Below are 57,671 nucleotides of genomic sequence, written 5' to 3'. Positions count from 1 at the left end.
CCCTTCGAAGAGCCCCCGCGTATTGCCCTCGCGCACGAACTTGACGAGATCGGTCGCGAACAGCGCGTTGAAGATCGCGTCGGGCTTCGCATCGGCGAGTGCCTGCGTCACCGCGCCCGCGTCGATCTTGCCGAGCGGCGGCGCCTGCTCCGTGACGAACTCCACGTCGGGTTGCGCCGCCTTCATGAGCCGCTTGAACGTCGCGGCCGACGACTGTCCATATTCGTAGTTCGGGTACACGATCGCCCAGTGCTTCTTCTTCAGCTTGACCGCTTCATTGACGAGCATCGAGACCAGCATGTAAGTAGACGGGCGCAGACGGTACGTATAGCGGTTGCCATCCTCCCAGACGATCTTGTCCGTCAACGGCTCGGCGGCCAGGAAGAACACCTTGCGCTGCTTGGCGTAATCGGTCAGCGCGAGCCCGGTATTCGAAAGGAAGCTGCCGAACAGCAGCGAGACGCGCTCGCGCGTCACGAGCTCTTCGGCCACGCGTACGGAGTCGCTGGGATTGCCACCGTCGTCGCGCGACACGACTTCGAGCTTCTTGCCGAGCACACCGCCGGACGCATTGATGTCGTCGAGCGCCATCTGCCAGCCTTGCTTGTACGGTTCGAGGAACGCGGGCTGCGCCTTGTAGCTGTTGATTTCCCCGATCTTGATCGTGCTTTGCGCGAATGCGCCGCACGCAAGTGCGAGACCGGCCAGCAACACGGCTGCCTTCGAGGTACGCAAGAAATTGGTCATGATGTGTGACACCGCCTGCTGATGGAGGGTTGACTACGATGTTTCCGAGGAGTTGAACGACCGCATGAATGAACGCGCGGCTCACGCAGAGGGCAGTGGCGCGTCGGCGAGGTTCACGTAGACCTCGTCGCCGTCCACCTTGACCGGATAGGCCCGCAGATCGCGCGTGAGCGGAGCGCAGAGCGCCTTGCCGGTACGGATGTCGAAGCGCCCTTGGTGAAGCGGGCACTCGATCTCGTCGTCCAGCAGAAAGCCGTCGCAAAGCCGGGCGTTACCGTGTGTGCAAAGGTTGTCCGTCGCGAACACGCCGTCGTCGAGACGATAGACGGCGATGTCCCTGTCCCCCGCCTGAATCGCCACGACGTCGTTGCTCGGAAGCTCGGAGAGCGACGCAATACGCGTCCAAACGGTGTCGAGAAACGTGCTCATATGGGGTAAATCAAGGAATTGGGAATCAGCTCGCTATCGAACATGCAAATGCGCGACTCGAAGCGCAAGCCTTGCGGTGTCTTGCGGATCCGATCGAAATAACGCCCCGTATTGTAGACCTCGCTCAACTGATTGCTCTTCGTCTTCAGCACGACATAATTGGCTTCCACTTCCCACACGTCGCCGTTCGTGTTGCGCACGAGCGGGTTGTCGACGATGTGCCGCTGGTAATGCGGATCGAAGAAGAACGTCTCCTTGACGCTGTAGACCCGGTCCTTCAGCATCCCCTTGCTCTCGAGATGAAGCAGCGCGAGCGGCAGGCCCTGCTCGTGATTCTCGCGCGGCATGATCTTGTAGGTGCAGTCGTCGACGAAGAGCTCCGGCCAGCGCTCCCACTCGCCCGAGTCGAGCGCGTAACTGTAGTTCGCGTAGAGCTGAACGAGCGCGTAATAGTCGTTGATTTCCATCATGCTCAAGCCTCCATCACCCGGCGCCAGTAGTCGTACATCCCGCGCATGAGCGTCTCGCTCACGATGTGGTCGGTGTGCAGGTCGATTTCGCGTCCGCCCAACTCGGTCAGCGTCTTGCCGTACGGGTTCGATGCAAAGCTCTCCTGCACGCACTCGACGACTTCGCCGTCGTCCGCCGATACGTAGCCCGCCGGCCCCATCAGATTCGCTTGACGCAGGCGCCGCTCGGTCATCGCGGCATCGTCGGATTCTAGGCCGAAGTAAGTCCAGACGTAGTCGAACACGCCGGGCGACACGGGGCGAATGCGCCGCGTCACGAGCGAATTGACGTTCTGCTGAATGATCACGCTCGGCATCAGCGTCAGCATCACGACGGTCGGTTCGCCCCACCACGGCTCGTCCTGGACGTCGAGCAGGCGGTTGTCGTTGAGCTCCATCTGGTTCTTGAAGCTCGTGATGCCGACGGTCGCTTGACCTTTGCCGCCTTCGCTGCGCTTGCCCACCATCGCGCCGTGGCGATGATGCTTGTCCATGATGAGTTCGGACTTGTTGTCCGCCCGCCAAAGCCCGAAATTGACGAACCAGGTATGGAGCAGGCCGCCGTGGTACGGGTCCTTGATGTTCTCCTGGATCAGCTTCCAGTTGCCGGGAATGCGCTGACGCTGGTATCCGAGCAGCGTGAGTTTCGGTCCATGAAACAGGCGGTCGAAGTATTTGAGGATCTCGGGCCCGAGAAAGTCTTCGAGGGGCTCGACATCGTGATCGAAGCTCGCGAACACGACGCCACCGCGCGTCGCGACTTTCAATTTGACGAGGCCGTGATCCTCGCGTCGGAAATCGGCGGGCATCCCGCCGTTGACGCGGCCGTCCTGCTTCATGCCGCGCAGAAACGGCACGCCTTGCAGATCACCCTTCAGGCTGTAGCTCCACTGGTGGTATGGGCAGCGGAACTCGGTCGCATTGCCGGTATTCTTGCGGCAAAAACGCATGCCACGGTGGGAACAGACATTTTCGACCACGCTGACGCTGCCATCCTCCGTCCGCGTCATGATGACCTGACGCTCACCGATCTCGGTCAGGCGAAAATCGCCGGGATTGGGAATCTCCGCTTCGAGCCCGATGTAGCACCAGTGCTTGGCGTAGAAGAATCGTTCGAGCTCGCGGCGGTAAAGCTCCTCGTCGGTATAGATCGAGAACGGTGTCCGCGTGACCCCGTCAGGCAGCAGATTGGAATGCGTGGAAGACATCGAAAGCTCCTCAATCCGGTGAACGTCCGCATCTCCATGTCGTGCCGCGGAAAGCCTGACGAAATCCGGGATCACTGTTTTGCAGCTACGAAAGCCTGATCGGCTACAGCGGTGCAATAGACGGAACGATCAATCCATCATGCACGCAAGGAAGTCCCATGATATTTCACTGCCGGCAGTTTGAATTGCAATTTGATGAATTCGATGTGCCGTTCATGGGAGCATCGGGTAATGCATTTTTGTTATTACATCGCGCGCCATAATACCAGTCACTCATTGTGCGTCAAGTGAATTTGTGGCATCGCCCTCCGCGATTCTCGGAGGATAATTGACATTAAAACTGTAAACCTGCGAAAAATAGTAGTTTCAATAACGGCGAGGTCCCGTAGTCAGAATTTGCAATTGAAAATTAAATTGCGGACTTGACCGCCGTCATCGATCCCTGAATGCCGGCCACGGAGGATCGCAGGCCAATCGAGCCGCCGCCGCGCGGAGCAGCCGCAGTGCGACAACCGTCGCGCCGAGCACGACCAACGCGCTGACCAGAAACACCCCCACGAGCCCAGACGCAGCCGCCACGAGCCCCAGCGCAGGGTTCGCAATGCCTAGCGCCCATCTACGGTGCACTTCAGTTTTGCTATGTAAATGTAGCTATGCTAATATAGGCAAATGGATCACGATACCCTATTCCATTTGGCCTCCCGTCTTCGGGGGCAGGTCTCCGCACTAACCCGTCGGCTCCGACGGGAGATGCAGGTCGACTCCGTTCAGTTCTCGCAGCTAACGGTGCTGGGCGCGATCGACCAGCTCGGGGGAGACGTCACCCCTTCCGAGCTCGCCGCGGCCGAGCGGATGCGCTCGTCGAACGTTGCTGCCCTGCTGCGCACGCTTGAGGAACAGGGCTATATCAAACGCCACGCCGATCCCGAGGACGGCCGCAAAACTCGCGTTCGCCTCACGGAAAAAGGCAAGCGCATCCTTTACGGGAACCGAGCGAAACGCGAGGAATGGCTCGCGCATGCCATGCAGTCCTGCCTTACCGCTGAAGAGCGTGAGGTCCTGGCTGCCGCTGTCCCGTTGCTCGAACGCCTGGCGCGATACACCGATGCGCCCGCGTCCACTTCAACCCTATCCACCAGGAGATCCTCACGATGAAAACCGCGCTTATCGGACTCGACTACATGGTCGACATCATGCATCCCAGCGGCAAGATTGCGCGTTCGGCTGCGCATGCCGAAGAAAAAGGGGTGATTGCCAAGTTCAACCACGCGTTGTCGATCGCACAAGAAAAGGACTGGTTGCGCATTCTCGTTAAAGTTGGCTTCGAGCCCGGCTATGCCGACTTGCCTGCGCATTCGCCTATCTTCAGTCGTGCGAAGGAGTTCGGCGTGCTGGACCTCAGCGGACCTGGTGGTGAATTCCATCCGGATCTCGATGCGCACGCCGCGCAAGCTGTCGTCATCAAGCCGCGCGTCAGCGCCTTTTACGCGACACGCCTCGAAGCGTTCCTGCGTGCAAACCGCATCGAGCGAGTCATCCTCGCGGGTGTCAGTACCGCCTGGGCAGTACAAGCTGCAGCTCGCGACGCGCATGATCGTGACTACACCGTGGTCGTACTCGAGGATGCGTGTGCCGCTTCCAGCGAAGAGGAACACCAGCGTTCGATCGACACGTTGCGCGGCATCGCACGCATCGCGACGATCGGCGAGCTCGCGGCGCTTTGATCCGATCGGAGTAAAACCATGACCCGCGCGGCGGCCGTCTGCTTTCTTCGGAATGCTTTCGATGTCAGCTCGCTCCTGCGTGCGCTGGCGGTGTGCACTGCGCCCGTCGTGCTGTACGGTTTGACGCGCGATACAGACTGGCTGCTTGCCACGCTGATGACGACCTCGTTGCTCATCGGGATCGAGCAAGTTGGCCTTGCCCCGCTCGGCGTGCTTGCGCAAGCGGCTGCGATCGGCACCGGCTTTTTGCTGCTGTCATTCGCGAAGAGCGCCCCGCCCGCATTCGTGGCGGGCTGTGCGGCGCTTGCAGCCGTGGCCGTCGCACTCTCGCTCGCGGGCACCCGCCTGCGCTCGCTCGGAAACTTCGTCTTCATTCCCTCGCTATACCTTGCCTGCGAGACGGGTGATGCACACGTCGGCGTGTGGCAGTTGATTCCCTATCTCGGCGCGGCCGCACTGCCGCCTCTTGCGCTCTCGTGTGCTGGCATCCCGCTTGCGCGGCCGGCCCCACAACGCGTCCGGGCGCTCATGAGTTGGCGTCTGCCGCGTGATCTAGGCCCTTGCGCGAGCCGCTCCGATGCGACCACCGCTATCGCCGCGGTCACGCTTGCTGTCGCATCGGCTGCGGCGCTCGTCGAATGGCGCGCACTCGCGCAAGGACAATGGGTGATATGGTCGGCAGCCAGCGTCGTCACGGGCAACGCCGCGATGGCTGGCTCGAAGCTACGGGACCGCGGGCTCGGCGCCTTCATCGGCGTGGCAATAGGGCTCGTCTTGGGCTTGCTGCTTCCGCACGGCACGCTCGTCTACGCATTGCTGGCATTGGTCTCCACCCTGACCCTCGTCGCGTTCCGCCAATACCTGCCGGGATTTGCCGCGCGTTGCGCCTGCATCGCGTGCGCGTCATGGCTCGCGCACCAATCGGCCATCGTCGCGACGGAACGCGTCGTCAACGTACTGCTAGGCGGATTGATCGGCGTGGCGTTCGTTGTCGCCACGAATTGGATCGCCAAGTACCGGGTTGGTGAGAACAATTGATGGACGTGCTGCCGAATCGATCTCTGCCGAATCCGACGGCACGTCTCCGCCTCAGGCCGTGGGTGTCTGCGGACAGGCTACCGTTTGGGGAAATGAACGCGGACAAGCGCGTGATGGAGTATTTCCCCGCCACATTGAGCAGCGCCGAGAGCGACGCCTTGGTCGATCGCATCTGTGCGCATCATGAAAAGCATGGCTTTGGCTTATGGGCTGTCGAACTGCGCGCCACGTCGACCTTCATCGGCTTCACGGGCCTTGCCATTCCACAATGGGATGCGCCTTTCGCTCCTTGTGTCGAGGTCGGTTGGCGTCTTGCCGCGCAATACTGGGGGCAAGGTTACGCAACCGAGGCTGCAAGGGCGGCACTAGCCTTTGGCTTCGACGAATTGGCGCTCGAAGAGATCGTGTCTTTTACGGCCGCCGTCAACGATCGCTCGCAGCGAGTCATGCAACGGCTCGGCATGGGGTATTGCAAGAAGGAGGACTTCGATCACCCCGCGCTGGCCGGCTCGCATCCGTTGGCAAGACACGTCCTGTATCGGCTCTCGCGTGAGACGTGGGAGAAGCGGCGTCGGTGATGCCCGCTGCTGTCCACTCAATTAGCACTTATTGGGGCTAAGACCAAGCATCGAGTCAACCGATCAACTCAGCACGAACGGCCTCGAGAAACGCTGCGCGCTCAGCAGCCGAAGTGACCCGAAACCGTTCGAACTCGCCGCCGCGGCGCACATCTGCGAAGAGCCCTGTCGTGTCGTCGTGAAAGTGAAGAAAGGATTTCGAGCGCCGATAGAAAACGCCGCGCGTTCGCTCTTTCAAATCAGGCAGCGTTCGAATGGCCGACAGCAGGTCTTCCAGTCGATCCAGGGCTGCTCCGTTAGCGTGTTTCATCTGCGTACCCAAACAAACAAGTCGAACGAACGTCACACCTGGTTTGGCTAGTGACCCACATAACGGCTCACCAGCTCGTCAATGCGCTTGCCGCCGACTGCGCGCAATGCGACAAGCAGATCGTTCGGCAGCGTACCGTCGGGGTTGGACCTCAAACGGGGGACGAAATCGTCGAGTGACTTCTTGCCGCCACTCACCTCCTGCAGCGCGCGGTCGAGCTCGGCGAAGAACGTTGCTCCTTGCTGGTAGAACAACGGATAGACCGACTGGTCCCCACCAGCGTAGCGCCGCATAAGCTCCACGAGACCGGCGGTCACCGGCCGTTGAGGATCCACGAACAGCTTCCATATCTTGGCCTTGTCGTCAGCCCGCACATGACTTCTTTGCATGGTTTTCAATCCGTAGTAGTGCGCAAGCCCTTCGCCGAACCATGTGCTGCCGCCGTCGCTATGGTGCAGCGCTGCCAGCTGGTGGAACTGCTCATGCGCCAGTATGGCTCGGAAAAAAACGTCTTGCTCAAAGGTATCGGGTGTGTCGGAGCTCGTCCCGAGCGCGTAGTCGACGAGCAGACTGCGCGCGCCGCCGGCACCATTGCCTTGGGTGGCATTGCCGACGAACACGACGCCCAATTCGTCTGCGAACGGCCCGGTTGCGGACGAAGGGAAGAGCCGATGCAGCACAGCCAGCGCTTCGGCATGGGCATCGATCAAGCCGCGCTGCGTGACGCGCGCCAGGTCATCTGCGGCATAGCGCACTCGCACACCGCATACGGTGCGCGTCGTTTCCTGCACTCCACCAAGGGCATAGAATTCAGGGGCATCGTCGCTCGACGGCACATAGCGGACACGATCGGGCTGCCCTGGCGTCTTGATCGTCAGCGTCGATGCCGCGCCGTCGCCGGCGATCCTCAGCAAAGCCGTTTGATCGGTGATCAGCCACCAGCGCGCAAAGGCCACACTACGCTGCGCCGCCGCATCGACGGGTGGCGCGGCAAAGTCCACCTCCCACTCGACGCGGCGACACGCCGCCGGAATGGTCCAGCGCCCCGGCTCCGCCAGCACTAGTTGCTGCGAACCGCAGCGAGGTGCCTTGACCTGTGACGATAGTCCGAACTGCGCGGCACGCGTTTCCACCACGTTACCGTGATGAGCCGGAAGTTCCAGCTCGAAGCGCGGCGGTAAGCGGGATTCGGGGTCGACCGTCACTGTGTATTCGGCATGCGCACTCGCCGCTAACCACATGGCGATACCGGGCACCAATCTTCGTACCGAAAGCATTCACATTTACTCAAAAATATAACTATATTAATATAGCAAAATGATCAATGACGATACCGTTGCTCGGTATCGCGCGCATCGCCTCGATCGACGAGCTAGCAGCGCTTTGATCCGATCGGGGGTAAGACCATGACGCGTGAGGCAGTTGGCCGCTTTTTTCGGAACACTTTCCACCTCCGCTCGCTCTATCTCGCCTGCGAAACGGCAGACGCGCATCTCTGCGCGTGGCGTTCGTCCTCGCCACGAGTTGGATCGCCAAATGCCGCATCGCGGCGTCATAAGCCAAACCCGACGCATAGCCAAACTTGGCGTTGTCCGAAATTACTTTGTCAAAAGACAGGTTTGACAAACATCTAGATAATTAGGGATACGAAAGTTCAATTGAAAATCGAGGGGGGCGTACGTGGGTATCCAGAATCTGAGAGCGTCACTGGAGAGTCGCCAAATCGGCATCTACTTCGGCTTCGTCGTAACGGCGGCCTTTGCCGCGATGCTCATCCCCGGCACGACCGCGCTTGAAATCAGCGTGAATCCAGCCCTTGCACTCATGTTGTTCGCAACGTTTCTGCAAGTTCCGCTCGCGGATCTAGCGCAAGCCTTCTCAAGGGGCCGGTTCCTTGCCGCCCTGTTCGCGGCGAACTTCGTCGTCGTGCCGCTTCTCGTCGCGGGCCTCGTCCAGTTCCTGCCGGCTGATTCGATGGTGCGGCTCGGCGTGCTCCTGGTTCTGCTCGCACCGTGCATCGACTATGTGGTGACTTTCGCTCATCTCGGCCGTGCCGACGCCCGCCTGTTGCTGGCGGCGACGCCTCCCCTTCTGATCCTGCAAATGCTCTTGCTGCCGGCCTATCTCAAGTTGTTTCTCGGAGAGCGTGCCGTCGGGTTGGTCCAGCACGGACCGTTCGTTCATGCTTTCGTGTGGCTGATCGCCGTTCCGCTCGCGCTTGCGGCCGTGGTACAACTCTGGGCGGCGCGGCACCGCGCCGGTGCGCGGGTAACCGCCGTGCTGGGTCTATTGCCCGTGCCGGCGACAGCCGTGGTCCTGTTCGTGGTCATCGCGTCGGTGGCGCCCCGGCTTGCGCCGGCGATCAATTCGGTCTGGCGGGTCGTGCCGATCTATGTCGCCTTTGCCATTCTCGCCCCGTTGATCGGTTGGTCGGTCGCCCGGCTGTTCCGTCTCGATGCTCCGGCCGGGCGGTCGGTCGCATTCAGCGCTTCGACTCGAAACTCGCTCGTGGTGTTACCGCTCGCCTTTGCTGTACCAGGTGCTGTTCCGGTGTTGCCGGCGATCATCGTGACACAGACGCTTGTCGAGCTGGTAAGCGAGTTGGTCTACGTGCGCGTTGTTCCGAGGTGGGGGGAGCACAAGTCCGTTACCGCATCGCAGATGCGGTAATCAGTGGGCCACCGGTGTCGGCCTCGGCTCGAGCCCCGCTACCGTCACCGACAATCCTGGCCCCTCGCCGCGGTTACGCAATGTGAGCCGCGCACGATGCCGCTGCGCGATCCGTGAGGCGATCGCCAGGCCCAGGCCGCTACCCTGCCCTTGCGTCTCCATGCCCCGATAGAAACGATCACAGACCCGTACCAATTCGTCATCGGGGATACCCGGGCCGTTGTCGCGCACCTCGAAGCCGATCGCGCCGGCCTCGCGCCGCAGAATCACGTCGACACGCCCCCCACGCGGCGTGTAGCGAATCGCGTTGTCGACGAGGTTGTTCAGCAGCACCGTCAGTGCATGCGGTTCGCCGCGCACTTCGAACAGGTCCACCTCAGGCAGCAGCGACTCGCATTCGAGGCCGAGATCGATCTCCTTGTCCTCGGCCAACAACGAAAAATCCCCGACGGTCTGCTCGGCGAGCCGCCGCAGGCTGACGCTCTCCATCGTTCCGCTCGACTGCGCATCCTCGCGCGCCAGCGCAAGCAGCTGCTGCACGAGGCGAATGATGCGGTTGAGCCGCTCTTCGATGCGTGCGAGCGTTTGCCCTTCGCCTTTGAGCGAGCCGTCGCGCTCGGCCGCTTGCAGTTGCAGCTTCAGCGCCGCGAGCGGCGAGCGCAGCTCGTGGGCGGCATCGGCCACGAACGTGCGTTGCGCTTGCGACGCTGCGTTCAGGCGCGCCAGCAAATCGTTGAGCGCGTGCAAGAGCGGCTGGATCTCGACCGGCACCGCCCCGTCGAACCACAGCGGTTCGAGCGCATCGAGCGACCGCGTGGCCAACGCGCGCGACAACCCGCCGACCGGCGCAAGCGCCCGCGCGACGACGACGAGCACGAGCACGACCGTCGCAGACAGCAGCAATGCCAGCGGCCACAGCGTACGTAGCGCCAGCCTGGCTGCCAGCGCTTCGCGCACCGAGACGGGCTGCGCGACCTGAATGAACCGCTGCGATTGTTGAAGGCCAAATACGCGCCAATGTTTCTCGTGGCGCTCGATCGTGCGAATGCCCGCTGGCAGACGATCGAGTATTGGGTTCGGTTCGGAGCGGTAGACGAGCTGTCCGGCCTGGTCCCAGATCTCGATGGCAATGAGGTCTTCGCCGATGTCGGTGAAGTCGGGGCTCGTCGCAAGCGCGCCGGCCGCGGAGGAAAGGTTTGCCGGCAGCGAGAGCGCCACCGCGCGCAGCTCGTAATCGAACAGTTCGCTCGCCTCTTCGCGTGCCATGTGGTAGATGCCGTACCCGGCGACGGCCGAGGCAACGGCAAACCCGCAGATGAGCCAGCCCAACAGCCAGCGCTTGATCGACCTCATTCGATGCGTCTCAGCCGATAGCCGACACCGCGGACCGTGACGATCTCTTGCGCGCCGATCTTGCGCCGCAAGCTGTGCACGTGGACTTCGAGCGCGTTACTGCCGACTTCCTCGCCCCATCCATACAGCTTCTCTTCGAGCTCGGCCTTCGTGAACACGCGCGTCGGCGCTTCGATCAGCGCGCGCAGCAGCGTGAACTCGCGTGGCACGAGCACGACAGGCTCACCGTCTTTCGTGACTTCGTGCGCGGCCGGATCGAGTGTCAGACCGCCATGGGCGTACACCGGTTGCTTTTGTCCCGTTCGCCGGCGCAGCAGCGCGCGCACTCGCGCGGCGAGCTCATCGAGGTCGAACGGTTTGACGAGGTAATCGTCGGCACCCGTATCGAGGCCGCGGATACGCTCGTCGACGGCGTCGCGTGCCGTAAGAATGATCACGGGCGCCTCACCGCCCGCCTCGCGGTAGGCGTGCAGCACATCGATACCGTCCTTTTTCGGCAAACCGAGGTCGAGCAGCACGAGGTCGTACACGCCGTTGTCGAGCGACAGCTCGGCACTGCGGCCATCCTGCGCCCAATCGACGGCATAGCCTTCGCGTCGCATGGCATCGACCACCGGCTCGGCAATCATCCGATCGTCTTCGACCAACAGCACACGCATGTTCGTTCCTCCGTTTTGCTCGCTCGCCAGCCCGTCAGCTTCGCTTGCCATAGCTTAACGCTGCCTTAAGCCGCGTCTTTGCATATCGACATTATGATGGCTCGGATGAACGCCCCTTTTCACACCGCCGGCACCGTAGTCTCGCCGAGTGATTGTGTGGGACTACGTCACTTCCCCGGAGAAGCGCAATGCGCATCGCGTGCTTACATACCGCAGAAAGCAATGTCGACGTGTTCAACACAGCGGCGCAGCAAATGAATTTGCCCAATGCCTCGCTCCATCACGAAGTACGAGCGGACCTCCTGATGGCCGCAGAACAAGCCAATGGGCTTACTCATGACATAGAACGTCAAACGTGCGCCGCGCTGTCGGACCTTGCACACAGCGCGGATGCGGTGCTTCTAACGTGCTCCACCTTGGGGCCTTGTATCTCCTCCGCCGCTTCGGCCACGGCCACTGTCCCCGTAATAAGAGTGGACAGTGCCTTGGCCGAAGAGGCGACGCGAATCGGCGGCAAAGTGATCGTGCTGTGTGCCGTCGAGACGACGTTAGGGCCGACCACGCGAGTATTTGCGGACGCGGCGAAGCGGTCCGGAGCGGATGTCGAGGTTCGGCTGGTACAAGGTGCCTGGCGCTTGTTCAGGGGCGGAGAACAGGCCGCTTATCTCGCTGCAATTGCGGCCGCGGCGGACGAGGCCTACCACGACGGCGCATCGGTCGTGGCCTTGGCACAAGCCTCAATGGCCGGCGCCGCTCAGTTGGTCACGCACGCGTCGAAGCCACTGACCAGTCCGGCAACCGCTCTCGTCGCGGCGATGAATGCGATTGTGACGATGAGGCACTTGCTCTGCGAAGTGCCTTCGAACAACGGGTGACCCGATCGTCACGATCGTTCGTCGTCGAACAGATGCTCCGCCAGGAAATCCACGAACACACGGAGCCGCGGCACCATGTGCCGGCTCGTCGGCCATAGGATCGAGAACGTGCCTTCGCGCGTACGACATTGCTCGAGCACGCGCTGCAAGCCGCCGTCGCGCAGTGGCTCGCGCGCCGCGAAGTCGGGCAAATAGGCGATGCCGAGCCCTTGCAGCGCGCCCATCAGCAAGGCCTCCAGGTTGTTGAAGACGAGTTCCTGCGACGAACTCATGCCCTGCACCGCCGGCACGTCGTCGAGCAGCCACTCTTGCAGCTTGCCCGTCGAACGCACCTTGAAACGCAGCCGTTGATGGGTGGCGAGATCGGCAGGCTCGCGCGGCACGCCGTAGCGCGCCAGGTACTCGGGCGACGCGCAGAGCATGAGCCGATACGGCCCGAGCCCCCTGGACATCAAGCGTGAATCGGCGAGATCGGCGCCGCGGATGACGGCGTCGAAGCCTTCATCGATCACGTCGACGAGGCGATCGCTGAAGTCGAGATCGAGTTCGATGTCGGGGTACATCTGCCGAAAGCGCGGCACGACCGGCATGATCAAGCGATAGCCGACGGCCGGCAGGCTCACGCGCAATCGTCCTCGCGGCGTTTGTGTCGCCTTCGACAATTCGCTTTGCGCGAGTTCGAGTTCTTCGAGCGCATGACGGCAGCGGTCGAAGAACGCGGCGCCCTCTTCGGTCAGGCTGATGCTTCTCGTGCTGCGATGGAACAGCCGCACGCCGAGCTGGGCCTCGAGCCGCGCCACGCTTTTGCCCACCGCCGACGCCGATATGCCGAGCACACGTGCCGCCGCGACGAAACTGCGCGTTTCGGCGGCACGAACGAATGCGACGAGTCCCCCAAGCGTATCCACACAGCCTCTGATTCGAATTCGAGCGGAATTGTCCGCATAGACCGGAATGAGGACGCATTTAAACACGATTGGCGCGCCTTTATCATCCGCCTGCGTTGCGCAATCGCCCTTTCGAACGGATCCGATCGAGTCATTTTCATTGAGGAAACCATTGATGACTTCATTCGCGGCCTCTCCCCGCCGCACGACGGCAAAGCTGCCGATCCTCGGTGCCGTCTGTCTGGCCGCCCTCGCGATGCCGTTCAGCTTCACTGCGCCGGCACTCGCCTTGCAGGCCATCGAGCACACGCTCGGCGGCACTCCGCTGGCACTTGTCTGGGTCACTAATGCGTTCATGCTCGGCTTCGGCAGTTGCCTGATGGCGTTTGGCGCGCTCGCGGACCGCTGCGGACGCAAACGCGTCTTTCTGGCCGGCACGCTGGCGTTCGCGCTGGCCTCGCTGTGCGCCACGCGCGCGTCGAGCGTGGTCTGGCTCGACTGGCTGCGTGCCGCTCAAGGTATCGCCGGAGCCGCGGCGCTGTCGGCCGGGGCTGCCGCGCTCGCGCAAGAGTTCGACGGTCATGAGCGCACGCGGGCGTTCAGTCTGCTCGGCACGACGTTCGGCGTCGGGCTCGCTTGTGGCCCGCTAGTGGCCGGATGGCTCATCGAGCACTTCGGCTGGCGCTCGGTATTCGTCGGCACGGCCGTGCTGACGACGCTGGCCGTGTCGGCCGGCACGCGCTATATGCGTGAGACGCGTGACCCGGCTGCGCTCGGCTTCGACTGGCTCGGCGCCGCCACCTTCACGGCTGCCCTTGCGCTGTTCACGTGCGCGGTGCTCGATGCGCCATCGAATGGCTGGGACAGCGCGCGCGTCATCACACTGCTGGCCGCATCGTCTGTTTTCGCGGCAGCGTTCGTGATCGTCGAGGGCCGCGTGCGGCAGCCGATGCTCGACCTTTCGCTGTTTCGTTACGCGCGTTTCGTCGGCGTGCAGTTTCTTGCCGCGGCGCCGGCTTATTCCTATGTCGTGCTGCTTGTGCTGCTGCCAGTGCGTTTCGTCGGCATCGAAGGACACGATACCGTGACCGCTGGACGGATGATGTTCGCGCTGTCAGCGCCGATGCTGGTCGTGCCGCTCGTGGCAGGTTGGCTGGCGCGTCGGATGTCGGCTGGCGTCGTCGCCGGGGCGGGTTTGTTGATCTGCGCGATTGGGCAGTTGTGGCTCGCGCAATGCGCGCCCGGACAGTCGTCGTCGGCGCTATACGCGGCCATGGCGACGATCGGCTGCGGGATCGGCTTGCCGTGGGGACTGATGGACGGACTGGCCGTCAGCGTGGTGCCGAAGGAACGCGCGGGCATGGCGGCCGGCATCTTCAACACGACGCGCGTGGCCGGTGAAGGTGTCGCGCTGGCGGTCGTCGCAGCGTTACTGGCAGGGCTCGTTGCCGCGCAGCTGCATGGCTTCGCTCAGGGTGCGGTGCTGCGCGAAGCGGCGGGACGGCTCGCGATGGGAGATCTGGCCGGCGCGCTGTCGAATCTGCCTCAAGCAAACCGCGCGAGTCTCGTGGCGGGTTACGGAGAGGCATTCCGCGTGCTGCTGCGTGCGCTCGCCTGTGTCACGGTGTTGTCGGCTGCGACCGTGTTCGGCTTTCTTGGCCGAACGCCCGACCATGCGCCAATCGAGGCGGACGCTGAGCCTGCCCCGCAGGCGTCGCGCATCGAGGCCCGCATGCAGTGACGCTCACAGGCGACGCCTCGACCGCAACGCTTCGTTAAACGGCGGCTAAACGGACAGTCAAACAGCGATCACACAATTGCGCCCATGACTCTTGGCGCGAAAAAGCCGCTCGTCAGCCGCCCGCAGAATCGCATCGCTAGTCGTCCCATCCTGGCCATACTGAGCGATGCCGATACTGACCGTGACCGAAAACCGATCAGCCCCACCCTCGAAGCGCATAGCCTGAATCGCAGTCCGAATACGCTCCCCATTCATCAACGCGACATCGAGCGCAGACTGCGGCAGCAGCAACGCAAACTCCTCGCCGCCCACGCGCGCGATACCCATGCCGTCGTGCGGCCGAATCGCCTCGAGGCTTGTCTCGACGATGCCCTTGAGCACCCGATCACCGGCTTGATGCCCAAACCGTTCATTGATCCGCTTGAAGTTATCGATGTCGAGCGCCAGCAGCGAGAACGGCGCCCCACCGCGCTTCGCGCGCCCGACCTCGACTTCGACGCGATCCATGAACGTGCGCCGATTCATGGCCCCCGTCATCGGATCGATCGAGGCCATGTGTTCGAGTTTCTGGTTGCTGCGCTGGAGCTCCAGCAGTGCGCTTTCGGTCCGCGCCATCTCCTCGCGCAGCCGTGCCATCAACTCTTCCTGGCTGTAGATCGTCGAGAACGAGCGTGTCGTGCGGAACGCCTGCACGATGCCGTAGCTGAGCAGGAAGAAGCCACCGGCGAAGATCGCGTGCGCCAGCCACCACATGTGATTCCAAGGCTTGCCGAAAATGAACGCCAGCGAAGACAGCGCGAACGCCGTCACCGAGATGCCGAAAATCTGCATCAGCGGGGACCGGATGCGCCGTGCAAGCATGCAAGCGACGTTCACCAACGAGATGAGCATCGCCCCGCCTTCGAGCGTGAGCCGCACGAACAATGCACCGGCGAACGGTGAATTGGCCAGCACGGCGACCAGCATGTCGATCACGGCGAACGCCACGAGCCACATGATCCAGAAAAACGGATCGACGCGTCGTGCTGGCAGATCGGACGGCGCCCCATATGAGAGCAGCCCGACGAACAGCAGGATCGACATGACGAACCGCGACGCCGGCCCGTACAACAGGAACAGCCACATATGGTGATGGGCAAGCGGCGTGAACGCGCCATGCAGCGCATAGATGACGACAAAGCCCGTAAAGCCCAGCGTGAGCCAGCGCAGGATCGGCTCGCCCGAGAGCCGATAGCACTGCCATGTCACGTAGCTGACAAAAAGCCCTTCGAGCGTGGCCGACGCGATCGCGATCTCGTGAAACGCGTGGCTCTCGTAGAGCAGGTGCGGATCCTGAAGAAAGTACAGATAAGCGATGAGGCCGGCCGGTAGTAGCGCGAACGCCACCAGGAGCAAGTTTGCGTACCACCCTGTTACGCGACGGACGATGCTCGGCGGCTCCGCAAGCTCAGTCATATTCGTTACGTTCATGTCCGCATCTCACGTTGGGATCGATCGGCATCGACAGTGCGATGGCTGCGCGGGCGACACGGCGCGCGCGTGCATGCACGTGCCATTCTACGGAAGAATGGCGCCCCTTCGATAGTGTGGGAAGTGCGCGCGATGCGCGCAGTTCATTCGTCGATCTGCGCTTCGTTCATCAATCGTTCGGCGAGTTGGCGAACGGCCTGGTCGAAGCGCTCGGCCTCGAGCCGTTCGCGGAGCCGGCCTTCGAGCGCGGGAAGACCGGGCAGCGTGGCGGCTGGCCTGGCGGTGGCGGCAGCGCGTTCGCGCAGCAACTGCGCATAGCGCAGCCGGATGTCGGCCTCGGTAACGGCTGCGGGATGCACGACCTCGCGCAAATAGGAACCGATTTCATGCGCCGAGCAGGGCTTCAGATCGGGATTCGGCACAGCGCTGTCGGTGCCCGGCACGCTGACACGTAGCGCTTTCGTAGCAGCCTGGCGTAGCAGTTCCCGCGCGATGAGCTTTTGCTTGAGTTCGTGCCGCAGCGCGAGGCTGTCGCGGCGCCCCGAGGCGCTGACGGCCTTCTCGAGCGCTGCCGTCGTGATGGCCACGCCGTTGACGCTCGCGACGACATTCGCGCCGGCGTCAGGCGCAATCGTCCCCCCAACGTCGTGCGCAGGCGCAACCCCGATTGACGCCGTGGCGATCAATGCGCACAAGATCCCCGTCACTATCCCGGTGACGTATTTCATCGATGCGATCCGTTTCCCGTTTTTTTTTGCGCCACACGTGGGTGGCGAGCGTGGTGTTCGCCAGCGAATCTAACAGCCGAAAATCCGCCGCGAACCTGCCAAATCTGATAGCGGCGCGCGCGAGGCCGCGCGCGAACGCACCGCGTGTCAGCCCCGATACCGCTCGCTGACCCAATTGAGCTACACTCGCGCCGGATTTTTGCGACAGATGCGTGAAAATCAGTCGTTTCCGACGGCAGACGGACTCACCTGAGCACCGCGTGCCGCCGGTGGCCGCAGGCGCCAAACGCCTGGGGGCCACATCAGTGTGCTGGCTTGCGATCCAAGCCGGCACGAGGCGAAGACGGAGTTACCCGCTCCTGCTTCTTACCCAACGGAGAAGACGTTTTGTCCCACTCTATCGATCTGCAAGCCTCCGGCGGCCTGTTCGGCACCGGCGAAGGTCCCGCCCACGAGCGCATCGTGCTCGCCACCGACCCGCAGTCGGGTCTGCAAACGATCATCGCTGTCCACAGCACGGCACTCGGCCCCGCGTTCGGCGGCTGCCGCTACTGGTCCTATGCGAAAGACACCGACGCACTCGTCGACGCGCTGCGCCTCTCGCAAGGCATGTCCTACAAGAACGCGCTGGCCGACCTGCCGTTCGGCGGCGGCAAGGCCGTCGTGCTGCGCCAGCCCGGCGAAATCGACCGCACGCGTCTGTTTCAGGCGTTCGGGCGCGTCGTCGAATCGCTCGGAGGCCAATATCTCACCGCTGAAGACGTCGGCACGACCGTCGGCGACATGCGGGCAGCATTGACGCAGACGCGCTACGTCAGCGGCATGCCGCGCGACGGGCGCTTCGGCGGTAATCCCTCGCCGAAGACGGCTTACGGCGTGTTCGTCGGCATCGAAGCCGCCGTGCAACACACAATGGATCGCGGCAGCCTCAAGGGCGTCAGCGTCGCCATCCAAGGCCTCGGCTCGGTCGGCTGGGATCTGTGCGAGCGGCTCGCGCAAGCAGGCGCTCAACTGATCGTGTCCGACATCGACGCGGCCAAGGTCGCTTCGGCCTGTGAACGCTTCGGCGCGAAGTCGGTCGACGTGGCCGAGATCGTCAACGTGCAAGCCGACGTGTTCGCTCCTTGCGCGCTCGGTGCCGTCATCACGGCCGAGGTTGCTGCCAACTGCCACTTCAAGGTCATCGCAGGCGGCGCCAACAATCAGCTCGCCACGCTCGCCGAAGGCGACACGCTGCACCACCGCGGCGTCTTCTACGCGCCCGACTTCCTCATCAACGCGGGCGGCATCATCAGCTGCGCGCGCGAGTACCTCGGCGACGGCGAGGAAGCTGCCGTCATGGCTGAAGTCGCCAAGATCCGCGGGCGGCTCTTCACCCTGGCCGAACGCGTCGCGGCAACGGGCATCGCCCCGGCTCGCGCTGCGGTCGACTGGGCACGCGAGAAGATCGAGCAAGCAGATCAGGCGCGCCGCGCTTAATGCTTGATGGCCGAGGCCGTGCGTCGCAAGACGTAATCGGCTTCGGCGACCGGGCCGGCGCTGCTGCGCCGCTGAACTGACAGCCCACGCGCCTGCCCGGCCGCGCGATCCACGCTTACTCGCGCGCGGGCGCGACGACCGCGATGCTTGGCGTCGCCCCCTCTTCCCCTCCACGCAGCTTCACTTCCCAATCGCGCTCGCCCATAAACGGCACGCGCGCCAGCGCGCTTTCGACGAGATAAGGCATCGCGCGATCCAGCTCGGCGTCGCCATCGCGCTTCGCCGCGCGAACCTTGTAGACTTCGCGACCGCTGGCCCGATCGAAGAAACGCAACGTCAGCGAGTGAACGTACGCACGCGAGCCGAACCAGGCGGCAGGTGCATCGACGTCTTCGTCCTTATCCCCTGCATCGCATGTCGCGCCGCTCGCTGCGCAATCGATGTGCGTCACGTGCACGGCCGCCGCATGCGTGTCGTAGGCGAGCGAGACGCGGTAATGCGCAGTCTGCGCGGGCGCCGTCGCAAAGCCCCGGCGCGCAAGCGCCTGCGTCACGAACACGGCATAGTGTGCCGTACGGCCGTCGGCATCCGGTAGCGGTGCCGGTGCCAGCGCATAGGTGTGCTCGCCAGGAGCAAGGTCTGCGCCCGGCGTGGCGCGCACGCCCGTCGTGACGCCCGCGCAAGCACTCAGCATCGCCACACCAAGCGTGGCCCACAGCCACGTCGATCTCATCAATGTCCCCATCATTTTCCGTTGATCCGTTTCATGTCGGCGTCGCACCATGGCAGTCACCGTCGCGCCGTTCACTCGAGCGGCCCTTCGAACGCCGGCAACGACACCGTCAGCGTCGTGCCGCTGCCCGGCGCGCTGTCGACGCTCACCTGGCCGCCGTGTCGCGTCACCACGGTCTTCACGAATGCCATACCCAGCCCGACGCCCTTGGTCGGTGGCTGCCCCGGTGCGCGAAAGCGCCGGAAGCGCTCGAACAGATGCGTTTTCGCTTCCTCGGGAATGCCATAGCCCTCGTCGCGAATCGTGCATTGCACGAGCTGCGGCGCCGTTGCGCCCGCCGTGATCGTCACCTGCGTATCGGACGGGCTGTATTTGACCGCATTGCTGAGGATGTTCGTCAACACACGCGTCATCAACGAGCGATCGACGCAGATCCAATGCTCGTCGCCGTCGAAACGCGTATCGATGCGGATGTGCTTGGCGCGCGCCTGCGGCCACACTTCATCGCTCGCGTCGATCAGCAGCTCAGTGAAATTCACGGGCTCGAGCACGTAAGCCTGCGACTCGGCGCGCGCAAGCTGCACGAAATCGTCGGCCAGCTCGAGCGTGCGCTGCGCATAGCGCTCGACGCGCTCGAGCAGCCCGCGCGTGCGTTCGGAGTCGGTGCGGCCGCGCTCCAGATCGACGAGCGCGAGGATCGATGCCTGCGGCGAGCGCATGTCGTGCGACAGCAGCCGCAACGCATCCTCGCGATGGCGCTCCGCCGCATGCAGCGCCGTGACGTCGACGAGGCCTGCGATCCAGCCGGTCTCATCGCCTAGTGCATTGCGGCAGCGCGCGTAACGCAGCAGATAGTCGCGCTCGTCGAGATCGCGGACTTCGACGCCCTTCTTGAGGATGTTCACGCGCTCGCCGAGCGTCGGGTCGAGAATGGCGGGCCATTGCGAGCGCATGTGGGTATCGAGCTCGGAGTCGGCGTCGATCGTCTTCATGAACGCGAGGTCGCCCAGCGCTTCGACGAGCGTGCGGCCTTCCGGCGCCGCGCGACCCAAGCGCGCGAAATGCGCATGCCCCGCGTGGTTCGCGATCAGGATCGCGCCGAACTGATCGGTGACCAGAATCGGCTCAGGCACGCTGTTCAGGCTGTCCCATACGAAGCGCTTCATGTCCTGCACACGCTCGGCCGCCTGCGCCATCAACGCAATATGGCGCTCGAGCACGTCGCCGCCGAACTCGCGCTCGGGGGCCGGCACCGGTGTCTCAGGCAGCAAGGACGGCTCGTCACGCAAGCGCCGCAGCTCGCGCCGCAGCCGCGACATCGTCATTTCGAGGCGGCGCCAGCTCCACAACGGATAGATCACGATCAATGCGACCAGCGCAGGCACCGGCGACAACCACATGCCGGCGTCGTCGAGCAGCACGGCACTGCCTGCCGTGACGGCCGCGCCGAGCACACCGGTCAGCAGCAGCGAGCGCCACGGCGAGAGCACGAAAAAGCCCGCCAGCAGGCACATGAGCGGCGCCAGCGACAGCGCGAACACCCAATGCGGATCGATCTGCCGGATCGCCTGCCCTGACAGCAGTGCGTCGAGCACGTTCGCATGCATCTGCACATCGGAGAACGGCCCGGTCTCGCCCGACACGGGCGTCGCAAGATGGTCGTACAGGCCCGAGGCCGTCACGCCGACCAACACGATCTTGCCGCGCAGCAGATCGGGCGAGATCTCGCCGTTGAGCATCTTGATGAACGAGATGCGCGGATACGCATTCGACTGCCGGCTGAACGGAATCAGAATGCGCTCGTCGTCCGCGCCGGTCAGTGCGGGATCGGCGCCTCGATATCGCGCGTAGCGACCATCGGCGAGCGGCAGCGAGCCATCGCGGATCGCGCGAAACACGGGCACGACGAGATCGGGCCACGTCCCTTGCTCATCGCCCTCGGCAAGCGCGACGCTGCGCACGATCCCGTCGGGATCCGCCTCGAGATTGATGTGACCGACGCCTGCCGCCGCACCGGCGAGCGGCGCGACGGGCATCATGGCCACCCGGTAGCGGCCCGGCTCGCGCGGCGACAGCAACAGCGGCAGATACGTCGGCACTGCGCGTATCGCATCGGCCAGTACGTCGTCATCGTCTGCCGGCTCGGTAAACAGCACGTCGTAGACGATGGCGGCGGGCTGGGCGCGCGCGACGGTCTCGAGCATGCTCGCCTGCATCTTGCGCCGCCACGGCCAGCGCCCGAGCGCGCTGACCGTGGCGTCGTCGATCTCGACGATCGCGATGTCGGGTACGAGCGGCCGCGAACGCAGCACGAGCAGTCGGTCGTAGACGTGCCGATCGACGGCGAGCGTCGCATGGCCGATCGAGCCGAAGAAAACGACGACCACACCGAGGCAGCCGATGGCGAGCCATTCGACGATGAAGCGACGCTCGACGGGCCGGCCGAAACGAAAACGGGCTCGGATTCGCGCGAGCAGCGGCGTATGCGAGTCGTCGCGGTCCATGTCAGTAGGCTCAGTGCGCGAGCGTGAACGAGCGCACGGGGCTCGTCGTCTCGTAGAACCGGCCGTTTTCGAACTGCTCGGCGACCACGGTCCAGTAGTACGTGCCGGCCTTCAGATTGGCGACGACGATACGGCTTGACGACAAGTCGACCGTATCGACGACGGGCTCGCGCAAATCGGCATGACGCGAGAGCACGAAGCGATAGTGCGTCGTCGTCACGCCCGCGCGGTTCGCCAGCCAGCGGAATTCGTAGTCGCGCGTGCCCGCGACCTGGCTCGCGGTAGCCATCAGGCTGCTTTGCCGGCGTTCGAATGCATAGACGTGCGGCAAACCTTCGAGGCCGTCGGCATCGATCGCCGACATGCGCACGAAGTACGTGCCGTCGGGTATCCCGTCGAACGTGGCATGCGGGGCATCGACACGCACTTCGCGAATCAGATCGAGCAGATCTGCATCGCGCGCAATCTGGACGCGGTAGCGCCTCGCCCCGGGCAACGGTGTGAGATCGAACGCCACTTGTGCAGCGCCTTGCACTTTGGCGGGCTCGACGAGCTCGGGCGGTGTGAGCAGCGGCACCGGGGCACCGACGCCGCCCGATGCGCGCGTGACGCTGCCATAGCGCGCGGGCACCAGTTGTGAGGCGGCTTCGTCAGGGTCCGCTGCGCCGCCTCCGGCGCGCTGGTGCCCTGCCGCACCGTGAGTCGCATCCACGGCAACCGTGCCGTCGAGCACTTCGACTTGCGTCGCCGACGCATCGTAGTTGACCCGGAAATGCGTCCCGCGCACACCGGCGACGATCGACGGCGCATGAATCTCGAAGCGATCGCCGGGATGCTTGGCATGCGTGACTTCGCTGTCGACTTCGCCGCGCTGCAGGTTGAAGATGCGCTCGGTGCGTTCGGTCAGAACGGTGCGCTGGAGGCGGCCGAATTGGAGCGTGCTGTTCGGCGGCAGGCTCACGTGCGTGCCATCGACGAGCTCGAATGTCGCGAATCCGTCGGCGCCCGTACTGACGCGATCGCCTTCGGTGAACGAAGCGCCGTCGACGACGGGTACCGGCGGCGTGTTACCGAACAGGCGCGCAACCTGCCCGCTCATCGCGACGATGCGTGCGGTCAGCGCTTCGCGGCGCAGCAGTGCGACAGGCAACCGCAGCGATGTACCGGGCCGCAGTTGGCGCGGCGCGCTGACGCGATTCAAACGCGCCAGCACCCGCCAATGTCGCATGTCGCCGAGATAGCGCTGGGCCACGTCATACAGTGTGTCGCCGGGCTGCGTAACGTAAGGCACCGTCTCCGGATGGAGCCCCGGACTGCGCGCTTGCGCGAGCGGCGCCGCGCCGATGCCGATCAGGCACGCGAGCGCCGTCGCGGCAGCGGCCGCCATACGACGCGGGCGAACCCCATTGCATGTCGCGTCATGCAACGCCCCTGGTGTTGCCGGACAATGACTCACGGCCATATCTGCACTCTGAGAAAAACGACCCGGATGTTACTCGGGTCATCTGTAGTTATCAATGCGCTAAATGTTCGAAACGGCGCTCGGTTGTTCGTTATGCCCAATGGCTCACATAGTGGGTATCGAGCGATTGGCCGCGAACGCCGGGAATCGCCGCACAAAGCGGATCTCACGCATAGTGGCACGTCGGGCCATTGCCCGCTCGATCATGCGCAATGCCAATTCGACTTTCACTTTTGCGCTGCCTCGCGGGCTAGCAGCGCACGCACGAGCGACGGCGGCACATAATGCGGCCCGTCGAAGAGATACGTCGGATAGCCGCGATATTGCGCGAGCTGCGGCGCCAGTTCATCCGCCTCGGCGGAACGATATCCCCCGCCAGGCAAGCCGCGAAACGCTTCGGCGATGATGCGCACGCGGCGCTTGCCGAGCCGGGCCGCCAACTCGTCGGCATAGGCGCGCGCTACGGGCGCGCTGCGTGCGTAGTCACCACAGCCGTCCTGAAAGAAGACGCCGACATCGCGCGGTAGCCAGCTGTCGAGCCACGCTGCGAGCGCGGCGCCGCCGATGTTCGAGTTGTCGTAGACGCTGATCCAGAGCGGCCGCGGCAACTTCTCCAGCAATGGCGCCAGCGAGGCGGCGTCCTTCCAGGTCGGATCGACTTCGACAGGGAAATACCAGCCGTCGATGTGCACCGGTGGGCGTGCCGCGATGAGCCGCTTCGATTGCTCGACGAGTTGGGCGGCCTGCGCGCGTGCCTCGGTTTCGTCGAAGCGACCGGCCAGGCCCACGATGACGTTGCGCGCCCACGGCTCGCGTGCGATGCGCACCCAGTCGGGCACGCCTGCCGAGGTCGGCAAGCCGGCGCCGCGCACCATCGATTCGCCGTCGACAGCCGTCCATTGCACGAGCAGATCGCGCACGCCGAGCTTGTCCCACTCCCCGCGCGTATTCATGTGGTCTTCGTCGGGCTGCCAGACGATCCCTTGCGCCAGCGATGCCGGCATGCCCGCTTGCGAGCTCGCACAGCCGGTGGCCGCGCACACGCATGCGGCCACCCCGAGCATACGCCCGAGCGCTCGAGGCAAACGGCACGGCGTCGCGCGACGCCATGCGTCAGCGGCCCGGCTTGCTGCCGCGCGAATCGAAATGGGCATGGCGATAATCCTCTGCAAGCCGTGCTCGATCGACTTTGAAGTTGATCGATACCGGCAGTCGTCGGCAAGCGATCAGCTCCGACGGAATCATGTACGACGGCAGTCGGCCGGCAAGCTGCTGCTTCCAGTCGGACGGCACCGGCAGTTGCCCCGGCCGTGCATCGTCAGCCCCCGTTTCGACGAAGGCGACGATGCGGGCGACCGAGCCGTCTGGCCGGCGCAGCGCGACAGCCGCCGCGCGCGGTCCGCCGGGCAGCACGGCCAGTGCCGAATCGATCTCCGCGAGCTCGATCCGATAGCCGCCGACCTTGATCTGGTCGTCGATGCGTCCGTGGCAAAACAACAGGCCATCGGGGTCGATGCTGCCGACGTCGCCCGTCCGAAAGCCGCGCAAGCCGTCGCGGTTGAAAAGCCGTGTCGCGTTGAGATCGCTGCGGTTCAGATACCCGCGCATCACGTGTGCGCCTGCCACGCACAGCTCGCCCTCGTCGACGAACACCTCGGCGCCGCGCTTGGCACGCCCGATCGGCAAGCGTTCGGGGTGCGCCGCCAACACTGCGTCATCGACGACGATCCAAGTCGTCGCGACCGTCGCTTCGGTCGGACCGTACGTGTTGACGATGCGCGCGGCCGGAAAGCGCTCGCGAAGGCGCCGTGCGAGCGCGACAGGCAGTGCCTCGCCGCAGAACAGAAAGGTCTTCATCGATGGCAGCGACGTCTGTGCGAAACGCGGGTCGAGCAAGTGCTGCTGCGCGAACGACGGCGTCGACACCCACGTGTCGACACCCTGCGTCGCGAGCCGTTCGACGAAGTCCGGCCCCGGCACACTGGCCGCGCGCGAACTGAGTACGGCGGTCCCACCGAGCGCGAGCGAGCCGAACACTTCGTACATCGCCAGATCGAAACTGAACGGTGCCTGATTGAGGAACACGGGCGCCGCGCCGAGCGCGAAGTCGGCCTCCATCCATTCGACGAGCGCCTGCACGCTCTCGCGGCCGATCTGCACGCCCTTGGGTTCGCCGGTCGTGCCCGACGTGAACAGGACGTAGGCGAGCCCCGTTTCGCGCAATGCACGCGCCGGCGTAGCTTGCGTGCCCGTGTCGGGGATATCGGCCTGCGGCACCGGCTCGAAGCTGCCCGTGCGCGCATCGAAGTACACACGCGCCTCCAAGGTCCGCGCGATCGCCTGCATGCGCGCATCGGGGTAGATCGTGTCGAGCGGCACGAACGGGGCGCCGAGCATCAACGCGCCGGCCATCGCCACGAAGAAGCTGGCTTCCTTATGGCCCCGCACGATGACGGGAAGATCGGCCGCGAAGCCAGCCGCTTGCGCGAGGTCGCACCAAGCGGCCGCCTCGGCTTCCAACTCGCGCCAACTCAACGCGCGGTCGGCGCCGACCACGGCGGGCGCGTCAGGGCGGATCGTTTGCTCGACGAAGCGGCTCGTCATCAGATCGAAGCGCATGCGAGCCGCCTATCGATTGGCCGCGATATACGCGGTCAGCGCATCGACGCTGTGCAAGTGCTCGGCGATCTCGGTCGGCGGCACGGATACACCGAACAGCATCTCCGCGCGCAGCACGATTTCGACGGCCAGCACGGAATCGACGAGGCCATCCTCGATGAGCAGCGTATCGCCGTCGACGGCACGCATGACGACCGATTCGACGAGCTCCTTCACGTCATCGAACAACTGGGTGGGGGAAGTCACTTGGCAAGCTCCTAGTCAAAACTGAAAATAGAGAAACCGCACTTCGCCGTGCAGCTCGGCCGCACACAGCAGCAGCAAGCCGAGCGTCGCCACGCTCCAGCGCCATGACGGCCGCCAGGCCAGCACGGCGGGGGCGTCCAGCGCGGCACGTTCGAGCGCGGGCGAGAAGCGGCCCATCAGCTGGTGCGAGTTCGGGGCGAACCAGGCGACAGCGAGCAGCGCGGCGATGCTGAGCGCCGGCATCGAGCGGCCCACCGCAAGGCGCAGCCACTCGAGCATGTCGATGTGCGCATCGGCGCGCGATGGCCACGGCAGGGCCTCGATGCCGCGCATGCCGGCCATGCCTTGCAGCATCGCGAGCGCATCGGCCACGCCATGCGCGCGGAAGAACACGAAGGCGACGAGGGCTGCGAGGAACGTCAGCAGCACGCTCGACACGTGACGCAGACGCGCACCGGCTCGCGCGATCGGTGTGGCCGGCGCCTGCTTCGCACCGGGCTTGGATGGCCCGTCGCCGCGCCAGGCGCGCCACGCATGGTTGATGCTCAGATACGCTGCATGCAACAAGCCGTAGATCAGGTACTGCAAGCCGGCGCCATGCCAAATGCCGGCGAGCCCCATCGTGTAGAACGTAGGCAGCATCACGGTCATGGCGAAGCCGCCCGCCGAGTGCTGCGCCAGACGGCCCGTCGACTTGCCTCGTGCGGCCCGCCGACGGTTGATCCGCATCGCGAGCGGGTAGTACAGATAGGCGCTCAGATAACGGGTGAGCGTCATGTGCCAGCGCTGCCAGAAGTCGATGATGCTGGCTGCCTTGAACGGCGAATTGAAGTTCAGCGGGAAGCGCACGCCAAACATCTTCGCGAGGCCGACGGCCATGTCCGAGTAGCCCGAGAAATCGAAATAGAGCTGCAGCGCATAGGCCAGACACGTCCCCCATGCCGCGAGGGTCTGCAAGCCGTCCGGCGCCGCGAAGCCCGCATCGGCATACGGCGCGATCGCGTCGGCGAACAGGCATTTCTTCGCGAGACCGATCGCGAACACCGTCATGCCGATCGACAGATTCTCGGCGCGCAAGCGATACGTCTGCGGCTGCGCGAACTGGCTCATCATCTCCTTGTGATGCAGGATCGGTCCCGCGATCAGATGCGGGAAGAACGTGACGAACTGCACGAAGCCGAGCAAGTCGCGCTGCTTGACGATGCCGGCGTGGCAGTCGAGCAGATAGCCGATCTGCGTGAATGTGAAGAACGAGACGCCGAGCGGCAAAGCGACCGTCTCCATGCTGTGCACGAGCCATGTCGGCGGCGTCGAGCCCGCAAGCGGCAGCAACGCGGCAGCCATCGTCGCGAGGTACTTGTAGCGCACGAGTACGCCGATATCGATGGCGATCGCGACGGTGAGCCACGCGCGGCGGCCCCGGGAGCGCGGCGCGCAGGCCATGATCGCGCGGCTCATCGCGTAGTTGAACGCAATCGACAGTGCGAGCAGCACGACGAACGACGGATTCCACGCGCCATAGAAAACGACCGACGCGACGCACAGCCAGGTGGCCGCCAGGCGCGGCGAACGCGCACCGAGCGCGTAGTAGCCCACCAGCGCAACGGGCAGAAACAACGTCAGGAAAATAAACGAGTTAAACAGCATGGCTGTGTCCGCCCCCTTGGTCACCCCTACCCTTGCCCTCGGTCTGTGCCGCGGGCGGCGTTTGCGCGGGAGCCTGAGCTTCGGATAGCGCGTCCTCCGACATCTCCCAGATCACGACGCGTACGCTCGCGGGCCAACTCGCGCGGCGTGCCCACACGGCCGCCAGCGCACGGTCGAAACGGCCGTCGTCGACGCTCACGTTCCATACGTCGCGGCCCAGCGTTTGCCCAAGCCGCTCGGCGAACGCGCTGCGGCGCGAGAACGAACTGCCCGCCAGCAGCACCTCGGCTGGCGGCGCATCGTCGAGCAAGCCGCCTGTGTGTTGCGCGCGCAGCGTTTCGGAAACGTCGACATCGGGTGCCGGCCGCCAGCCGTCGGGCACTTCGTCCAGGCCGGCGAGCTTCAACAGATCGCCGACGCGCGGCGCCGGCGCACTGGCACGCTCGGTCGCGAAGCTCAGCGCGCCACGCCCACCCATGAGCGGCAACACGGTGGCGCCGACCGCCTGCGCCGCCGCTTGCGCGCCGCGTGCGTTCCAGTGCACGTCGGTGCGATAGAACGCCGGCCGTGCGGCACGCAACGTCTGAACGAGATCGACGTGCACGACGCCCGCTTGCGCGAGCGCGCGCTGCCATTGGATGAGACGCTGCGTCATGCCAGCGTCTTGGTGCAACCCGCACAGGGCATCGGTTTCGATGCGCGCCTTGTCGGGGACGGTGACGACGACGAGCGCGATGCCGTCGCGGCGCAGCGCCGTGGCGTAGCGCTCGAGCGTGGCGATACGCGCCGTCATCGCCGCGTCGACGGCACTCGTGGATTGCGCAGGATGCAGCCCGTCCTCGTAGAACAACCAACCCGGGCAGCCTTCCCGAACCTGCGCGCCCAAGTCGCCGAACACGCGGTAGCGCAGCGCAGCCTTTGCACGCCGCACGAGCGGCGCATAAGGCACATCGATGGCGCGATCGATACGCTGACCGAGGCTCCCCTGGTTCGTATCATTCGCACCGCTCACCCTGTTCGCACTGGGCGAGGCGAGCCCGGCACGCACCCCGAGGCCGTTCCCGTTCGAGCGCCCGATAAGCGACGTAACTGCCAGCACGAACCCGGCCGCCAGCAGCGCTGTTGCAATAGCCGCCATGCATCGATGCGCGCGGTCGAGCGCCGGCCCTTCGCCGTCGCCGGGCGGACGCACCGCTCGTGCCGCTGGCTCGCTGGCCGCGGCAACCGATTCGACACGCGTGTTCATCAGCCGAGCGCCTTCGTCACGCGCGCGAGCCAAGCGTCGTCGGCCATCACGGAAGCGACATCCCATTGGCCGACCGCGCCGGGGCCCGACATCATCTGCCCTTCGTTGAACTGCCAGACGATCGCCTGCGGCGGCGTGGCCTTGAACGCGGGCGACTCGAGGTAATCGAGCAGTGTCTTCCACGGGCCGACGTCGCCGAACGTCCACTTGAGCCCGACGGGGCGCTCGAGCGCGTTCGAGAGCTTCTGCGGAAAACCCAGATACGGCTGCACCATGCTATTGCCGACGACCTGCACGACGGGCGTCGCCGCCGTCAGCGCATCGCCGTCGGAGTCGGTCTGCCGGACGATGAAGCGGTCCTTGCCGATCACGCGCTTGCGCTCGGGTGGCAGCAGTTCGGCCAGATCGCCGTAATTGCGCTCTTCGGTCCAATCGCCGAGCTTCGTTGCACCGCCCTTCTCGCCATGCAACGCACCGCTCGCGATGAGCCGTTCCGCCGTGGCGTCGGCCTGGGCTTCGGCCGTGTGTGCCGACCAGTGGTAGTCGGCGCGGATGTAGGTGGCGTCTTCCTGCGTATCGACGCGGGCAAGCGCCGCTTCGCCGTCGACGAGGTCGAGCCCGATCGCCTTGGCACGGGCAACGAGCGCGCTATAGCGACCCGCCACGGCCGTGGAGAGCGTGGTGCCTTCGGCCAGCTTGTCGGCGCACGCGCGGGCTTTCAGCGGCGCGATGACGACTGCGCAATGAATCGAGCGGGCCGCCATCTTGTTGGCCACGCGCCCGATCAGATCGACGACGTTCAGACAGGCCGCGGTGCTGTCCTCCGTGAGGCTTTCCCAACCGGGAAACAGCCACCGATCGCGGCCCTCGATAAGGGCCGTGGCGCCAGCGGTCTTCGGTACGGCACCGGCTGCTGCCGCACGCGCGGTGCGCGGCAACGAGATCGCGCCCGCCAGCGGGATGGCGGCCAGTGCCATAAGGAATCGCCGCCGCTTGGTGTCAGGCGAAGCTGCATCGATACAGGTCTGCGTAAGAAACGAGTTGGTCATTGTTGTCGTTTTTGTTTGAGTCATCGACTAGCGCGCCTCCCCGAGGAATTCGGCGCGCCGTGTTCCGGCCTTGGGGGCCGGCGGGTCCAGTCAGTTTGTACGGGCCGGCCAGGCCAGCGTGTCGGGCGCCCCCGTCAGCACCGGCTTGGCCACCGTGCCCGATACGAACAGGCTGTAGCTGTCGCCGGCCGCCAGCGCAGGCAGCGTGAATGTCGCCGACGTGTCCTTGCCGCAAACGGCGGCGAGCTTCGCGGCGACGGGATTGATCGTGCGAGTCGCTTCATGCGCACTGGCGACGTTCGAGAACACGGCCGCACCGCTCCCGTCGACCACGACCTTTGCGTCGCAGCCCGCCACGAAATTGGCCACGCGCAGCGTTGCGCGCATGCCGTCGGCTTGTGCGTACGGCGCCAGTACACGCGTTGCGTGCCATTCCCCGTCGGCCTCACGTGTCAGCGCAACCGTGATCGCCATGCCGGCCGTGCCCGCGCCCGCTACCGTGGCATTGGCTGCGCCATCGCCACCGGGCACGAACGCCAGATCCTTCCCGTCGACGGCCACACGCAGCGGCGTGCCCGCCTTCACGACGCTCATGTGCGTCGCGGCACCCGGCGCGAGCGGGCCTGCCGGCACGCTGCCCGGCAACGCCACGCGCGCCTGGGCCGTCGACAGGTTGACCACGCGCAGGTAGGTGGCATCGGCAGGCGGCTGCGGGCCATACAGGCTCGCCACGTCCTGCGCGGCGGCGAGCGCGCTCGCCGGTACCGCCGCCATCGAGCTTGCCGCCAGCGCAGCGGCCGCCATCACACTCCAAGTCGATTTGATCTGCTTCATCTCTCTTGTCAGTAAGAAAACACTGCATCGAAAAACACGCCGCGGGCGCGATCGTCGCCAGCAACTTTGAGCCGGTACTGCAGCGACAGATCGACATACGAGCGCAGCGTGTCGTATGGGCTGTCGCGGAACGCGTAGCGTGTGGACACGCCGATGCCCGCGCCGACCGGCACACTGCCATTGATACTCGAGTCATAGTCGGCACCAGCCACGGCGTACGGGAAGACGGTCCAGCGCGGGCTTACGCGGTCCATCCGGTAAGTGCGGCCCGCCTTGACGTTCGCCGTCGCGTACGTCGAGCCGCGCTGGAGGTAATGCCCCGTTTCGGCGTAGACCTCCGTGGTCCACCAGGCCGGCACGTCGGTGCGGCGCTCGGTGCCGATGCCGCCCGAATAGGCCAGTCGTGCGAGCCAGTCGCTTTGCGCCCGCGAACCGAGCGCGAAAATATGCTCGAACGCGACGATGGCGTCGAGCTTCGCGAACGGCTTTGCGCGCGCCCCGAGCGCCGCCTCGATCGAGTTCGCACCACTGGCGCCACTGTCCTTCACGCCAAAGCTTTCGTAGCCGCGCGCGTAGAGCTCGAACATGCGCTCGCCGAGGCTGCCGAACGGACGCCAGTACGCTTCGAGGCCGGCCTGCCAATTATTTGCAATCCCTGGCGACGGCGTCGAGCCGAAGCCCGGTTGCATCCCGGCGCCGCGATAGTCGAGCGAAGCCTCGAAGCCCCACTTGCGCGTCGCTTCTGAGTGGGCGCCCCGGATGTCGTCGAGCTGTTGCGGGGTGAGGCTTGCGTCGGTGCGGCGCGTGGATGCCGAGCTCGCGTCGAGCGCGCGTTCGAAGTAGCGCACCGCATCGGCATCGCTGTGCGCGGCGGTTGCCGCAAAACCCGCATCGGCGAGCACGCCAGCCGTCAACTTGCCACTCGCATCGGCGCGCTTGAATTCGCGCAGCGCCACGTCGCTCGCACCGGCTTGCTGGGCGATGTAGGCCGCCTGCATCGGCGGCAAGGCGGCCAGCAAGCCGTCCCGCACGACGGCGCGCGCCTCGTCCTGCGCTTCGCTCGATGCGCCCGCGTTGTCGAGCACGTTGATGAGCTCGACGCGATGCTGGGCTTGGTCGGGCGCCAATGCGACGGCCTCACGCGCCAGGCGTACGGCGGCCTCCTTGTTCCCCCGCTCCGCGGCGCGCGCGGCGGCACGGGCCGACGCAAAGCCGGCATCGGCAGGGGACACCTCGCAGCTCGCGCCGAACTCGTCCGTGATGCAATCGACGATGGGCCGTGCATGCTGCCCGATATGCTGCTCGCGGGACCGTCCATCATCGGGCGATGCGCCTGGCGCACTTGCCTGGCTAGCGGTGATGGCTCGCATCCGTGCTTGGGCTGAGTAAAGGCGTTGCGTGATCAGCGCATCGGTGGTGTCGTCGCCGAGCGAGGCGAGCGAACCCAGCGCGCGCTTCACGCGTTCGCCACGCCCCTCTTCGATCCAGATATCGGCCGCGATCGCCGCCGCGATGCGCAGATCTTCGCGCGTCGCGTCGTCGTCATGCAAGGCGCGATCGAGGGCGGCATCGGCCGCATCGAAGCGCCCTTGCGCAGCCTGCGCGTAAGCCTGGAACACGAACGGCATGATCTCGGTGCTGTCATACGCGATCGCCTCACCGGCTGCCGCTTCGACACCCGCCAGGTCGTTAGACGCGAGCAATGCATCGAACAGCGCGACGCGGTAGTCGATGTTGTCCGGCGCGTAGGCGATGGCATCGTGCAAGTGTGCGACCGCGCCCGGCAGATCGCCGGCCTCGCGCGCGGACAACCCCGCCCGCGCAGCCTGCGGCGCGAGCCCGTTGCCGATGAACACACGTCGCAGCCGCAGCGGCTCGCTGTCGCCGAAGCGCGCGACGGCATCGAGGTCGGCCTGCCATGCCCGCGTATCCTGACCGGCCGCGCTGGCCGCATCGACGAGCAACAGTCGCAGACGTAACACGTCGGGGCGCAGCGCGATTGCCTGCTCGCTGTAGCGCACGGTGTCGGCAAAGCGCTTGTCCGCATACGCGCGGTAAGCGTTTTGCGCGGCCGTGAAAGCGTCCCCCGTCAAAGCGTCGCCGTCGGCTGCCGCAGCACGGCGATCACGCGCGACCTGCGCGACCGATTGCGCGAGCGCGTCGATCTGCGCACGCCGCGCCACGAGTGTCCGGCGCGGACCCAGCACGTGAATCGCCGCGCCGAGCGAACGGCTTGCCTGCGCGTACTGTCGGCGCGCGGCCAGCGCGTTGGCCAGCAGCACGCGCAGCGCGGGCACGTCGGGGCGCTGCCGGATCGCTTCGCGTGCAAACGTGATGGCCTTCGGGTAGTCGTGCCGGTCATAGGCCGCGTAGGCTTGCTGTGCGACGCGATAGGCGGCGCCGGCGAGCGGCAACGGCTCAGCATGCGCGAATGTCGCGGCGTCGAGCTTGAACGGCCGGTCCAACCGGGCCACCTCTGCCGTCGCGTAGCCGGCCCAGCCCGCGCCCATCGAACCGATTGCGCAGGCCAGCACACACGCACGCCACTTGCGCGTCATCGTGTGACGCGCGATCGAACGAGCGTCCGTCATGCGGCCTCCTGCTCGCCGGCGAGCTTGCGTTGTTCGACGATCACCGCCTCCAACGCCTCGCTCGAGATCACGCCGCGCGCGACCATGTAATCGCCGATCCGGCCGTGCAAGTCGGGCCGGTAGCCGGCCAGCGCCGCATCGAAGGCCTGGCGCTTGACGTAGCCGTGCTCGATGAGCAAATCGCCGATCAGCGGGACGCCGCGCGTGTTGCCACCGTCGGTTGCGGCCGAGCCCGGCCCGGCCGGATCACGATCCGCCGCGGCAACGGTCGCGGTCACGCCGCGCAGGTGCCGCAGCCCCGCAGCGATCTCGCTCTCGCGCACGATCCGCTGCACGATGCCTTGGCCCAGCTGCGCCTCGAGCTCTTCGAGCGTCGCTTCGCCGAGCGGACTCGCCGTCAGCAGGAGCGCTTGCCCGGCCGCGTCGTCGCCTTGCGGCAGCACGCGATGGCGCACGATCATCTCGAGCGGCAAGCGCGCGGCATGGCACTCGAGCGCCTCGTCATCGAACGTGCCGCGTTCGAGATCGGACTGGAACGCAATCGCTTCGGCCAGCGTCTCTTCGTCGAGCCAGCCCTTGGCCATCAGTACCCGCCCGAGCGGCGCTTCGCGCGCATGCTCCTCGCCGAGCGCGTGCTCGAGCTGCGATGCATCGATGGCCTGCCACGACACGAGCAGTTCGCCGAGCCGCTGGCGTCGGTCGGCCAAGCCGTCGGCCGACGGGAAATCGTGCATCGTCTTGTCCCAGGCGAGCCGTTTGCCCGTCACGAGATGCACGATGAACAGCCGCCATGCGCGTGCCACGGCCATGAAGTTGAGGAAGTTGCCGATCACCATGCGCGGGACCGACAACACGCCGTGCTCCCAGCCGTACAGTCGCGTGACGAAATAGACGCGCTGCACGATGCGCAGCAAGAACGCGCCTCCGTTGAGCCATAGTAGCGTGCGCAGCCATGGGGCGTCGGCCAGCGACGAGACGACGAGCCGCGGCAGCCAGCCCAGCACGTCGGCCAGCGCATACAACAGGAACTGCGCGACGAGCACATAAGCAAGGATGCCGACGAACGCCGTGATGATGCCCTTGCGGTCCCTCGCCAGCAGATAGCGATTGGCGAGCGAACCGGTCCAGCCCGTCTGGCGCCAGCCTTGCAGGCCGATGCCGAGCGTCCAGCGGGCGCGCTGCCGATAGGCCGTGCGAAACGTGTCGGGGAAGAACTCGCGCACGCACAGCGGCATATTCAGCGTGAACTCGCGCATGGGCCCGAGTCCGAACCACGACTTGCGGTGCGTCGAGAACTGCACCGGAAAGCGCGCGAAGATCGACTGCATGCCGAGCTTGGCCAGCCGCGCGCCGACGTCGTAATCCTCGGTCAGGCTTTCGGTGTTGAACGGCTGATTGTCGGTCTGAGCCATCAATTCCAACAGCGCACGACGCGAAAAACACGTGCCGACACCGGCCGATGGCACCGCGCCGGCCAGGCTCTCGCGCACGACGAGATCCTTCGCATGCCACTCGGCGAATTCGTCCATGTACGTCCCCGCGACGAGTTCGAACCAATGACGCTCGAGCGACGTGACGGGCAGCTGGATCATGTCCTTGCGTGGCAACAGATAGTTGAAGAACTTGAGCTCGGCCGGATGCAATACGTCCTCGCTGTCATGCAGCACGACGCCGGCAAATTCGAACCCCGCTTCGCGCTCGTGCTTGAAGATCGCCTGGATCACCCAATTGAGGCAGTCGGCCTTGCATGTGGGCCCGTCGTGCGGCACCTCCACGCGCTTCAACTGCCGATAGCGGCGACGCATGCGCTCGACTTCGGTGATCGTCTGCGTGTCGTTCGGGTAGGTGCCGACGAACACGACGTAGTTGCGGTAATCGAGCACGCGCACCATGTCCTGGATCATCGCGGCGATCACGTCGTACTCGTGCCAGGCCGGCACCATGATCGCGATCGGCTGCTCGTCGCGTGCGTACAACTGCTCGCTCGTGAGCGACTTGTGCTGACGCTTGACCGTGAAATGGCGATAGGTCTCGCGCACCCAGAACCACAAGTCGATGAACAGATCGTCGAGGCTCGATGCCAGGATGATGCACGCCACGATCGCTGCGACGATCTCCAGTACGCCGTAGTAGTGAACGACGGCGTACTTGGCGTACCACTCGAAAGTCGTCCAGTTCACGACTCGTCCTGTCGATCCTGATGACGGCGTCGTGCCACGCCGGCGCCCAGTATCAACGCGATCAGCAGCGCAATGAGCACGGCCGCGATGAGCCACGGCAGCCAACGCCCGATCCGGTCGATGCCGGCATCGTCGTCGGTCACGACCTGGCCGGGATGACGCGAATCGAAGACGGTCGCCGTGCTGCTGTCGGAGACGAGCGCGATGTCGCCCCGCGACAGCCGCAGCGTCGCGGGCAAGTGCGGGGCTTCGCCACCCAGCGTGCGATAGGCGACGCCCTTCGTGCCGCCCGCCTCGGCCACCTCGATGACAGCGAGCCGGCTCAAGCCCGACACATCGGCGAATACGCGATTCGACTGGTCGGTCAGCGTCATGCGGTCGTTCGACAGTTGCGCGCGGCCCTTTTCGTTGTTGAGCAGGACGTCGGCGGCCAGGAACGGCCCCTTCGGCACGACGGGCGCAGCACCCGCCACCGTCAGCGTCGCACTGGTCGGTGCGACGCCTGCTACATGTGCCAGCGCCGCGAGGCGCGGCAGCGTCGCCGTCGCATCGTCGAGATAGGCCGCGGGCACGATCACGTTCGCGGCCGACGCGAAGCGCGCGACCATGCCCGTGAAATCGTCGCTGTCGCCCGCGGTTTCGAGCAGCAGCCGGCTCGTCGGCAGCACGGCCACCGGGTAGCCTTGCGGACGCGCCTGGCAGCCGCCGTCGGGGCGGCGCTGGAATACGACGCGCAGCAGGTTCGTCGGCGCGAGCGCGTAGCGCGGCACGTGAGCGGTAATGCGTTGCGGTTTGCCGTCCTGATGCAGCAGCTCAGATGCGATCAGCACGTCGTTGAAATAGACCGAGGCGATCTCGCCCTGCGCTTGCGGTGTCGGCGCGGAGGATACGTCGAGCAGGACTGTGGCGGGCAGCTTGCCGTCGCCGCCCACAGCACCGAGATCGAAACTCGCGTCCCAACTCGCGCGGCCCAGCACGTCGAGCGTGCGCGGCTCGCCGCCTAGCGCCGCAAGTGCGATGCTGTCCGCGTGCGCATAGGGCGTCGCATCGAGTCGATGCACGACGATGCGGTCGGCCACGTCGATGGGCCGCCATGCACGCGCGAGCGCGGCCACGCCAACCTCGTCGCCGACGACGATCGCCGTCTGACCGTTCAGGCGTGCGAGGCGCACTTCCCCGGCTGCGAGCGGCTGCACCAGCGCCGCAAGCGAACGGGCACGCCAGGCGTCGAACGCGGCGGCCCCATCGGGCGATGCAGAGGCGATCTGCGCGCGCAGCGCGTCGAGCGCGGCGTTCGTGTCGCGGCGCAGCGCGTCGTCGGCAATGACGATGTCGGGTGCAAATGCCGTACGTGGCGCGAGCACGATCAGTGCCCCAACCTCGGCCGCATCGTTGAGCTTGTGGGCGCCCCCGGCCGTCAGCGAAGCGAATGCGGGCACCGCACGCAACGCGGCGGGCACATCCACGCCCGACAGATCGACCGTGTCGCCGGCCGCCGGCCATGTACGTGTCACGGGCTTGCGGTTTTCGCGCTCGAGCTGCGTCGCCACGCGCCAGCCGGCGTCGTAAGCGCCGGCACCGACATGGCGCCCCGACAGCGCGACGACAGGCGCGATCGGCAGCGCGCTCCACGCCGTGCGAAGGTCGCGAATCGCGGCCGGATCGAAGCGATATGTCAGACGGGAGGTCGGCGCGACACGCAGCACGTTGCCAATCGCGGTCTGATCCGTACAGATCCGTTCATCGATCACCGACGACCATTGCAGCCCCACGCGCACGAACCCGCTGTCGCGCGGCGCACCATCCACACCGATGCTCACGCCGGCATCGCCCTGCTGCTGCGGAAAGCTGCGTGCCAGCACCGGCGAGCCGTCGAGCGACAGCAGCATCGAGGTGCGTCCGCCGTCCGCGTGCAGATAGCCGCCGTCGACTTGCAGTGTCGCATCGGTGAGCGGCACCCCGACGGGCACAGGCAGATAAAGCTCCTGGCGTGTGTCGGGCGCCGGCATCACGAGCGGCTCACGAATGCCGAGGTCCGCAAACGAGACGGTGCGCGCGACGGTGCGGCCTTCGCCGAGCTGAGCCAAAGCGGCGGCAATGCCGCTCGGGGCGGCCCATGCGGCGGCACCGGTCGAAAGCAGCGCGGTGGCCAGCGCCAGTGTCGCGAAACGGATGCGCGCGCGGCGGTGCAGAAAAGTGTCGTGAGTCACAGAGAGTTTTCTCTTGTCGGAAACTGAATCGAAATGGGCAAAAGTCGTGCCGACAGCGGACTGTCATGCGGCGCCGGGAGCGCCCTGCTCGAGCGGGGCGTATCGCGAGCCAAACGGCCGGCCCGCGACAGGTAAGCGAGGCGCGTCGCTAAGTCGGCTGCCCCGCGCTGGCGGCACGCACCACGGCGCCCGGCTCGAATTCGGCGAACGGCTGCCCGGCGACGGCTGCGACGATGCGCGCCGACGCGAGCCCATCGCCGTATGGCGACATGCGCCCAGCCGTAGCCCCACCGGCACGAATGTGCTCGAGCAGCTCGCGCGTCGCCCCGACCAGCGATTCGCGCCGCGTGCCGACGAGCTTGACGCCGCCTGCGGCCAGCGCCTCGGGCCGCTCGGTCACCTCGCGCATCACCAGCACCGGCTTGCCGAGCGCCGGCGCCTCCTCCTGCACACCGCCCGAATCGGTCAGCACAATGGCCGCGCGTTGCATGAGCCGCACGAATCCAAGATAGTCGAGCGGCTCGATCAAGTGAACGTCGGGTACCCCGCCGAGCACCCCGTGGACAGGGCCACGCACATTCGGATTCAGATGCACCGGGTAGACGATCTGGACCGCTTCGGTACGCGCGATCTCGGCCAGCGCCTCGCAGATCGCGGCAAATCCGGCGCCGAAGCTCTCGCGCCGATGACCGGTCACCAGCAAGAGCGGCTTGACGTCGTCGAGAAACGGCAGCGCACGATCGAGTTCGGCGCGGAGCAGGGGATCGCGATCGATACGGTCGGTGATCAAGTACAGCGCGTCGATGACGGTGTTGCCGGTCACGATCGCGCGCCCTTGCAGCGACTCCGCCAGCAGATTGGCTTTCGCGCTGGCCGTCGGCGCAAACAGCAAATCGCTGACGACATCGACGACGCGCCGATTCATTTCCTCAGGCCACGGCCGGCTCAAGTCGCCCGTGCGCAGCCCCGCTTCGACGTGGCCGACCGGGATACGGCGGTGAAAGGCGGCCAGCGCGGCCATCGAAGCCGTCGTGGTATCGCCGTGCACGAGCACGCGGTCGGGCTGCTCGCGCGCCAGCACGTCGTCGAGCGCGGCGAACAGCCGCGACGAGAAGCCGTTCAGCGTTTGGTCGTTCGTCATCAAGTCGAGATCGTGGTGCGGATCGATACCGAACAGATCCAGTACCTGCGTGAGCATCGAGCGATGCTGACCGCTCACGCATACGATCGACTCGATTCCCGGCGCCGCTTCGAGCTGCTTGACGACCGGCGCCATCTTGATGGCCTCCGGCCGCGTGCCGAACACCGACATGATCCTCAACGTCATTCATCACCCCGTCTATTTTTTGTTCTTACGTCGAACGCCGTGTTACAGCACGGCCAGCTTGACCTGATCGCGGCCCGCGCGCTTGGCGTCGTACAGCATCCGGTCGGCATTCAGATAGAGTTCGCGCGGCACGAGCCTCAGCGGACTGCGGTCGCAACGCCAGACCAGCCCGAAACTCGCCGTCAGCACCTGGTTGCGGTCAAACGGATGCGGCAAGGCGAGCTCGCGCACCGCCAGCCGAAGACGCTCGACCACATGCAAGGCTTCCGTCGGCGACGGCGCGCACAGCAGGATGCAGAACTCATCGCCGCCGAGGCGGAACAGGCTGTCGCACGCGTGACGCAACTTGCTGCGCACCGTCTGCGCGACGAGCCGCAACGCTTCGTCGCCGGCACCATGTCCGTACGAATCGTTGTAGGCCTTGAAATTGTCGACGTCAAACAGACAGAAGGCGAGCGATTCGCTGCAGCGTTGCAGCAAAAGGTGTTCCTTGAACACGTCGTCGATATGCCGACGATTGAACGCGCCCGTGAGCTCATCGGTAATCGCGAGCTTCGACCAACGCGACACCTCGGATTCCAGATAGCGAATGCGATCGAGCAATCGGTCGCGCTCGCTGCCAAGCAGATTTCCGCGCAACCAGCTCACGCACTGCTTGACTTGCGCGAACCAGCCAAGCTGTTGCAGGCCCGCCGCACCTCGATACACTTCATTCATCTTCCGTCCAGCACCCACGATTTCCCGCTCATTCTTATTTATCGAAGCGCGCACTCTGCAAGGCGTGCGTCACACAAAACTTCATCCGAACGCAATCGTGCCAATTTTCGAGATGTCGCAATCAAAACAACTGTTACCGGCGTGTTGGAAAGTCGAATTACGATCTTCTACCACAATCGATGAAAATGAAGTGACGCTGGAAAAGCAAATTCATCATGATGTATAACGCAAACGTTTTCTGCCTGTAATCAGTCGCAATTGCCGTTGCCGGCCGTATCAATTCGACGACGATTTTGCGCCACAGCTTCGCTGTCGGCCTGGGGGGCCCAGACAGGCGGCAATTGTATCGTGTCGTGATGCTTTCGACACCCGTTCGAATTGCGCGCCTAGACACAGTGCTTTGCGTCGCAGAGTAGAATCCCGGTCGCCTAAACTTGCTACACCAGCTGCCGTGCGATCGGCAGCAGCGGGTTGGGCGAGCATGCCTGGGAGAACATGAAGTGAAGATCGCTTATCTGGAAGATGATGGCCCCCATGTCGAACGCATCCGCACGATCCTCGCGGAGGCCGGGCATGAGTGTCATACGTTTATGGACGGCAGTCATTTGATCCGCGAATTGAAGCGCGAAAATTTCGACATGCTGTTGCTCGATTGGCAAGTGCCCGGCGTCACGGGCCACCAGGTGACGATTTGGGCGCGCGCGAATCTCACCGAGCGCGTGCCGATCATCTTCATGACGAGCCGCTCGCTCGAATCCGATATCGTTGCCGCACTGACCGCAGGCGCCGACGACTACATGATCAAACCGATCCGCCAGGCGGAGTTGCTCGCGCGTATCGACGCCCTCGCCCGCCGCGCCAACATAGGCTCCGCACAAGAGCAGCAGACGATTGAAGTCGGCCCCTACCGGATCGACGCCACGAACCGCACGTGCTATCTCCGAGACGTACAGATCGATCTGACCGGACGCGAATTCGATCTCGTGCTGCTGATGTTTCAGTACGTCGGACGCGTGCTGTCGCGCGAGCACATCGGCGGCACGATCTGGGGGCAGGCGCCGAGCGCCATCTCGCGCACGCTGGACACGCATATGTCGCGTGTGCGCACGAAGCTGCAGCTGCGCCCCGAGAACGGCATGCGGCTGACACCCGTCTACGGTCACGGCTATCGCCTCGAAACCGTCACAGACCCGCTTGACCAATAAGCCAGCCGCGCGCTGCGCCCCCAGGGAACGCCGGCCCTAACGGGGGTCGGGTACCAAATTACTCACGCGCATGCTAATGTGAGCGCCTTTCCACGCTCATTACGGGACAAATTACGCCAACATCCGAGATCCGCTGCGCGCGTGTCGCCCGCACTCAAAATTAGCAAAAGCAGTAAACCAAAAACAAGACCATCAATTACTAGTGACCCGGTAGCGCCATGCGCCGCTACGGACTGTCACTGCATGACATGCATCGGGGTTAAAGCATCATGCTTCGGCACTATAAGATTGGACCCGCTGTGATCGCGGGCTGTTTGATTTCGTTGATGAGTGGTTGTGCGAGCTATTCGCAGAAAATGAGCACGACCACCGACATCATGCGCACCGGCTCGATCGACGCCGCCATCGCGAGCCATGAGCATCTTTACGAGGGCGACAAGCCAGACGATCGCGACCTGCTGTACTACTTCGAGCGCGGCGAGCTGATGCGGACGCGCACGAGCGGTGTCGATGCCAGCAGCGAATCATGGCGTGTCGCCGACTCGCGGATTCGCGGCTGGGAAGACGATGCCCGCGGCAAGCTGTCAAAAACGGCCGGCGACGTGGGCGCGTGGTTGCTGAGCGACGATTTCGCCCGCTACGAAGGCCAAGATTACGAAAAAGTAATGCTCAACACGATGCTGGCCGAGAACGACATGATCGCCGGCAAGTGGGATCAGGCGCGCATCGAGATCCGCAAAATGTATGAGCGCGAGACCTTCATCGCTGATCTGCGCTCCAAGCAGGTGGACGCGCTCAAGGACGAAGCGCAAAAGCACGACGTCAAAGACTCCGTCTCGCAAGTCGAAGATATCAAAGGCTATCCGGTAGCAATCTTCAAAGACCCGGAAGTGAACAACTTGCGCAATTCGTATCAGAGCGCCGCATCGCACTATCTGGCGGGTTTCCTGTTCGAAGCGCTGAACGAGCAAAGTCTGGCCGCGGCAGGCTATCAACAGGCGATCAAGCTGCGCCCCGACGTGCCGATGCTGAAAGATAGCCTCGCGAATCTCGGCAAATCGCGGCCGGCAAACGGGAAGACCGATCTGCTGGTGATCGTCGAAACGGGCTGGATCCCCGCGCGCGACTCCGTGGATTTGACGCTGCCGATCATGATCGGCAATAGCCCCAAATTGCTGACTGCGTCATACCCGGTGATCCGCCCCGATCCGTCCAATTACGCGCCGAGCAGCATCTTGATCGGCACCCAGCAAGTGCCGACCGTCGTAGCCACCAATCTCGACGCCATGGCACGCCGCGCCTTGCGCGACGATATGCCGACCCTCATCGCGCGCAGCGCCGTGCGCATGGCGGTATCGGCCGCCGCGCAAACCGCGCTCTCGAGCAAAGACAACGACACGGGCAAATTGCTGAGTCTTGCCGTCGGTGTGGCATCGGCGCTGACCTCGCGCGCCGACACACGCGAATGGCGCACCCTGCCCGCCTATATCTCGCTGGCGCGTGTGAGCGTCCCGAGCGGACAGCAGACGTTGTCGATCGACACGCCGCAAGGTCGTTTGAGCGCCACGCTCGACATCGAAGGCACTCACGCCCTGGCGGTCTTGCGGCCGATCGGCCCCTTCCTCCAAGCCCTCGCCTCGGTGGCACCGAGCGATACGTCGCAAGCCGGCGCAGCGTCGCCCACCTTGCCGGCCTCGCCCCCCGATACCGCAACAGCGGCCCCGCGGAAAGCGCACACCCGCAAGGTCGCCCGGCAGCACGTGCCGAGCGCTACGGTCGCCGAGTAAGTCAATTTCGTGCGCTTGGGCACGACCTGCCCAAGCGCTTTTTCAACGTGTCAAGGAGCCTTATGAAACTGGTTTTCCGATTTTGCATGGCCTTGTTGGCCATGGCCTGCCTGTACACGGCGACACCGGCCGCTCTAGCGGAAACGATCGCATCGAAGGTGCATCAGCTTGGCCAAATGGACAACATCCAGGTCACGGGTTTGCGCGCGGCGCGGCGCGGCAACTTGTTGTTTCTGGAGGCCAACTTCACGAATAGCAGCAACAGCGACGACCAATTCGAATACCGGATCAAGTGGCTCGACGCCGACGGCTTCTCGGCAAGCAGCGATGAAGCCTGGAAGCCGGTCACCATCCATGGCCGGCAGCAACTGAGCATTCAGGGAATCGCCCCGACTCCGCAAGCGACCGACTTCTATATCGAAGTTCATAGCCCGCATAACACCGTGTATACGCCGTCCGCGTCTGTGCAGACCGCACATTGAAGTTCGGCGCCGCCGAGGGCGCAGCGCTTTACGTTCATTTATAGATTCATAGCTTTACAGGAATAATGATCATGCAAACGATGTTCAAACGAATTCTGCAATCGAGCGCCATCATTTCGAGCGCGGCCGCGCTCGTCGGTTGTTCCGTCAACGGTCCGCTCGTGGGCGGCAGCGGCAATGTGCAATATGGCGACGCGCAAGCCGTTGAAACGGTGACCAACGAATTCGGCTCCACGGATCTGCAATCGATTGCCGAAGCCATGTCGCGCTCGCTGCTGCAGTCGCGCGTCATCGCCCAAGCCGGGAAGCCGCCGGTGGTCACGCTCGCCGAGGTGAAGAACAAGACGTCCGAGTACATCGATACGCGCGTGATCACGGAAAAGATTCGTACCGAGCTGCTCAAGAGCGGCTCCGTTCGCTTTGCCGTTTCGACGACGGAAATGCAATCTCAGGTCGACGAGTTGAAGCGTCAGAGTCAGTCGGGCCTTTATCGCAGCAACGGCTCCGCGAAGATCGGGAAAATGGAAGGGGCCAAGTATCGCCTCGAAGGCAGCATTTCGTCGATCGTGAAGCGTTCGAGCAACGTCAAGGACGTCTACTACGTGTTCGACTTGAATCTGATCAACAACGAAACGGGCCTGATGGAGTGGGCGGACGAAAAGGAAATCCGCAAGACTTCCCAGCGTTGATCGCTTTTTAGCTCGATAACTTCATGTCTATCAAAAACAAACTCTTTGCGACGCTCGCCGGCTGCCTGCTGGCGGCCGGCGCACATGCGCAGGTCAAAATCGCAGTCGCGGATTTGACCTACAAAGATACGGTTCGACAGTCGTTTTACTATGAGGCGGGCTACGCGAAAAGCTCCGAACGCGCTTCCTCGAACGAACGCGAGTCGGGCTTTTCGGCCTCGGCGTCCGGTCGCTATTCGAACGACCAGGAAGCGGCATACGTCAAGGCAGCCGGCACCTATGAAATGATCGAATACGGTCAGTTGCGCAAATTCACGGGCGATATCAAAGGCGCTTTGATTTCCACGCGCGCCTTCCGCGTCACGCAAGCCCGGCCATACGTGAATCCGGAAGGCGGCGAGCAGATCTTCGACGTCATCGCCCAGATCAAGAAAGGGTATTACCCGGGCGCCGACTACGTGCTGTTCGGCGTGGTCGACAGCGTCGAATGGCGCAACGATACACAGCCCGTGGACAATACGAACACGACGACGATTTTGTACAGTCTGTCGCTTGGCGCCGAGTTCAGCCTGATCAATACGCATACGTACGAAGTCAAGGCGGCGTTCTCCGCGGTCGGGGACGGCAACGACAACAAGATCTGGAGCTCCGGCGCCCGGCTCACGCCCAACAAGGCCCGTGTGATGCAGCAGGTCTCGCAATCGTTGGCTCAGGAGGTCGTGTCGCAGCTGACCCAGCAATTCGGCGGCGGCGTGGGCGGCAGCGGCACCGAACCGCTTGATCAGCCGGGCGGCACCGCCCCGGCCCAGTCGCAAGGCGTGAAGGTTTACGAGTGATCGGTCGCGCGGCCCGGCAATGACGAAGCAAACGAAAACATGCCGAGCGCCGCGCGAACCTCTTCGAGCGTTTGCTACCGTCAGCCCCCCCCACCGGCCCGGAACGCTAAACGCCCTGCCCGCACCACGCCCGCCACATCTCGCGATAAGCGTGCTCGATGTTGCGGGCAAAGCGGGCACCATCCATCAACGGCGATGCCTGCATGCGCGCGCGCAGCCCCGCGCGCAACGCTGCGAGCCGCGGCAGATCGCCCGCAAGTTCGACGGCGAGGCGGACGAAATCGTCGTCCGTATGCGCGACGAGGTCAGTCAAGCCCAGATTCGCGAGCTGACTGAGCCCGCCGCGCCCCACTACCGTTGGGCCGACGCGCGTAACGACCGGCACGCCCATCCATAGCGCATCGAGACTCGTCGTATGGCCGTTGTACGGCAGCGTGTCGAGCGCGACGTCGATTGCGTGATAGGTCTGCAAGTAGGCCGCACGCGGTCGGAACGCGACGAAGTCCACACGCGCATCGTCGATCCCGTGGGCGCGCAGCCGCGCCGAGAGCCGATCGCGCGCCGCACCGGGCGCGGCCATCAGCATCAGCCTGGCGCTGGGCAGTCGCGCGAACACAGGTGCCCACATCCGAAGCGTGCGATCCGTCAGCTTGCAGGCATTGTTCAGGCAGCCGAATGTCAGGTACCCATTCCTGACCGCCGGCGGCGCACCGACAGCGTGCACGTCGGCAAGCGGGTCGTAGCACCAGAAGGCGTCGGGCAGGCGAATCGAACGCTCGCTGTAGCACGCGTCGACATCGGCTTGGCCTAATGGATCGAGCCACGGATCCGTGAGCCGATAGCCGATCGCCTGGCTGCCGGTCGTGCCCGGATACGCGAGCCACGCGACCTGCACAGGTGCCGGCCGGCGCGCGTACAGCAGCGGCCGGCCGTCGGCCATGTGCATCGTCAGATCGACGAGCACGTCGATGGCGTCGTCGCGAATGGCCTGCGCGAGCGCATCGTCGTCGAACTCCCGCACATCACGCCACAAGTCGGCGTATCCCTGAATGCGCTGCGTCAGCCCATCGGGACGCGCAACGCTCGAATAGCAAACGATCTCATGGCGCGTGCGATCGTGATGCGACAGCAACGGCACCGTGAACAGCGACTGGCAATGGTCGCGAAAGTCCGCCGACACGTAGCCGATCCGCAAACGCCGGTCGGGCTCGCGCGTGTTCGCGTAGACACGCGCACTGCCCGCGAACGGCGCCTCGTGGCGCTCGGCTAAACGACGGCATTCGGCGAGGATGGCACCGGCGTCTTCGGTCTGGAACGTGAGCGCATAGGCGAGATTGCTATGCGAGACGATATTGCCGGGATCGCATTGCAGAGCATCGCGATAGCACTGCACGGCTTCGTCCAGTTCGCCCGTGTCCTTGAGCACGTTGCCGAGGTTGTTGTAAGTCGCCGATCGATGGGTAGCGCTCGATGCATCGCCGTCGAGCGCTGCACGGTAATGCGCTTCGGCTTCGTCCATACGCCCCAGCGTGCGCGCCAGGTTGCCTGCGTTGTTTCGCGCCGCGACAAAGCCCGGACGCAGGCGCAGCGCCGCATCGAATGCCTGGGCGGCGGCGGCGAATTCGCCAAGCGCTTTGCGCACGTTGCCGAGGTTGTTGTAAGCGTCGGCGTGGCCGGGGTTCAGCGCAACCGCGGCTTCATAGTGCGCAGCCGCTTCCGGATATCTCCCTTGAGCCTCCCGAACGGCACCGAGGTTGTAAGCCGCCTGCGGGCAGCACGCATCGAGCGCGAGCGCACGCTCAAGTGCTTCAGCCGCTTCGGCATAGTGCCGCCGCTCCGCCAGCGCCGTCCCCAGGTTGGCGTGGTGCGTGGCCGTGTGCGGCTCGGCGCGAATCGCCTCGTGCAGCAACGTCACGGCTTCGTCGACGGCGCCGCGCGCCTGTAGCAACGTCGCCAGATTCGCCAGCGCACTCGCATAGGCCGGCTGCACGGCCAGTGCGCGCCGATACGCAGCCTCGGCCGCTTGCGCCTCGCCACACCGGTACAAACAGTTGCCGAGGTTGTTCAGGGCATCCGCATGCGCGGGCTCGATCGCGAGCAGCGACGAATAGGCGTCGATCGCGGCCGGCCAATCGCCTTTCGCCTGCAACGCACAGCCAAGCGCGAACCAAGCGTCGCACGAGCGCGCATCGTCGGCCAGGACTTGCCGATAAGCGGCTGCGGCCTCGTCCAGGCGCTGCAACGCCACGAGAACCTGTCCTTCGCCGAGACGGTAGCGAGCCTCGCGCGGGCGTCGCTCGAGCGCACCACGCACCCAGGCGAGCGCCATCTCGCCATCCCCTGTCTGCCAAGCCAGGATGCCGAGTCGGAACATCACGTCATCGTTCGCCGGTTCATCGGCGAGGATCGCTTCATACAGCGGTCGAGCGGCTGCAAAGGCACCTGCCAGGTGAAACGCCTTGGCTTGCGCGAAACGCGCTTCGGTCGACATCGGATCAGCCTCGTCTACAAGGGAGTTGAACCTGCGATTTTAGGGAGGGATAAATTACGCATGTGTTTAAAAGCAACGAATCCGTGGGAGAAATTTACCCATGCATGTAACGGCTCATTACAGAAATGGCTGCGCCTGTGTAAGATGCCGTATTTTTTTCCCAATCAGCATGAAGCGTCCGTTGCCGTTCTGCGTCCGATGGAAGTCGACCGTGTCCGTGTCCCTCACGGCCATCGCGCTTTTCCCATTCGGCGCGGCGACCGCGCAGGCCGAGGGTGTCCCGGTCTGCCGTGCGCACCTCGGCGACGCATCGCGCCCGGCGATCGGACTCGTGCTCTCGGGCGGCGGCGCACGCGGCTACGCCCACCTCGGCGTGCTCAAGGTGCTCGAGGACAACCGGATTCCCATCGACTGCATCGCGGGCACGAGCATGGGTGCCGTGGTCGGCGGCCTGTACGCGAGCGGCATGGGCGCCGAGCAGATGCAGACGCGCCTCGCGCACGTGAACCTGACCGATATCGCGTTCGACGTCGAGAAACGCTCCGATCTGCCGCAGTCGCAACGCGAAGATTCACGGCTTTACGTCGGTGGCCTCGGCTTCGGCCCAAGCGGCGTCAAGCTGCCCGCGGGGCTCGTGCAAGGCAACCGGTTACAGGCGCTGCTTCAGGAATGGACTGCAGGGCTGCCTGCCGACGCGCCGTTCGACCTGCTGCCGATCCCCTACCGGGCCATCGCGACGAACCTGAGCACCGGGGACGAAGTCGTGCTGCAGCACGGCTCGCTGCCGCTGGCGATCCGCGCGAGCATGGCGATGCCGGGGCTGTTCGCGCCGGCCGAGGTCGACGGCATCACGCTCGTGGACGGCGGCCTCGTCAACAATGTGCCTACCGACGCGGCCCATAGCATGGGGGCCGACGCGCTGATCGTCGTCAACATCAGCTCGCCGCTGCGGCCGCTCGACACGCTGTCGTCGCCGGCCGACGTGATGCAGCAGATGCTCGGCATCCTGATCCACCAGAACGTGAAGCGCCAGCGCGCACGGCTCGGTGCGAACGACGTGCTGATCGAGCCTGAGCTCGGCAACCTCAGCTTTACCGATTTCGCGAATGCCAACGATGCGATCGCCGCTGGTGCGGCCGCCGCGCGCGCCGCATTGCCGAAATTGCAGCGTTTCGCCTTGACGCCCGAACAGTATGCAGCCTATCGCCAGGCGCATGAGCGCCCGGGCGAATCGCCCGTGCGCATCACGAAGATCGATATCCATACGCACGGCGAGGTGCCGCCCGAGCGTCTGCGCCGCTATCTGCACGTCCACCCGGGCGAGGTATACGACCCGCATGCCGTCAATGACGACGTGCAAGCACTCGCGACATCGGGCGAGTTCGAAAGCGTGTCCCAGCAGATGGTCAACGACGGCGACGAACACCGCCTCGTGATCGATGCGCACGAAAAATCGTGGGGCCCGAACTTCCTGCTCTTCGGCCTCGGCATGTCGAGCAGCTCGCAGGACGAAGGCGGCTTTCGCTTCAACATCGGCTATCGCCGGCCATGGCTCACCGAGTCGGGGCTCGAGCTGCGCGCCGACGGCACGCTCGGCAGCGATCTGTTGGCGTTCCACACCGAGCTGCGCCAGCCGTTGTCGAATTCGCTCGGTTACTACATTGCGCCGTACGCCGAATTCCAGCGCCGCTTCGCGAGCATCTACGATGACGATACCGGCCTGCGCGTCACGCAATACCATCTGCAGACCGAGCGTGTCGGCCTCGATTTCGGTTTGCCGCTCGCAAGCCTCGGCGATTTCCGTATCGGGCTCGCCTATGCCCACACTTACGGGTCAGCCGTCTACAACCTGATGTACGACGATGGCAGCCTGCTGTTCCCGGACATCTACGGACGGCAGGTTACGGCGCGTGCCAAGCTCGTGATCGACCAGCTCGACGACCCGCTGTTTCCGCGCACCGGCTACTTCACCGAAGTGCGGGCGGAACGCTCGATCTTCGGGCAAGCCAACAATTTCACGGAGCTCTACGGCAAGATGATCGGGGCAGTCAGCCTCGGACGCCATAGCCTGAATGCCAGCATCGAAGCCGGTGGGGACCTCGGCGGGCAAAATCCCGTGAACCCGCTCGGCTTTACGCTCGGCGGATTCCAGCACTTGTCGGCCTACGCGGCCGATCAGCTCTCGGGCAATTCGCTGCTGTACGCGCAGGTGACCTATCTGAACGAGCTCATGCATTTTCAGACGGCGCCGCTGCAAGCCCTTTACGCCGGTGTGAGTGCCGAAGCCGGCAACGTCTGGCAACAAGGCGACCACTTTGGCAGCGGCCGGCTCAAACGCAGCATTACGTTCTTCTCGAGCGTGACGAGCTCGTTCGGCCCGATGTATGTCGGCGTCGCGTTCGCGCCGGGCGGGCGGCGCAACATCTACTTCCAGCTCGGACATACGTACTGAGCGTGAATTGACTCTATACGCGCTGCAGCGCCGTTCGAACGGCGCTGCGCGTTCCATATCAAGTCGATTCGCAAATTTAAATAAGTAATTTGCGATTAACCTCCGTTGCGGTTTCGGTCGTATTAACCGCCCGTCAGTCAATAAGCGACTGATTCGCCCCTAAAAGCGAATTCGCCCATCTCCGCTCCGGCCGCTCCAGCCAAGCCACTTCAGTCCTTGATAAAAATCAAAGCTTCTGAAAACAGATCAGTAAAATATGTATGAAGATTCCGCACGAGGATGCCGTCATCCAGGGCATACCGTGCGGATAACGCGATATCGCCATATCGCGTGCGACGCGCTGCTTGGCCGATTTCTCGACGCGACTCGAGTCTCGACATGGACGTCTCTGCCACCTCATCGCCAGCCCCCGCCCTGCCGCCTTCGCCCGGCAAATCGCCGGCGAGCGCCAAACGTCGCTCTTTCAGCGTGCGGCTGTCGAGCCTCATGCTGCTTGCCGCGCTGTGGTTCGCGCTGGGCGCGCTGACGGTATGGGACGAAAACGCCGAAATGCGCAGCGCCCGCGCTGGCGCAAACGCACTCGCCGACGCGCTGGCCGCCCACAGTACACGCGTGATGCGCGAGGCCGAGCAGGTCGCCGCCCTCGTTTCGTGGCAGGTGCAGAACGACGGCGTCTCGATCCCGCTCGCCTACTACGTGAGTTCGGGCCTGCTCAAGCTCGACGTGTTCGTGCAGGTGGCCGTCATCGACTCGCAAGGCTATCTGCGCGCGTCGACAGTGGCCGGCTTCCAGCCGATCAACTTGTCCGATCGCGAACATTTCCAGGCCCACGTGCACAACCCCAGTACGGCGCTGATGATCGGCCGGCCGCTCGTCGGGCGTGCAAGCGGGAAAGCATCGTTGCAACTGTCGCAGCGCATCAATGGCCTAGATGGGCGTTTTCTGGGCGTCGTGGTCGTTTCGGTCGCCCCGTCTTATTTCACCGAGCTCTATAACGGCCTGCATATCGGCAAGAGCGGCATCGTCAGCGTCGTCGGCACGCATGACTTCGTCGTTCGCGCCCTACGTGCGGGACTCGACCGTTCGGTCGGCACGACGCTGCCACGGGCAGACCCGCTGCGCCGCGCGCTGGAACAAGCGCCTTCCGGCACCTTGCGCATGCCCGCGTTCATCGACGGACGCGACGCCATCGTCAGCTATCGCACGCTGCCCGACTATCCACTTGCGGTCGCGGTCGGCTACCTGACACGCGATTACCTGTCGGCTTGGCTCACGCGCAGTCTGTTGCTGCTGACCGCGGCACTCGCGCTGACCGTGCTGATCGTGGTGGTCGAACGCCGCACACGCAATCTAGTCGAGAGCCTGGCCGCCGCCAACGAACGCGAAATGGCCAAGGCTCAGCAGTTGGAAACCGCGCGCCGCGACGCCGAAGCGGCTTCCCGCGCCAAGAGCTCGTTTCTCGCGACGATGAGTCACGAAATCCGCACGCCGATGAACGGCGTGATCGGGATGGCCGAGGTGCTCGCACGGTCGCTGTTATCTGCCGATCAGAAGGACATGGTCGTGACGATCCGCGATAGCGCATCGGCACTGCTGCGGATCATCGACGACATTCTCGATTTTTCGAAGATCGAAGCGGGCAAGATGCAGATCGAATCGGCGCCGGTATCGATCGAAGACATCGTCGATGGACTGTGCTCGTCGCTCGCAAGCGTCGCCGACGCGCGCGGCGTCGTGTTGCGCACCTACGTGTCGCCAGACCTGCCGGCGTACGTGATGTCGGACGACACGCGCTTGCGCGAGGTGCTCTATAACCTCGTCGGCAATGCCATCAAGTTCTCGGGCGGACGCGAAGGCGTGCCGGGACGCGTGTCCGTGCGCGCGACACTGTATGAAGGCGCCGAAGACATCGCCATCGAAGCGCGCTTCGAGATTGCCGACAACGGCATCGGCATGGCACCCGAGACGATCAAAAAGCTGTTCCAGCCGTTCAGCCAAGCCGAAGCGTCGACGACGCGCCGCTTCGGCGGCACCGGACTCGGCCTGGCGATCTGCCGGCGGCTCGTCTCCTTGATGGGTGGCGATCTGACGGTATCGAGCGAGCCCGGCCGCGGCTCGACCTTCGTCGTGCGCCTGCCGCTCACGATCGCACCCGACGCGCCTGTACGCGCGCACCCCGATCTTTCTGGAATTTCGTGCATCGTATCGCTATCACGAGGCTTCGACGGCGACATCGCCGGCATCGTCAGTTATCTCGACCATGCGGGCGCATCGGTCACGCTCGTCCGCGAGACTCGGCAATTACACGCGCAGCTCGCTCAAACGAGCGGAGTCGTCGTGCTCGTCGTGGACGAAGACAGCCCTGCCGTCATCGCCGCCGCGGCCGATCCCGCGCATGCGGCAGCCGGACGCGTCATGCTGACGGCTGGCCGCGGACTCACCGTAATCTCCGCCGACGACCGCACGGTGTCGCTCGGCGCGCAAGCGATGCGCCGCCGCGTGCTGCTCGATGCGGTGTTGCTTGCTGGAGGGCGGGTCCACCCACAGCCGGCGGCCGCCCATCTTGCCGAGGAAACCGGCACGCCGATGACGCATATGCCACCCGCCCCCGGCACGACGATCCTCGTCGCCGAAGACGACGCGGTCAATCGCACCGTCATCTCACGCCAACTGGCGCTGCTCGGCTACCAGGCCGACATGGCGGTCGATGGCGAGGAAGCGCTGCGCAGGTGGCGCGAGAAGCCCTACACGCTGGTCTTGACCGACCTGCACATGCCCAAGCGCGACGGCTACGAGCTCGCGCAGGCCATCCGTGCCGAAGAAGTGCAGACGCATCGCAAGCGCATACCGATCGTTGCGCTGACGGCCAACGCGATTCATGGTGAGGCGACGCGCGCCAAGGGACTCGGCATCGACGACTACCTGACCAAACCGCTCAAGCTCAATCTGCTGCAACAGGCGCTCGAACAATGGACCGCGTCGCCATCGGCAGACGCTGAGGCAGACACTGCGGCTGCCGACAGCGCGGAACCGATCGTCGAAAGCAACGAGCCCGCAGAGGCGGCGACGCCATCCACTGTATCCGATTCGCCCGCCCCTGCCCCCGCGGACGATGCCGGACTCATCGATCTCGACGTGCTCAAAGGTATCGTCGGCGACGATCCTGAAACGGTACAGATGCTGTTGCAGGAGTACGTAGAGTGTTCCGAGAGCCTTGCGCGCGAGCTCGTCGCGCATCTGAACGAGCACCGCCGCCCCGAAGCGGCGGCTGTCGCTCACAAGTTGAAGTCGTCGTCGCGCTCGATCGGCGCGACGTCGCTCGGCGAGCTCTGTGCACGCATCGAAAGTGTCGCTCAGACGCAAGACGACGCGTCGCTCGCGGCGCTCGCCGTGCAATTCGACACCGCTTACCGTCTTGCGTCCGGGGTCGCGTCGCGCCTGGCGCAAGCTCGGCGCCTGGCGCAAACCCTGCCGGCCGGTCCGCCCGCTTGAGGTCGTTGCGATGACGCGGTCAGCCTCTGCGCCTCCCTACGCCACAGGAAGATTCCGTTGAAAGACGATCCTTCGATCCTGATCGCAGCCGACTCGGACGCCAACGCCCGTTTCGTCGCGCGCCTGCTCGCGGAGGAATTCCGCGTGCTTCATGTGTCGACGCGGCCCGAGCAGGCCGCCGGCGACTTCGACCAACATCTGCCGTCGGTCGTCATTTTGAGCTTCGGCCGGCTCGACGCCGCACAGCGCTATTACATGGGGCTCTACCACACGAGCAAGCTCGTGCATGCAGTGCCGCATCGCACGATCGTGCTCACTAGCAGCCATGATCTGTGGCGCGTCTGTGATCTCTGCCGGAAGGGGGACTTCGACGATTACGTCTTGTTCTGGCCCTCGACGAACGACGGCCCGCGCCTCACGATGGCCGTGCATCATGCGCTGCAGGCCCTCGAAAACGCCACGCTTGAGGCCGTGACCCCGGGGCAACTGGCTGCGCATGCGCGTTACATCGCAAGCCTCGAGCCGAACCTGGCCGAGTTCGCGCGCCGCTTCGCGACCGAAGTCGACAACACGAGCGCTGCCGCAAGCGCGGCGGAGCAAGCGGCCGGCAGCGAGTTCATGCATCACTTTTCGGGGCTCGGCGAATCGGTCGATGCGTTATGCCGCGCCGCGCAGACACTAGCGAGCGCGCTGGGTGCTCAGTTGCAGGCCGCCCGCACGATGCGCGAGTTGGCGACGCTCGTCCGGCCGCGCGTGCTGGCCGTCGACGACGAGGCCTTTCAGCGCACGTTGCTAGGCCAACTGCTGTCCGGTACGAACATCGACCTGACCTGCGCGGCGAGCGGCATTCAAGCCTTGAGCCTGCTTTGGAAGGTGCGGCCCGATCTCGTGCTGATGGATGTCGACCTGCCCGACCTCAACGGCGTCGAGCTCACGCGACGCCTCAAGTCGGTGCAAGCGTTCGCCCATGTGCCCGTCATCATCGTCACGGGCCATAGCCAGCGCGCAATCGTCCTGGAGACGCTGAAAGCCGGTGCGGTCGACTTCATGGTCAAACCGTTCGTGCGTGCCACCCTGCTCGAGAAGCTCGAAACGTTTCTGCCGGGCGTCAAATAGCATGGCAAGCGTGACGGGCCGCACGGCGGCAAAAGGCGGCGTTATCTGTTGTCCGCGGGCCAGCTGATCTCGAAGCGCGCGCCCCCGAGCGCGGCAGGCTCGGTCACGGCGATGCGGCCGTTGTGCGCCCGCAGCACCTGCCGAGTGATCGCGAGGCCCAGGCCGTAGCCACCGGTGTTGCGATCGAGCCGCACGAATGCCTCGAAGATGTGTTCGCGCTCGGCGGCCGGCACGCCAGGGCCGTCGTCTTCGACGGCGAGTTCGACATTGCCGTGCCGCACCGTGAGCGCCACGACGATATGCGAGCGCGCGTACTTGCCCGCATTGCGCAACAGATTACGCAGCGCGTACGACATCAGGCGCTTGTCCATCCGTGCGCGCGTCGTGCGCGCCGCATCGATGTCGAGCGTGACCTGCTTATCGGCGTACAGCACGGCTGAGTCACGCACCTGCGCTTCGAGCCATGCCACGAGCGGCGTCGGCTCCAGGTTCGATTGCAGTGAGCTGTACTCGAGCCGTGCATAGGTCAGGCTCATGTCGATGAGCTCGTCGAGCTCCGTCACGTCCTGCTCGATGCTGGCGATCGCACTGTCATACTCCTGCGCCGAGCCAGGCTCGCGCAGGATCTCGAGCGCGAAACGCGTGCGTGCAAGCGGTGTACGCAGTTCGTGCGAAATCCCGTTGGTCAGGTCGCGCTGAGCGGCGATGAGCCGCTCCATGCGCTCGGCCAGCGCGTTGAGCGTCCGCGCGAGCGGCCCGATGAACACGCTATGCGATTCGCGCGCTCGCGTGTTGAAGCGACCGCCCGTGAAGTCGATCGCGCGCTCGCGCACCATCACGAGGTCGAGCCAGATCGGCCGGATCCACTGATACGTCGCGAACGCGGGAACGAGGCACGCGATCAGCACGAGCGGCACCACGCCGCCCGGCAGCGCGTGCAGACCGTGCCAGACGACAGCCGGCGTCAGTGTCTTCGCGAGCGCCGCCAGCACGACGGCGAGCACTACCAGCACGAGCGCGAGCAGATGCACGTAGGCCCGCAGATAGAGCTTCGACCAGCTCGGGACGCGGTCGGCGCGCGTGTCGGTCCATGAGCGTCGAAAGCGCAGCCAGCGCCATTTGGAGTAACGGTACGCGGACAGTTGAGTGCCGGCTTGCGTCATGTCTTCGTCAAGAAAAATTAACGTGATGGCGGAACCGGGACGGCCGGCAGGCCGCCGTCATTCCCAGGCGAGCTTGCTGAATTGGTAGCCCTTGCCGCGTACCGTCTTGATGCGCTGCGGGTTCGTGGCATCGTCGTTGAGCTTGCGGCGCAGCTTCGAGATGCAGCCGTCGACCGTACGGTCGAGCCCATCGAAGCCGATGCCGCGCAGCTCGCGCAGCAGATCGTCGCGGCTCGCCACCTCGCCCGCTTGGCGCACCAGCGCCCAGAGCAGATCGAACTCGGCCGACGTCAGTTCGGGAACGCTGCCGTCGGGCAGCGTGACGGAGCGCGTGGTGCGATTGATGACGAACTTGCCGAATTGATAGCTTTCGGGCTCCGTCTGAGGCTCGGCGGCCGTGCGGGCCGGCATACGGCGCAGCTGCGCCTTCACGCGCGCGAGCAGCACACGTGGCTCGACCGGTTTGTGTACGTAATCGTCGGCGCCGAATTCGAGACCGAGTACTTCGTCGAATTGGTCGTCGCGCGCGGTAACCATCACGATGATGCCGTCGAACTTCTCGCGCGCTTCGCGGCAGATCTGAAAGCCGTCCTTGCCGGGCAGATTGATATCGAGAATCACCAGATCGGGCTGGCCTTCCACGATGGCGGACACGGCCGCCTCGCCGTCGAGCACGACGTCGACGTCATAGCCGTTCTTGCGCAGATAGCCTGCGACGAGGGCGGATAGTCGATGGTCGTCCTCGACAAGCAAAATCCTTTGAGACATGGCTGCGCAGCTTGAGGCTAGGTAAATTTGGGGAACGAAGGTGGAAAAAATTGGAAAAGTGCGTACAAAACGCAGCGATTTTACCGCCCTTTCTCCGCGCGTCACGCACTAGGGCCTGTTCACGCTAATAACAGGCTTGCGCTGGCCGCCAGAAGGGCCGAGCGCAAGGATTGCGACGAAGGGAATACTGGACGTATTCACGAGGAGCATGACGCGGCGATCGGCCCTTCTGGCGGCCAGCCCGTGGAAGGATATTGATAATTTGGGGAACGTGCCTTGCCGGCCGTATTGCGGCGTCGGTCGTCGCTTGTTTGGCTCGGCCAAACGGCGCTCCTCCCTCCTTGCACTACGACCGGCAAGGCGCGTTCGCAAGCCTGTTATTAGCGTGAACAGGCCCTTGCTAAGAAGGGAGCCATCCGCAGCGGCAAAGGCTGCGGGAAGGCCTGAAACGAAGGGAGGGAAAGCGAGCCCATGAAGGCGCCGGGCTTGCCAAGCCCGGCAGGGCTGAACGGCTATTCGGACACGCGGAACTGCTCGGGATCCTTGCCTTTCAGCCAGCGCGGCCGAGGACCGCGTCCGCCCCAAGTCTCGCCCGTGTCGGGATGTCGAAAGCGCGGCGCGTTACCCAACGCTTTCGACTTGCGGCGTGCGCCGAAGACTTGGTCGGGCGTGAATCCGAACGCTGCAATGGTGTCCCGCACGTTGTCGAGCGCCTCTTGGGCTTCGGCGCGCCGGGCATTTTCGATTTCGGCGTCCAATTCTTGTTTTCGAGCGAGTAATTCCTTGTAGGTCGCCACAGAAAAATTCCTCCATAACATGTTGTTGTGAGCGCAACGATACTAGCCATTCGGACCACCGCTTCCCGCCGATTGGCAGACTTTCAGACGAGACAGCGCGGCCCACGCGCGGGCCATGCATAAGCAAACATCGTGCCTGCCTCGTTATGCCGAGCGAATTGGCCCGTCACGCCGGCTTGCGAATGGTAAATATCGTCAGGTAGATTGACCGTTTTTGACATTGAGCGAGGCGCGGCCAACGCATAACCTCTGTCGCGCATAACAATACCTGTACGCCTCCGGAGGAAACGATCATGAGCGAAGCCGACAACGTCGCGGCGAACCCCTCGGGCTTCAAACCCAAGAAGTCGGTCGCACTTTCAGGCGTGACCGCCGGCAACACCGCGCTGTGCACGGTCGGGCGCACCGGCAACGACCTGCACTACCGAGGCTACGACATCCTCGATGTGGCCACCAGCTGCCAGTTCGAGGAGATCGCGTATCTGCTCGTGCACGAGAAGCTGCCCACCGCCACCGAGCTCACCGCCTACAAGGCCAAGCTCAAGGCGCTGCGCGGCCTGCCCGCGAACGTGAAGGCCGCGCTCGAGTGGGTCCCGGCCTCGGCCCATCCGATGGACGTCATG

At 64.6% G+C, this 57,671-nt stretch carries 48 protein-coding genes (1 of these 48 running past the window's edge); 17 read left to right on the top strand and 31 right to left on the bottom strand.

Going from position 1 to position 57,671, the window contains the following annotated elements:
* The 4 genes from D7S89_RS23310 to D7S89_RS23295 form a co-directional block, all read right to left on the bottom strand.
* Nucleotides 1-747, bottom strand: the 5' portion of a protein-coding gene (locus D7S89_RS23310) for an ABC transporter substrate-binding protein (protein WP_121281298.1). 459 nt of this gene lie to the left of the window's left edge; 747 of the gene's 1,206 nt are visible here — the first part of the coding sequence; the start codon lies at nucleotides 745-747; its stop codon lies beyond the left edge, outside the window.
* Nucleotides 748-828: 81 nt separating this feature from the next.
* Nucleotides 829-1,176 (bottom strand): non-heme iron oxygenase ferredoxin subunit, encoded by a 348-nt coding sequence (locus D7S89_RS23305; protein ID WP_121281236.1) that lies wholly within the window; start codon nucleotides 1,174-1,176, stop codon nucleotides 829-831.
* Nucleotides 1,173-1,643 carry an aromatic-ring-hydroxylating dioxygenase subunit beta gene (locus tag D7S89_RS23300; protein ID WP_121281297.1) on the bottom strand — a complete coding sequence of 157 codons (471 nt, stop codon included), beginning with the start codon at nucleotides 1,641-1,643 and terminating at the stop codon, nucleotides 1,173-1,175. The genes D7S89_RS23305 and D7S89_RS23300 overlap by 4 nt, the downstream gene beginning before the upstream one ends.
* A 5-nt stretch (nucleotides 1,644-1,648) precedes the next feature.
* A complete protein-coding gene (locus D7S89_RS23295; protein ID WP_121281235.1) occupies nucleotides 1,649-2,893 on the bottom strand; it encodes a Rieske 2Fe-2S domain-containing protein in 1,245 nt (414 codons plus the stop codon).
* Between the two features lie 669 nt (nucleotides 2,894-3,562).
* Here D7S89_RS23295 and D7S89_RS23290 point away from each other — a divergent pair.
* The 4 genes from D7S89_RS23290 to D7S89_RS23275 are packed head-to-tail and all read left to right on the top strand — an operon-like array spanning nucleotide 3,563 to nucleotide 6,233.
* Nucleotides 3,563-4,048: a MarR family winged helix-turn-helix transcriptional regulator gene (locus D7S89_RS23290; RefSeq protein WP_121281234.1), complete on the top strand. Its 486-nt coding sequence runs from the start codon at nucleotides 3,563-3,565 to the stop codon at nucleotides 4,046-4,048.
* Entirely contained in the window at nucleotides 4,045-4,617 is a 573-nt protein-coding gene (locus tag D7S89_RS23285; RefSeq protein ID WP_121281233.1) for a cysteine hydrolase family protein, read from the top strand. Before D7S89_RS23290 ends, D7S89_RS23285 begins: the two co-directional genes overlap by 4 nt.
* Before the next feature lie 18 nt (nucleotides 4,618-4,635).
* A complete protein-coding gene (locus D7S89_RS23280) occupies nucleotides 4,636-5,655 on the top strand; it encodes an FUSC family protein (RefSeq protein WP_121281232.1) in 1,020 nt (339 codons plus the stop codon).
* Nucleotides 5,655-6,233 carry a GNAT family N-acetyltransferase gene (locus D7S89_RS23275; RefSeq protein WP_121281231.1) on the top strand — a complete coding sequence of 193 codons (579 nt, stop codon included), beginning with the start codon at nucleotides 5,655-5,657 and terminating at the stop codon, nucleotides 6,231-6,233. Before D7S89_RS23280 ends, D7S89_RS23275 begins: the two co-directional genes overlap by 1 nt.
* Before the next feature lie 55 nt (nucleotides 6,234-6,288).
* Here D7S89_RS23275 and D7S89_RS23270 read toward each other — a convergent pair whose 3' ends face one another.
* Nucleotides 6,289-6,543, bottom strand: a complete 255-nt coding sequence (locus D7S89_RS23270; RefSeq protein WP_121281230.1) for a hypothetical protein — start codon at nucleotides 6,541-6,543, stop codon at nucleotides 6,289-6,291.
* A gap of 47 nt (nucleotides 6,544-6,590) precedes the next feature.
* Nucleotides 6,591-7,820 carry a hypothetical protein gene (locus D7S89_RS23265; RefSeq protein ID WP_147426749.1) on the bottom strand — a complete coding sequence of 410 codons (1,230 nt, stop codon included), beginning with the start codon at nucleotides 7,818-7,820 and terminating at the stop codon, nucleotides 6,591-6,593.
* A 409-nt stretch (nucleotides 7,821-8,229) separates the two neighbouring features.
* On the opposite strand from D7S89_RS23265, the gene D7S89_RS23260 reads away from it, so the two are divergent.
* Nucleotides 8,230-9,213 (top strand): arsenic resistance protein, encoded by a 984-nt coding sequence (locus D7S89_RS23260; RefSeq protein ID WP_121281296.1) that lies wholly within the window; start codon nucleotides 8,230-8,232, stop codon nucleotides 9,211-9,213.
* Here the strand turns inward: D7S89_RS23260 and D7S89_RS23255 are convergent, their stop codons facing one another.
* Complete coding sequence (locus D7S89_RS23255; protein ID WP_121281228.1) at nucleotides 9,214-10,566, bottom strand: sensor histidine kinase; 1,353 nt, start codon at nucleotides 10,564-10,566, stop codon at nucleotides 9,214-9,216.
* A complete protein-coding gene (locus D7S89_RS23250) occupies nucleotides 10,563-11,225 on the bottom strand; it encodes a response regulator (protein WP_121281295.1) in 663 nt (220 codons plus the stop codon). The genes D7S89_RS23255 and D7S89_RS23250 overlap by 4 nt, the downstream gene beginning before the upstream one ends.
* 188 nt (nucleotides 11,226-11,413) lie before the next feature.
* On the opposite strand from D7S89_RS23250, the gene D7S89_RS23245 reads away from it, so the two are divergent.
* On the top strand, nucleotides 11,414-12,100 hold the full coding sequence (locus tag D7S89_RS23245) for an aspartate/glutamate racemase family protein (protein ID WP_121281227.1): 687 nt from the start codon (nucleotides 11,414-11,416) through the stop codon (nucleotides 12,098-12,100).
* A gap of 8 nt (nucleotides 12,101-12,108) precedes the next feature.
* On the opposite strand, the gene D7S89_RS23240 is transcribed toward D7S89_RS23245, so the two are convergent.
* Nucleotides 12,109-13,008 carry a LysR family transcriptional regulator gene (locus tag D7S89_RS23240; protein WP_121281226.1) on the bottom strand — a complete coding sequence of 300 codons (900 nt, stop codon included), beginning with the start codon at nucleotides 13,006-13,008 and terminating at the stop codon, nucleotides 12,109-12,111.
* A 154-nt stretch (nucleotides 13,009-13,162) separates the two neighbouring features.
* On the opposite strand from D7S89_RS23240, the gene D7S89_RS23235 reads away from it, so the two are divergent.
* The gene (locus D7S89_RS23235) at nucleotides 13,163-14,728 is read left to right on the top strand and encodes an MFS transporter (protein WP_121281225.1); all 1,566 of its coding nucleotides are present in this window, start codon (nucleotides 13,163-13,165) and stop codon (nucleotides 14,726-14,728) included.
* A 57-nt stretch (nucleotides 14,729-14,785) separates the two neighbouring features.
* Here the strand turns inward: D7S89_RS23235 and D7S89_RS23230 are convergent, their stop codons facing one another.
* Nucleotides 14,786-16,183 carry a GGDEF domain-containing protein gene (locus D7S89_RS23230; protein ID WP_425470893.1) on the bottom strand — a complete coding sequence of 466 codons (1,398 nt, stop codon included), beginning with the start codon at nucleotides 16,181-16,183 and terminating at the stop codon, nucleotides 14,786-14,788.
* Between the two features lie 158 nt (nucleotides 16,184-16,341).
* A complete protein-coding gene (locus D7S89_RS23225; RefSeq protein ID WP_147426748.1) occupies nucleotides 16,342-16,926 on the bottom strand; it encodes a SurA N-terminal domain-containing protein in 585 nt (194 codons plus the stop codon).
* A 387-nt stretch (nucleotides 16,927-17,313) separates the two neighbouring features.
* On the opposite strand from D7S89_RS23225, the gene D7S89_RS23220 reads away from it, so the two are divergent.
* The gene (locus tag D7S89_RS23220) at nucleotides 17,314-18,405 is read left to right on the top strand and encodes a Leu/Phe/Val dehydrogenase (RefSeq protein ID WP_245983183.1); all 1,092 of its coding nucleotides are present in this window, start codon (nucleotides 17,314-17,316) and stop codon (nucleotides 18,403-18,405) included.
* Between the two features lie 115 nt (nucleotides 18,406-18,520).
* Here D7S89_RS23220 and D7S89_RS23215 read toward each other — a convergent pair whose 3' ends face one another.
* The 15 genes from D7S89_RS23215 to D7S89_RS23145 form a co-directional block, all read right to left on the bottom strand.
* Complete coding sequence (locus D7S89_RS23215; RefSeq protein ID WP_183085328.1) at nucleotides 18,521-19,138, bottom strand: DUF4136 domain-containing protein; 618 nt, start codon at nucleotides 19,136-19,138, stop codon at nucleotides 18,521-18,523.
* Nucleotides 19,139-19,209: 71 nt separating this feature from the next.
* Nucleotides 19,210-21,642 (bottom strand): CHASE2 domain-containing protein, encoded by a 2,433-nt coding sequence (locus D7S89_RS23210; RefSeq protein ID WP_121281221.1) that lies wholly within the window; start codon nucleotides 21,640-21,642, stop codon nucleotides 19,210-19,212.
* 10 nt (nucleotides 21,643-21,652) lie between these two features.
* The gene (locus tag D7S89_RS23205) at nucleotides 21,653-23,029 is read right to left on the bottom strand and encodes a FecR family protein (RefSeq protein WP_121281220.1); all 1,377 of its coding nucleotides are present in this window, start codon (nucleotides 23,027-23,029) and stop codon (nucleotides 21,653-21,655) included.
* Between the two features lie 302 nt (nucleotides 23,030-23,331).
* Nucleotides 23,332-24,258 (bottom strand): alpha-amylase family protein, encoded by a 927-nt coding sequence (locus D7S89_RS23200; protein WP_425470892.1) that lies wholly within the window; start codon nucleotides 24,256-24,258, stop codon nucleotides 23,332-23,334.
* Entirely contained in the window at nucleotides 24,218-25,723 is a 1,506-nt protein-coding gene (locus D7S89_RS23195) for a D-alanine--poly(phosphoribitol) ligase (protein ID WP_121281219.1), read from the bottom strand. Before D7S89_RS23195 ends, D7S89_RS23200 begins: the two co-directional genes overlap by 41 nt.
* Nucleotides 25,724-25,732: 9 nt before the next feature.
* Nucleotides 25,733-25,969: an acyl carrier protein gene (locus D7S89_RS23190; protein WP_121281218.1), complete on the bottom strand. Its 237-nt coding sequence runs from the start codon at nucleotides 25,967-25,969 to the stop codon at nucleotides 25,733-25,735.
* 15 nt (nucleotides 25,970-25,984) lie between these two features.
* Complete coding sequence (locus tag D7S89_RS23185; protein WP_121281292.1) at nucleotides 25,985-27,616, bottom strand: MBOAT family O-acyltransferase; 1,632 nt, start codon at nucleotides 27,614-27,616, stop codon at nucleotides 25,985-25,987.
* The gene (locus tag D7S89_RS23180) at nucleotides 27,606-28,862 is read right to left on the bottom strand and encodes an alginate O-acetyltransferase AlgX-related protein (RefSeq protein WP_121281291.1); all 1,257 of its coding nucleotides are present in this window, start codon (nucleotides 28,860-28,862) and stop codon (nucleotides 27,606-27,608) included. The genes D7S89_RS23185 and D7S89_RS23180 overlap by 11 nt, the downstream gene beginning before the upstream one ends.
* Complete coding sequence (locus D7S89_RS23175) at nucleotides 28,862-29,839, bottom strand: alginate O-acetyltransferase AlgX-related protein (RefSeq protein ID WP_183085327.1); 978 nt, start codon at nucleotides 29,837-29,839, stop codon at nucleotides 28,862-28,864. Before D7S89_RS23175 ends, D7S89_RS23180 begins: the two co-directional genes overlap by 1 nt.
* Before the next feature lie 162 nt (nucleotides 29,840-30,001).
* Nucleotides 30,002-30,745, bottom strand: a complete 744-nt coding sequence (locus tag D7S89_RS23170; RefSeq protein ID WP_121281216.1) for a hypothetical protein — start codon at nucleotides 30,743-30,745, stop codon at nucleotides 30,002-30,004.
* Nucleotides 30,746-30,753: 8 nt separating this feature from the next.
* Nucleotides 30,754-33,336 carry an NfrA family protein gene (locus tag D7S89_RS23165; protein WP_121281215.1) on the bottom strand — a complete coding sequence of 861 codons (2,583 nt, stop codon included), beginning with the start codon at nucleotides 33,334-33,336 and terminating at the stop codon, nucleotides 30,754-30,756.
* A complete protein-coding gene (locus tag D7S89_RS23160; protein WP_121281214.1) occupies nucleotides 33,333-35,516 on the bottom strand; it encodes a glycosyl transferase family protein in 2,184 nt (727 codons plus the stop codon). The genes D7S89_RS23165 and D7S89_RS23160 overlap by 4 nt, the downstream gene beginning before the upstream one ends.
* Nucleotides 35,513-37,726 (bottom strand): cellulose synthase, encoded by a 2,214-nt coding sequence (locus tag D7S89_RS23155; protein ID WP_245983181.1) that lies wholly within the window; start codon nucleotides 37,724-37,726, stop codon nucleotides 35,513-35,515. Before D7S89_RS23155 ends, D7S89_RS23160 begins: the two co-directional genes overlap by 4 nt.
* A 148-nt stretch (nucleotides 37,727-37,874) precedes the next feature.
* On the bottom strand, nucleotides 37,875-39,053 hold the full coding sequence (wecB, locus tag D7S89_RS23150; protein ID WP_121281213.1) for a non-hydrolyzing UDP-N-acetylglucosamine 2-epimerase: 1,179 nt from the start codon (nucleotides 39,051-39,053) through the stop codon (nucleotides 37,875-37,877).
* 42 nt (nucleotides 39,054-39,095) lie between these two features.
* Nucleotides 39,096-39,770 (bottom strand): GGDEF domain-containing protein, encoded by a 675-nt coding sequence (locus D7S89_RS23145; RefSeq protein WP_121281212.1) that lies wholly within the window; start codon nucleotides 39,768-39,770, stop codon nucleotides 39,096-39,098.
* Nucleotides 39,771-40,270: 500 nt separating this feature from the next.
* Here D7S89_RS23145 and D7S89_RS23140 point away from each other — a divergent pair, with 500 nt between their 5' ends.
* From D7S89_RS23140 to D7S89_RS23125, 5 genes are all read left to right on the top strand, one after another.
* The gene (locus D7S89_RS23140) at nucleotides 40,271-40,975 is read left to right on the top strand and encodes a response regulator transcription factor (protein WP_121281211.1); all 705 of its coding nucleotides are present in this window, start codon (nucleotides 40,271-40,273) and stop codon (nucleotides 40,973-40,975) included.
* A gap of 356 nt (nucleotides 40,976-41,331) precedes the next feature.
* Nucleotides 41,332-42,762, top strand: coding sequence for a COG3014 family protein (locus D7S89_RS27590; protein ID WP_183085326.1), 1,431 nt, complete (start codon nucleotides 41,332-41,334; stop codon nucleotides 42,760-42,762).
* 86 nt (nucleotides 42,763-42,848) lie between these two features.
* Entirely contained in the window at nucleotides 42,849-43,244 is a 396-nt protein-coding gene (locus D7S89_RS27585; protein ID WP_183085325.1) for a YcfL family putative periplasmic lipoprotein, read from the top strand.
* An 80-nt stretch (nucleotides 43,245-43,324) separates the two neighbouring features.
* Nucleotides 43,325-43,933, top strand: coding sequence for a penicillin-binding protein activator LpoB (gene lpoB / locus D7S89_RS23130; RefSeq protein WP_121281289.1), 609 nt, complete (start codon nucleotides 43,325-43,327; stop codon nucleotides 43,931-43,933).
* 23 nt (nucleotides 43,934-43,956) lie between these two features.
* Nucleotides 43,957-44,769 carry a penicillin-binding protein activator LpoB gene (locus D7S89_RS23125; protein ID WP_121281209.1) on the top strand — a complete coding sequence of 271 codons (813 nt, stop codon included), beginning with the start codon at nucleotides 43,957-43,959 and terminating at the stop codon, nucleotides 44,767-44,769.
* Between the two features lie 106 nt (nucleotides 44,770-44,875).
* Here the strand turns inward: D7S89_RS23125 and D7S89_RS23120 are convergent, their stop codons facing one another.
* Nucleotides 44,876-47,260, bottom strand: coding sequence for a tetratricopeptide repeat protein (locus tag D7S89_RS23120; RefSeq protein WP_121281208.1), 2,385 nt, complete (start codon nucleotides 47,258-47,260; stop codon nucleotides 44,876-44,878).
* Nucleotides 47,261-47,360: 100 nt separating this feature from the next.
* Here D7S89_RS23120 and D7S89_RS23115 point away from each other — a divergent pair, with 100 nt between their 5' ends.
* A complete protein-coding gene (locus tag D7S89_RS23115) occupies nucleotides 47,361-49,712 on the top strand; it encodes a patatin-like phospholipase family protein (protein ID WP_183085324.1) in 2,352 nt (783 codons plus the stop codon).
* A gap of 209 nt (nucleotides 49,713-49,921) precedes the next feature.
* Here the strand turns inward: D7S89_RS23115 and D7S89_RS27580 are convergent, their stop codons facing one another.
* Complete coding sequence (locus tag D7S89_RS27580) at nucleotides 49,922-50,200, bottom strand: hypothetical protein (RefSeq protein ID WP_183085323.1); 279 nt, start codon at nucleotides 50,198-50,200, stop codon at nucleotides 49,922-49,924.
* On the opposite strand from D7S89_RS27580, the gene D7S89_RS23110 reads away from it, so the two are divergent.
* Nucleotides 50,199-53,204 carry a hybrid sensor histidine kinase/response regulator gene (locus tag D7S89_RS23110; RefSeq protein WP_183085322.1) on the top strand — a complete coding sequence of 1,002 codons (3,006 nt, stop codon included), beginning with the start codon at nucleotides 50,199-50,201 and terminating at the stop codon, nucleotides 53,202-53,204. The genes D7S89_RS27580 and D7S89_RS23110 overlap by 2 nt on opposite strands.
* 57 nt (nucleotides 53,205-53,261) lie before the next feature.
* The gene (locus D7S89_RS23105; RefSeq protein WP_121281205.1) at nucleotides 53,262-54,320 is read left to right on the top strand and encodes a response regulator; all 1,059 of its coding nucleotides are present in this window, start codon (nucleotides 53,262-53,264) and stop codon (nucleotides 54,318-54,320) included.
* 41 nt (nucleotides 54,321-54,361) lie between these two features.
* On the opposite strand, the gene D7S89_RS23100 is transcribed toward D7S89_RS23105, so the two are convergent.
* The 3 genes from D7S89_RS23100 to D7S89_RS23085 all read right to left on the bottom strand — a co-directional run bounded on the left by D7S89_RS23100 (nucleotide 54,362) and on the right by D7S89_RS23085 (nucleotide 57,048).
* Entirely contained in the window at nucleotides 54,362-55,483 is a 1,122-nt protein-coding gene (locus tag D7S89_RS23100) for an ATP-binding protein (protein ID WP_121281204.1), read from the bottom strand.
* A gap of 57 nt (nucleotides 55,484-55,540) precedes the next feature.
* Nucleotides 55,541-56,251, bottom strand: coding sequence for a response regulator (locus D7S89_RS23095; RefSeq protein WP_121281203.1), 711 nt, complete (start codon nucleotides 56,249-56,251; stop codon nucleotides 55,541-55,543).
* 512 nt (nucleotides 56,252-56,763) lie between these two features.
* Entirely contained in the window at nucleotides 56,764-57,048 is a 285-nt protein-coding gene (locus D7S89_RS23085; RefSeq protein WP_245983177.1) for an H-NS histone family protein, read from the bottom strand.
* A gap of 293 nt (nucleotides 57,049-57,341) precedes the next feature.
* Here D7S89_RS23085 and D7S89_RS23080 point away from each other — a divergent pair.
* The coding region (locus D7S89_RS23080) for a citrate/2-methylcitrate synthase (protein WP_281273187.1) at nucleotides 57,342-57,671 on the top strand (330 nt) is incomplete at its 3' end.

The organism is Trinickia fusca, assembly GCF_003628145.1.
Taxonomy (GTDB): Bacteria; Pseudomonadota; Gammaproteobacteria; order Burkholderiales; family Burkholderiaceae; genus Trinickia; species Trinickia fusca.
Note: the sequence above shows the minus strand (reverse complement) of the source record. Positions and strands in the feature narration are given on the sequence as shown.

Coding starts and splice junctions, on each gene's coding strand:
- D7S89_RS23305 (WP_121281236.1), bottom strand. CDS start 1,176: ATGAGCACGTTTCTCGACACCGTTTGGACGCGTATTGCGTCGCTCTCC.
- D7S89_RS23300 (WP_121281297.1), bottom strand. CDS start 1,643: ATGGAAATCAACGACTATTACGCGCTCGTTCAGCTCTACGCGAACTAC.
- D7S89_RS23295 (WP_121281235.1), bottom strand. CDS start 2,893: ATGTCTTCCACGCATTCCAATCTGCTGCCTGACGGGGTCACGCGGACA.
- D7S89_RS23290 (WP_121281234.1), top strand. CDS start 3,563: ATGGATCACGATACCCTATTCCATTTGGCCTCCCGTCTTCGGGGGCAG.
- D7S89_RS23285 (WP_121281233.1), top strand. CDS start 4,045: ATGAAAACCGCGCTTATCGGACTCGACTACATGGTCGACATCATGCAT.
- D7S89_RS23280 (WP_121281232.1), top strand. CDS start 4,636: ATGACCCGCGCGGCGGCCGTCTGCTTTCTTCGGAATGCTTTCGATGTC.
- D7S89_RS23275 (WP_121281231.1), top strand. CDS start 5,655: ATGGACGTGCTGCCGAATCGATCTCTGCCGAATCCGACGGCACGTCTC.
- D7S89_RS23270 (WP_121281230.1), bottom strand. CDS start 6,543: ATGAAACACGCTAACGGAGCAGCCCTGGATCGACTGGAAGACCTGCTG.
- D7S89_RS23265 (WP_147426749.1), bottom strand. CDS start 7,820: ATGCTTTCGGTACGAAGATTGGTGCCCGGTATCGCCATGTGGTTAGCG.
- D7S89_RS23255 (WP_121281228.1), bottom strand. CDS start 10,566: ATGAGGTCGATCAAGCGCTGGCTGTTGGGCTGGCTCATCTGCGGGTTT.
- D7S89_RS23250 (WP_121281295.1), bottom strand. CDS start 11,225: ATGCGTGTGCTGTTGGTCGAAGACGATCGGATGATTGCCGAGCCGGTG.
- D7S89_RS23245 (WP_121281227.1), top strand. CDS start 11,414: ATGCGCATCGCGTGCTTACATACCGCAGAAAGCAATGTCGACGTGTTC.
- D7S89_RS23235 (WP_121281225.1), top strand. CDS start 13,163: ATGACTTCATTCGCGGCCTCTCCCCGCCGCACGACGGCAAAGCTGCCG.
- D7S89_RS23230 (WP_425470893.1), bottom strand. CDS start 16,183: ATGACTGAGCTTGCGGAGCCGCCGAGCATCGTCCGTCGCGTAACAGGG.
- D7S89_RS23225 (WP_147426748.1), bottom strand. CDS start 16,926: ATGAAATACGTCACCGGGATAGTGACGGGGATCTTGTGCGCATTGATC.
- D7S89_RS23215 (WP_183085328.1), bottom strand. CDS start 19,138: ATGAGATCGACGTGGCTGTGGGCCACGCTTGGTGTGGCGATGCTGAGT.
- D7S89_RS23210 (WP_121281221.1), bottom strand. CDS start 21,642: ATGGACCGCGACGACTCGCATACGCCGCTGCTCGCGCGAATCCGAGCC.
- D7S89_RS23205 (WP_121281220.1), bottom strand. CDS start 23,029: ATGGCGGCCGCTGCCGCGACGGCGCTCGCGTGCCTGATCGGCATCGGC.
- D7S89_RS23200 (WP_425470892.1), bottom strand. CDS start 24,258: ATGCCCATTTCGATTCGCGCGGCAGCAAGCCGGGCCGCTGACGCATGG.
- D7S89_RS23195 (WP_121281219.1), bottom strand. CDS start 25,723: ATGCGCTTCGATCTGATGACGAGCCGCTTCGTCGAGCAAACGATCCGC.
- D7S89_RS23185 (WP_121281292.1), bottom strand. CDS start 27,616: ATGCTGTTTAACTCGTTTATTTTCCTGACGTTGTTTCTGCCCGTTGCG.
- D7S89_RS23180 (WP_121281291.1), bottom strand. CDS start 28,862: ATGAACACGCGTGTCGAATCGGTTGCCGCGGCCAGCGAGCCAGCGGCA.
- D7S89_RS23175 (WP_183085327.1), bottom strand. CDS start 29,839: ATGGCACTGGCCGCCATCCCGCTGGCGGGCGCGATCTCGTTGCCGCGC.
- D7S89_RS23170 (WP_121281216.1), bottom strand. CDS start 30,745: ATGAAGCAGATCAAATCGACTTGGAGTGTGATGGCGGCCGCTGCGCTG.
- D7S89_RS23165 (WP_121281215.1), bottom strand. CDS start 33,336: ATGACGGACGCTCGTTCGATCGCGCGTCACACGATGACGCGCAAGTGG.
- wecB (WP_121281213.1), bottom strand. CDS start 39,053: ATGACGTTGAGGATCATGTCGGTGTTCGGCACGCGGCCGGAGGCCATC.
- D7S89_RS23145 (WP_121281212.1), bottom strand. CDS start 39,770: ATGAATGAAGTGTATCGAGGTGCGGCGGGCCTGCAACAGCTTGGCTGG.
- D7S89_RS27590 (WP_183085326.1), top strand. CDS start 41,332: ATGAGCACGACCACCGACATCATGCGCACCGGCTCGATCGACGCCGCC.
- D7S89_RS27585 (WP_183085325.1), top strand. CDS start 42,849: ATGGCCTTGTTGGCCATGGCCTGCCTGTACACGGCGACACCGGCCGCT.
- lpoB (WP_121281289.1), top strand. CDS start 43,325: ATGTTCAAACGAATTCTGCAATCGAGCGCCATCATTTCGAGCGCGGCC.
- D7S89_RS23125 (WP_121281209.1), top strand. CDS start 43,957: ATGTCTATCAAAAACAAACTCTTTGCGACGCTCGCCGGCTGCCTGCTG.
- D7S89_RS23120 (WP_121281208.1), bottom strand. CDS start 47,260: ATGTCGACCGAAGCGCGTTTCGCGCAAGCCAAGGCGTTTCACCTGGCA.
- D7S89_RS23115 (WP_183085324.1), top strand. CDS start 47,361: ATGCATGTAACGGCTCATTACAGAAATGGCTGCGCCTGTGTAAGATGC.
- D7S89_RS23110 (WP_183085322.1), top strand. CDS start 50,199: ATGCTGCTTGCCGCGCTGTGGTTCGCGCTGGGCGCGCTGACGGTATGG.
- D7S89_RS27580 (WP_183085323.1), bottom strand. CDS start 50,200: ATGAGGCTCGACAGCCGCACGCTGAAAGAGCGACGTTTGGCGCTCGCC.
- D7S89_RS23100 (WP_121281204.1), bottom strand. CDS start 55,483: ATGACGCAAGCCGGCACTCAACTGTCCGCGTACCGTTACTCCAAATGG.
- D7S89_RS23095 (WP_121281203.1), bottom strand. CDS start 56,251: ATGTCTCAAAGGATTTTGCTTGTCGAGGACGACCATCGACTATCCGCC.